This window comes from Salinarchaeum chitinilyticum (assembly GCF_055390775.1).
The window spans coordinates 2633703-2687925 of the sequence record NZ_AP043888.1 but is presented as its reverse complement, the minus strand read 5'-3'; the positions used below and the strand labels follow the sequence as shown (position 1 = coordinate 2687925).

Annotated in this window: 61 protein-coding genes, 1 tRNA gene and 1 pseudogene (2 of these 63 only partly in view); 28 read left to right on the top strand and 35 right to left on the bottom strand. The window is 66.4% G+C overall.

Annotated elements, in window-relative coordinates; translation table 11 throughout:
* The 12 genes from arlH to panB form a co-directional block, all read right to left on the bottom strand.
* A protein-coding gene (gene arlH, locus ACZ5KP_RS13045; protein ID WP_460918195.1) for an archaellum protein ArlH crosses the window boundary here: on the bottom strand, positions 1–416 show its 5' portion. It extends 343 nt beyond the left edge of the window; only the first 416 of its 759 coding nucleotides appear in the window; its start codon is at positions 414–416; its stop codon lies off the left edge, out of view.
* On the bottom strand, positions 413–877 hold the full coding sequence (gene arlG, locus ACZ5KP_RS13040; protein ID WP_460918193.1) for an archaellum stator protein ArlG: 465 nt from the start codon (positions 875–877) through the stop codon (positions 413–415). The genes arlH and arlG overlap by 4 nt, the downstream gene beginning before the upstream one ends.
* A gap of 92 nt (positions 878–969) precedes the next feature.
* On the bottom strand, positions 970–1413 hold the full coding sequence (gene arlF, locus ACZ5KP_RS13035; RefSeq protein ID WP_460918191.1) for an archaellum stator protein ArlF: 444 nt from the start codon (positions 1411–1413) through the stop codon (positions 970–972).
* Entirely contained in the window at positions 1403–3019 is a 1617-nt protein-coding gene (locus ACZ5KP_RS13030; RefSeq protein ID WP_460918189.1) for a FlaD/FlaE family flagellar protein, read from the bottom strand. The genes arlF and ACZ5KP_RS13030 overlap by 11 nt, the downstream gene beginning before the upstream one ends.
* A gap of 366 nt (positions 3020–3385) precedes the next feature.
* Positions 3386–4015, bottom strand: coding sequence for a DUF7500 family protein (locus tag ACZ5KP_RS13025; protein WP_460918187.1), 630 nt, complete (start codon positions 4013–4015; stop codon positions 3386–3388).
* Between the two features lie 178 nt (positions 4016–4193).
* Entirely contained in the window at positions 4194–4853 is a 660-nt protein-coding gene (locus ACZ5KP_RS13020; RefSeq protein ID WP_460918184.1) for an archaellin/type IV pilin N-terminal domain-containing protein, read from the bottom strand.
* On the bottom strand, positions 4853–5476 hold the full coding sequence (locus tag ACZ5KP_RS13015; RefSeq protein WP_460918182.1) for an archaellin/type IV pilin N-terminal domain-containing protein: 624 nt from the start codon (positions 5474–5476) through the stop codon (positions 4853–4855). The genes ACZ5KP_RS13020 and ACZ5KP_RS13015 overlap by 1 nt, the downstream gene beginning before the upstream one ends.
* A gap of 298 nt (positions 5477–5774) precedes the next feature.
* Positions 5775–6053, bottom strand: a complete 279-nt coding sequence (locus ACZ5KP_RS13010; protein WP_460918180.1) for a DUF7521 family protein — start codon at positions 6051–6053, stop codon at positions 5775–5777.
* A 105-nt stretch (positions 6054–6158) separates the two neighbouring features.
* The gene (locus tag ACZ5KP_RS13005; protein ID WP_460918177.1) at positions 6159–6494 is read right to left on the bottom strand and encodes an ArsR/SmtB family transcription factor; all 336 of its coding nucleotides are present in this window, start codon (positions 6492–6494) and stop codon (positions 6159–6161) included.
* 354 nt (positions 6495–6848) lie between these two features.
* Positions 6849–7421 carry a DUF8054 family protein gene (locus tag ACZ5KP_RS13000; protein WP_460918175.1) on the bottom strand — a complete coding sequence of 191 codons (573 nt, stop codon included), beginning with the start codon at positions 7419–7421 and terminating at the stop codon, positions 6849–6851.
* On the bottom strand, positions 7418–8197 hold the full coding sequence (locus tag ACZ5KP_RS12995) for a nucleotide-binding protein (RefSeq protein WP_460918172.1): 780 nt from the start codon (positions 8195–8197) through the stop codon (positions 7418–7420). Before ACZ5KP_RS12995 ends, ACZ5KP_RS13000 begins: the two co-directional genes overlap by 4 nt.
* A 119-nt stretch (positions 8198–8316) precedes the next feature.
* Positions 8317–9087 (bottom strand): 3-methyl-2-oxobutanoate hydroxymethyltransferase, encoded by a 771-nt coding sequence (panB, locus tag ACZ5KP_RS12990; RefSeq protein ID WP_464761902.1) that lies wholly within the window; start codon positions 9085–9087, stop codon positions 8317–8319.
* Positions 9088–9251: 164 nt separating this feature from the next.
* Between panB and hemL the strand changes: the two genes are divergently transcribed.
* The 3 genes from hemL to ACZ5KP_RS12975 all read left to right on the top strand — a co-directional run bounded on the left by hemL (position 9252) and on the right by ACZ5KP_RS12975 (position 11705).
* Positions 9252–10529, top strand: coding sequence for a glutamate-1-semialdehyde 2,1-aminomutase (gene hemL / locus ACZ5KP_RS12985; RefSeq protein WP_460918167.1), 1278 nt, complete (start codon positions 9252–9254; stop codon positions 10527–10529).
* Between the two features lie 4 nt (positions 10530–10533).
* Positions 10534–11007 (top strand): GIY-YIG nuclease family protein, encoded by a 474-nt coding sequence (locus ACZ5KP_RS12980; protein ID WP_460918165.1) that lies wholly within the window; start codon positions 10534–10536, stop codon positions 11005–11007.
* Positions 11008–11099: 92 nt separating this feature from the next.
* Complete coding sequence (locus ACZ5KP_RS12975; protein WP_460918162.1) at positions 11100–11705, top strand: metal-dependent hydrolase; 606 nt, start codon at positions 11100–11102, stop codon at positions 11703–11705.
* A gap of 36 nt (positions 11706–11741) precedes the next feature.
* Here ACZ5KP_RS12975 and ACZ5KP_RS12970 read toward each other — a convergent pair whose 3' ends face one another.
* The gene (locus tag ACZ5KP_RS12970) at positions 11742–12260 is read right to left on the bottom strand and encodes an HPP family protein (protein ID WP_460918160.1); all 519 of its coding nucleotides are present in this window, start codon (positions 12258–12260) and stop codon (positions 11742–11744) included.
* A gap of 90 nt (positions 12261–12350) precedes the next feature.
* A complete protein-coding gene (locus ACZ5KP_RS12965; protein ID WP_460918158.1) occupies positions 12351–12767 on the bottom strand; it encodes a 30S ribosomal protein S6e in 417 nt (138 codons plus the stop codon).
* 166 nt (positions 12768–12933) lie between these two features.
* Here ACZ5KP_RS12965 and ACZ5KP_RS12960 point away from each other — a divergent pair, with 166 nt between their 5' ends.
* The gene (locus ACZ5KP_RS12960) at positions 12934–13086 is read left to right on the top strand and encodes an HVO_2523 family zinc finger protein (protein ID WP_460918157.1); all 153 of its coding nucleotides are present in this window, start codon (positions 12934–12936) and stop codon (positions 13084–13086) included.
* A 57-nt stretch (positions 13087–13143) separates the two neighbouring features.
* Here the strand turns inward: ACZ5KP_RS12960 and ACZ5KP_RS12955 are convergent, their stop codons facing one another.
* The gene (locus ACZ5KP_RS12955; protein WP_460918153.1) at positions 13144–13812 is read right to left on the bottom strand and encodes a TVP38/TMEM64 family protein; all 669 of its coding nucleotides are present in this window, start codon (positions 13810–13812) and stop codon (positions 13144–13146) included.
* A gap of 114 nt (positions 13813–13926) precedes the next feature.
* Between ACZ5KP_RS12955 and ACZ5KP_RS12950 the strand changes: the two genes are divergently transcribed.
* Positions 13927–14283 (top strand): DUF5830 family protein, encoded by a 357-nt coding sequence (locus tag ACZ5KP_RS12950; protein ID WP_460918151.1) that lies wholly within the window; start codon positions 13927–13929, stop codon positions 14281–14283.
* A 60-nt stretch (positions 14284–14343) separates the two neighbouring features.
* On the opposite strand, the gene ACZ5KP_RS12945 is transcribed toward ACZ5KP_RS12950, so the two are convergent.
* Positions 14344–15585 carry a DUF7115 domain-containing protein gene (locus ACZ5KP_RS12945; RefSeq protein ID WP_460918149.1) on the bottom strand — a complete coding sequence of 414 codons (1242 nt, stop codon included), beginning with the start codon at positions 15583–15585 and terminating at the stop codon, positions 14344–14346.
* A 140-nt stretch (positions 15586–15725) separates the two neighbouring features.
* On the opposite strand from ACZ5KP_RS12945, the gene ACZ5KP_RS12940 reads away from it, so the two are divergent.
* From ACZ5KP_RS12940 to ACZ5KP_RS12930, 3 genes are all read left to right on the top strand, one after another.
* A tRNA-Met gene (locus ACZ5KP_RS12940) sits at positions 15726–15866 on the top strand.
* Between the two features lie 363 nt (positions 15867–16229).
* Entirely contained in the window at positions 16230–16718 is a 489-nt protein-coding gene (locus ACZ5KP_RS12935) for a hypothetical protein (protein WP_460918147.1), read from the top strand.
* A gap of 171 nt (positions 16719–16889) precedes the next feature.
* Complete coding sequence (locus tag ACZ5KP_RS12930; RefSeq protein WP_460918145.1) at positions 16890–17909, top strand: NADP-dependent oxidoreductase; 1020 nt, start codon at positions 16890–16892, stop codon at positions 17907–17909.
* A gap of 41 nt (positions 17910–17950) precedes the next feature.
* On the opposite strand, the gene ACZ5KP_RS12925 is transcribed toward ACZ5KP_RS12930, so the two are convergent.
* The 3 genes from ACZ5KP_RS12925 to ACZ5KP_RS12915 all read right to left on the bottom strand — a co-directional run bounded on the left by ACZ5KP_RS12925 (position 17951) and on the right by ACZ5KP_RS12915 (position 21426).
* Positions 17951–18373 (bottom strand): GtrA family protein, encoded by a 423-nt coding sequence (locus ACZ5KP_RS12925; protein WP_460918143.1) that lies wholly within the window; start codon positions 18371–18373, stop codon positions 17951–17953.
* A 46-nt stretch (positions 18374–18419) separates the two neighbouring features.
* The gene (locus ACZ5KP_RS12920) at positions 18420–19865 is read right to left on the bottom strand and encodes a sulfatase (RefSeq protein WP_460918141.1); all 1446 of its coding nucleotides are present in this window, start codon (positions 19863–19865) and stop codon (positions 18420–18422) included.
* A gap of 448 nt (positions 19866–20313) precedes the next feature.
* Positions 20314–21426, bottom strand: coding sequence for a GNAT family N-acetyltransferase (locus tag ACZ5KP_RS12915; protein WP_464761846.1), 1113 nt, complete (start codon positions 21424–21426; stop codon positions 20314–20316).
* Positions 21427–21894: 468 nt separating this feature from the next.
* Between ACZ5KP_RS12915 and ACZ5KP_RS12910 the strand changes: the two genes are divergently transcribed.
* The 5 genes from ACZ5KP_RS12910 (at position 21895) to ACZ5KP_RS12890 (ending at position 26257) form a co-directional block, all read left to right on the top strand.
* Complete coding sequence (locus ACZ5KP_RS12910) at positions 21895–23988, top strand: minichromosome maintenance protein MCM (RefSeq protein ID WP_460918138.1); 2094 nt, start codon at positions 21895–21897, stop codon at positions 23986–23988.
* Positions 23989–24273 carry a DUF7854 family protein gene (locus ACZ5KP_RS12905; RefSeq protein ID WP_460918135.1) on the top strand — a complete coding sequence of 95 codons (285 nt, stop codon included), beginning with the start codon at positions 23989–23991 and terminating at the stop codon, positions 24271–24273.
* Between the two features lie 163 nt (positions 24274–24436).
* Positions 24437–25027: a DUF7504 family protein gene (locus ACZ5KP_RS12900; protein ID WP_460918133.1), complete on the top strand. Its 591-nt coding sequence runs from the start codon at positions 24437–24439 to the stop codon at positions 25025–25027.
* Between the two features lie 31 nt (positions 25028–25058).
* On the top strand, positions 25059–25415 hold the full coding sequence (locus ACZ5KP_RS12895) for a DUF7855 family protein (RefSeq protein WP_460918131.1): 357 nt from the start codon (positions 25059–25061) through the stop codon (positions 25413–25415).
* Positions 25412–26257 carry a DUF7856 family protein gene (locus ACZ5KP_RS12890; RefSeq protein WP_460918128.1) on the top strand — a complete coding sequence of 282 codons (846 nt, stop codon included), beginning with the start codon at positions 25412–25414 and terminating at the stop codon, positions 26255–26257. Before ACZ5KP_RS12895 ends, ACZ5KP_RS12890 begins: the two co-directional genes overlap by 4 nt.
* Before the next feature lie 33 nt (positions 26258–26290).
* Here the strand turns inward: ACZ5KP_RS12890 and pcm are convergent, their stop codons facing one another.
* Both pcm and ACZ5KP_RS12880 read right to left on the bottom strand, forming a co-directional pair.
* Positions 26291–26986 (bottom strand): protein-L-isoaspartate O-methyltransferase, encoded by a 696-nt coding sequence (gene pcm, locus ACZ5KP_RS12885; protein ID WP_460918126.1) that lies wholly within the window; start codon positions 26984–26986, stop codon positions 26291–26293.
* Positions 26987–27025: 39 nt separating this feature from the next.
* A complete protein-coding gene (locus ACZ5KP_RS12880; RefSeq protein ID WP_460918124.1) occupies positions 27026–27676 on the bottom strand; it encodes an HVO_0476 family zinc finger protein in 651 nt (216 codons plus the stop codon).
* A gap of 143 nt (positions 27677–27819) precedes the next feature.
* Here ACZ5KP_RS12880 and ACZ5KP_RS12875 point away from each other — a divergent pair, with 143 nt between their 5' ends.
* On the top strand, positions 27820–28551 hold the full coding sequence (locus tag ACZ5KP_RS12875) for a DUF7117 family protein (RefSeq protein ID WP_460918122.1): 732 nt from the start codon (positions 27820–27822) through the stop codon (positions 28549–28551).
* 63 nt (positions 28552–28614) lie between these two features.
* Here the strand turns inward: ACZ5KP_RS12875 and ACZ5KP_RS12870 are convergent, their stop codons facing one another.
* The 6 genes from ACZ5KP_RS12870 to ACZ5KP_RS12845 all read right to left on the bottom strand — a co-directional run bounded on the left by ACZ5KP_RS12870 (position 28615) and on the right by ACZ5KP_RS12845 (position 33330).
* Positions 28615–29451, bottom strand: coding sequence for an NTF2-like N-terminal transpeptidase domain-containing protein (locus ACZ5KP_RS12870; RefSeq protein WP_460918119.1), 837 nt, complete (start codon positions 29449–29451; stop codon positions 28615–28617).
* 99 nt (positions 29452–29550) lie between these two features.
* Complete coding sequence (locus tag ACZ5KP_RS12865) at positions 29551–30081, bottom strand: SprT-like domain-containing protein (protein WP_460918117.1); 531 nt, start codon at positions 30079–30081, stop codon at positions 29551–29553.
* Positions 30082–30115: 34 nt separating this feature from the next.
* Positions 30116–31009, bottom strand: a complete 894-nt coding sequence (locus tag ACZ5KP_RS12860; RefSeq protein WP_460918115.1) for a bifunctional methylenetetrahydrofolate dehydrogenase/methenyltetrahydrofolate cyclohydrolase — start codon at positions 31007–31009, stop codon at positions 30116–30118.
* 63 nt (positions 31010–31072) lie between these two features.
* A complete protein-coding gene (locus ACZ5KP_RS12855) occupies positions 31073–31864 on the bottom strand; it encodes a class I SAM-dependent methyltransferase (RefSeq protein WP_460918113.1) in 792 nt (263 codons plus the stop codon).
* A 246-nt stretch (positions 31865–32110) separates the two neighbouring features.
* Positions 32111–32407 (bottom strand): DUF7565 family protein, encoded by a 297-nt coding sequence (locus ACZ5KP_RS12850; RefSeq protein ID WP_460918111.1) that lies wholly within the window; start codon positions 32405–32407, stop codon positions 32111–32113.
* Positions 32408–32547: 140 nt separating this feature from the next.
* Entirely contained in the window at positions 32548–33330 is a 783-nt protein-coding gene (locus ACZ5KP_RS12845) for a DUF7839 domain-containing protein (protein WP_460918109.1), read from the bottom strand.
* A 103-nt stretch (positions 33331–33433) separates the two neighbouring features.
* Here ACZ5KP_RS12845 and ACZ5KP_RS12840 point away from each other — a divergent pair, with 103 nt between their 5' ends.
* Positions 33434–34792 carry a glycosyltransferase family 87 protein gene (locus tag ACZ5KP_RS12840; RefSeq protein ID WP_460918106.1) on the top strand — a complete coding sequence of 453 codons (1359 nt, stop codon included), beginning with the start codon at positions 33434–33436 and terminating at the stop codon, positions 34790–34792.
* Between the two features lie 104 nt (positions 34793–34896).
* Positions 34897–35361, top strand: a complete 465-nt coding sequence (locus ACZ5KP_RS12835) for a zinc ribbon domain-containing protein (RefSeq protein WP_460918104.1) — start codon at positions 34897–34899, stop codon at positions 35359–35361.
* Positions 35362–35368: 7 nt separating this feature from the next.
* On the opposite strand, the gene ACZ5KP_RS12830 is transcribed toward ACZ5KP_RS12835, so the two are convergent.
* Together ACZ5KP_RS12830 and ACZ5KP_RS12825 are read right to left on the bottom strand one after the other, a co-directional pair.
* On the bottom strand, positions 35369–35827 hold the full coding sequence (locus ACZ5KP_RS12830; RefSeq protein ID WP_460918102.1) for a hypothetical protein: 459 nt from the start codon (positions 35825–35827) through the stop codon (positions 35369–35371).
* 182 nt (positions 35828–36009) lie between these two features.
* Entirely contained in the window at positions 36010–36855 is an 846-nt protein-coding gene (locus ACZ5KP_RS12825) for a formate/nitrite transporter family protein (protein ID WP_460918100.1), read from the bottom strand.
* Positions 36856–36984: 129 nt separating this feature from the next.
* Here ACZ5KP_RS12825 and ACZ5KP_RS12820 point away from each other — a divergent pair, with 129 nt between their 5' ends.
* Positions 36985–37446: an SPW repeat domain-containing protein gene (locus ACZ5KP_RS12820; protein WP_460918098.1), complete on the top strand. Its 462-nt coding sequence runs from the start codon at positions 36985–36987 to the stop codon at positions 37444–37446.
* A gap of 154 nt (positions 37447–37600) precedes the next feature.
* Here the strand turns inward: ACZ5KP_RS12820 and ACZ5KP_RS12815 are convergent, their stop codons facing one another.
* Together ACZ5KP_RS12815 and ACZ5KP_RS12810 are read right to left on the bottom strand one after the other, a co-directional pair.
* Entirely contained in the window at positions 37601–37858 is a 258-nt protein-coding gene (locus tag ACZ5KP_RS12815) for a hypothetical protein (RefSeq protein WP_460918096.1), read from the bottom strand.
* A gap of 703 nt (positions 37859–38561) precedes the next feature.
* Entirely contained in the window at positions 38562–39269 is a 708-nt protein-coding gene (locus ACZ5KP_RS12810; RefSeq protein WP_460918094.1) for a carbonic anhydrase, read from the bottom strand.
* Positions 39270–39429: 160 nt separating this feature from the next.
* On the opposite strand from ACZ5KP_RS12810, the gene ACZ5KP_RS12805 reads away from it, so the two are divergent.
* Complete coding sequence (locus ACZ5KP_RS12805) at positions 39430–40131, top strand: alpha/beta fold hydrolase domain-containing protein (protein WP_460918092.1); 702 nt, start codon at positions 39430–39432, stop codon at positions 40129–40131.
* A 66-nt stretch (positions 40132–40197) separates the two neighbouring features.
* Here the strand turns inward: ACZ5KP_RS12805 and ACZ5KP_RS12800 are convergent, their stop codons facing one another.
* Positions 40198–40536: a hypothetical protein gene (locus ACZ5KP_RS12800; RefSeq protein ID WP_460918090.1), complete on the bottom strand. Its 339-nt coding sequence runs from the start codon at positions 40534–40536 to the stop codon at positions 40198–40200.
* Between the two features lie 149 nt (positions 40537–40685).
* Between ACZ5KP_RS12800 and ACZ5KP_RS12795 the strand changes: the two genes are divergently transcribed.
* Positions 40686–40892, top strand: coding sequence for a hypothetical protein (locus ACZ5KP_RS12795; RefSeq protein ID WP_460918088.1), 207 nt, complete (start codon positions 40686–40688; stop codon positions 40890–40892).
* A gap of 121 nt (positions 40893–41013) precedes the next feature.
* On the opposite strand, the gene ACZ5KP_RS12790 is transcribed toward ACZ5KP_RS12795, so the two are convergent.
* On the bottom strand, positions 41014–42096 hold the full coding sequence (locus ACZ5KP_RS12790; protein WP_460918085.1) for an AI-2E family transporter: 1083 nt from the start codon (positions 42094–42096) through the stop codon (positions 41014–41016).
* Between the two features lie 410 nt (positions 42097–42506).
* Positions 42507–42767 (bottom strand): hypothetical protein, encoded by a 261-nt coding sequence (locus tag ACZ5KP_RS12785; protein ID WP_460918083.1) that lies wholly within the window; start codon positions 42765–42767, stop codon positions 42507–42509.
* Positions 42768–43673: 906 nt separating this feature from the next.
* Here ACZ5KP_RS12785 and ACZ5KP_RS12780 point away from each other — a divergent pair.
* The 3 genes and pseudogenes from ACZ5KP_RS12780 (at position 43674) to ACZ5KP_RS12770 (ending at position 45343) form a co-directional block, all read left to right on the top strand.
* Positions 43674–44489, top strand: a complete 816-nt coding sequence (locus tag ACZ5KP_RS12780) for a formate/nitrite transporter family protein (RefSeq protein WP_460921052.1) — start codon at positions 43674–43676, stop codon at positions 44487–44489.
* Positions 44490–44842: 353 nt separating this feature from the next.
* Positions 44843–44986 (top strand): annotated as a pseudogene (locus ACZ5KP_RS12775) (IS1595 family transposase); the annotation flags it as partial.
* Positions 44987–45037: 51 nt separating this feature from the next.
* Positions 45038–45343 (top strand): putative quinol monooxygenase, encoded by a 306-nt coding sequence (locus tag ACZ5KP_RS12770; RefSeq protein WP_248898341.1) that lies wholly within the window; start codon positions 45038–45040, stop codon positions 45341–45343.
* A gap of 97 nt (positions 45344–45440) precedes the next feature.
* Here the strand turns inward: ACZ5KP_RS12770 and ACZ5KP_RS12765 are convergent, their stop codons facing one another.
* The gene (locus tag ACZ5KP_RS12765) at positions 45441–45986 is read right to left on the bottom strand and encodes a type 1 glutamine amidotransferase domain-containing protein (protein WP_460921050.1); all 546 of its coding nucleotides are present in this window, start codon (positions 45984–45986) and stop codon (positions 45441–45443) included.
* Here ACZ5KP_RS12765 and ACZ5KP_RS12760 point away from each other — a divergent pair.
* The 6 genes from ACZ5KP_RS12760 to ACZ5KP_RS12735 all read left to right on the top strand — a co-directional run.
* Entirely contained in the window at positions 45906–46373 is a 468-nt protein-coding gene (locus ACZ5KP_RS12760) for a recombinase family protein (protein ID WP_323174758.1), read from the top strand. The genes ACZ5KP_RS12765 and ACZ5KP_RS12760 overlap by 81 nt on opposite strands.
* Before the next feature lie 304 nt (positions 46374–46677).
* On the top strand, positions 46678–48573 hold the full coding sequence (locus tag ACZ5KP_RS12755; protein WP_323174757.1) for a transposase: 1896 nt from the start codon (positions 46678–46680) through the stop codon (positions 48571–48573).
* 219 nt (positions 48574–48792) lie between these two features.
* A complete protein-coding gene (locus ACZ5KP_RS12750) occupies positions 48793–49389 on the top strand; it encodes a DUF7344 domain-containing protein (protein ID WP_460918080.1) in 597 nt (198 codons plus the stop codon).
* 103 nt (positions 49390–49492) lie between these two features.
* Positions 49493–51346, top strand: a complete 1854-nt coding sequence (locus ACZ5KP_RS12745) for an acyl-CoA dehydrogenase family protein (protein ID WP_460918078.1) — start codon at positions 49493–49495, stop codon at positions 51344–51346.
* Positions 51347–51610: 264 nt separating this feature from the next.
* Entirely contained in the window at positions 51611–53587 is a 1977-nt protein-coding gene (locus ACZ5KP_RS12740; protein WP_460918075.1) for a sugar-binding protein, read from the top strand.
* 63 nt (positions 53588–53650) lie between these two features.
* Positions 53651–54223, top strand: the beginning of a protein-coding gene (locus ACZ5KP_RS12735) for a Cdc6/Cdc18 family protein (protein WP_460918072.1). Its footprint extends 597 nt past the window's final position; 573 of the gene's 1170 nt are visible here — the first part of the coding sequence; its start codon is at positions 53651–53653; the stop codon falls past the right edge of the window.

Here is a 54223-nt window from a genome sequence, read left to right as displayed (position 1 = left end):
TCGAACGTGTCGAGGATGATCACGTCCGATTGCCACATCGTGTCCGCCTCCATCAGCCGCTTGAGGAGTTCCATGCGATCGCCCTCCTCGGAATCGCCACCGCGGAGCGTGTCCGTCGAGTCGATGTCGCCGTGGAGGAAGAGCAGTCGCTCGTCCAGGAGGTGATCCTCGACGCCGTAGTCCAGGGAGTGCATCTGGTCGATGAACCCCTTGACCGTCAGCTCCGTCGAGAGGAAGGTCGCCGTGTGCCCCTCCTCACAGATGCCGTAGGTGAACCGCTGGCTCAGCGCGGACTTCCCGGCGCCGTACTGGCCCTCCATGATGACGATGCTTCCGCGAGGGATCCCGCCACCGAGCTCGCTGTTGAGCCGGTCGCGATCGTCGAGCCCGAGGGAGACGAGGTTGCGTCCACTCATACGCGGAACCGTAACACCTCCTCGTCGCCGTTCGCCGAGAGCTGGACGCGGTGATCGCCCGCGTCGAGCGTCCGGTCGATCTCGACGCGGATCACCGTACCGGTCACCCAGCTCTGTGGGTCGCCCTCCAGTGAGGTGACGTTGAGATCGCCGCCCGCGACGTACCGGCCGTCGACGAGCACGTCGATCTGGTCGGCCGTCGCGGCGAGGTTCTCCGATCCGGTGTTCTTCGCCAGCACGGTCACGACGCCGGCCCCGCCGGACTCATTGTAGATCGCACCGCTGCCGGGGTCGGAGATGATCACGAGATCCGTCCGGACCTCCTCGCTGGTCCCGATGCTCCTGTCGGTGACGGAGTTGCTGATCCGATCGACCCCCGTCACGAGCGCGCCGGCGACCGTCGCCGCGACGAGCATACTCGCGATGAAGATGATGAGATGAGAGACGGAGACGCTAGCCATGGGCGATCACCTCCAGCGCTCGTGACCAACCGAGAGCCCGCAAGCCCTCGCCCGGGCTCTGGCCTGCTGCGTCGTGCCGGGCCAGAGCGGAACTACGCACTGGCAGTCACCCCCGTCTCGGTCGCCGCAACGCCGGTGCCAGCCACGACCTTGACCCGGTCGGGCTGACTGGCCCGATCCACAGTCAGGACGAGCTGTTCGCCCGGGAGTAACAAAGCCGTCTCGGCGTCGCCGTCCACGCTCGTCGTCACGTTCCCCTGGTAGTCGCCGTCGACCAGTAGCGACAGCTCTTCGATCGTCAGTACGGCCGATCCCGTGTTGTTTACGCGGACGGTGAGTTCGGAGCCGATCTCGTCGTAGCTCACGTTCGCGATCCCGACGTCGGAGTTCGTCTGCAGTAGCTGCCTGTCCGACTGCTCCTGTTGGGCTTCGCTGACGCGTTCGTAACCGTTGTTCACCGCGCTGAAAGCGAAGCTGAACGCGATCAGCCCGCCGATGAGGATGATGGCGGTCGCGCCGCTGACGCTAAATCCCATCCGTTCCCACCTCCCCAGTCGCGAGCTCGGTCACGTACTGAAGACTCCTGAGATGGTCCTGGAGATCGAGCGCTTCGGGCGGCTCGTCGACGGCCTGGACGTTCGCGTCGCCGTCGATCCGTCCCAGTCCCTCGAGGTAGCCCAGCAGCTCCTCGCGCACGTCGTCGGTCAGCCACTCGATAGACTCGTAGTAGCCGACCGCGTGGGCCGCCGTCTGGCAATCCGCAGCCGAAACGAGCCAGTCGAGCCACTCGAGTACGACGGCGTCGGCCGCGTACCCGTCGGGGAGCGTCTCGAGGTACGGCTTCGCCAGCTCGCCGGCCGAGAGGTCCGGCGCGGCTGCCCCGTCGGTCGGGAGGAGGATCTTGTCGAAGCGGAACTCGTCGGCAGTGTTGCCCGTCGGAAGGTCGGCGGTCGGATCGTCGACGAACCCCTCCCGGAACTGGCGGAGTCGTGCACCGACTGCCTCCGTTCGAGGATCGACGAGCTCCCGGGCTGGCTCGCCGGACGCTTCGGCCTGCGCACCGGGCTCTCCGGCAGGCTCCTGAGGCTCCTCGGCTGGGCTCGCGGCTGGTGCCGAGACAGCCGCTTCACCGGTCCCGTCGACGTCTGTGGCATCGGCAGTGGCGTCAGCGTTCCCCTCGACGTCGGGATCTGAATCGGGATCGACTGCCGGCGGATCGCCGACGCCGCGGTGGATGCCCTCGGGGACGGCGTCGGCCGCCATATCGTGGTCGTCGCCGTCGCTCGTACTGTCGGCTGCGCCGTCCGCCACGTCCTCACCCGTCTCGCCAGACGGTTCTGTTCCATCGGACGAGTCAGCTCCGTCAGAGATCGTCGTTCCGTCGAACGCTTCGAGCGCTTCGTCGATCGCATCGTGAACCGCTACCTCGACAGTGCCCTCGACGGCGGACGCGACAGCGGAGTCGACAGCTTCGTCGAGCCTCGATTCGATCCGCGACTCGATCCGCTCTTCGAACTCCTCGGGGCGTCCGATTGCGCCGGATTGCTCGCGGTCGACCTGCTCTCCTGCAAGCGCGATGCCCCCGAGCAGTGCGACGAGCTGTCGCACGTCCTCGCCGACGGTTTCGACGTCCACCTGGAGGGAGGTCGTGGCACTCGCGAGCTCGGCAATCGTCGCATCGAGCTGGACGTGATCGGATTCGAGCGCACCGATCCTGGCCTCGAGTTCGTCGATCCGGTCCGGATCGATCCGGTCTGACTGTTCGGGACCGGAGTCGGCGTGCCCGGGGGCCGCCTGCTCGGAGTCCGATTCCGTCTGATTGCCCGGCCCGTCACCGCCAAATGGCGGAGCCGATTCCTCGTCGGATTCGGTGACTGCGTCGAGGAGCGCTGCACCGTGGTCCGCGTCGGTATCGTCGCCGAAGACGATCGGGTCGTCTTCGGCCCAGGGGCTGTCGCCGATGGGTGCGTCGTCGGCGCCGCCGTCAGTGAGTGGTCGGCCGTCGTCGCCATCCGGTGTCGCGGGAGTATCGCGAGCGGCTGCTTCGGTCTGCCGTTCGCGATCCTCGTCCGGTTCGCCACCCAGTCGTGAGAGCACGGAGCCGACCAGTCCGAGACCGCCGCTCTGTGGCTCGTCCTCCATCGTCACCGCCCCCAATTATCGCTCATTTTAATGATCGTATTCTCGTCTGTTAGCTGTAGATTCGCGCTGAATTGCTACCGCGTGAAGTCGTGGACAGTTGTACAACAGGAGATCTTAAAGGTCTTATTGCCGTACGTGCGAACGGCCGAAACCCCGGAACGACATTCCATCAGCGATCGAAGATATTCCCCGATTATTGCAAAAGAGAATTATGCCGACACGTTAAAGTGACCGCCGACGTTTCGAAGCGGTTCGTCGGCTGAGGAAGGCTCAACGCCGTTCGGACTGACCGGATCGGCCGAACTGGTCGAAGAATGGCAGCGCTCGGAAGGACTCCGTCCGAATCGGTGGCGGGCAGACTGTGAGCTACTCGGTTCGCGGAGGGAACACGATCCCGCCGTCGTCGCGGACGGTCTCGAGGAGGTCGGCGATGGAATCGTCCGTCGAGAGCCCCTGGTCCATCACGAACTGCTCGAGCGCTTTGACCGGGAACTGGACGGGGACGCTCGCGTCGGAGAGGAGGATGCCGAGGACCGCACCGGGCGGGAGATCCCCGTCGACGGTCCGCGCGTACCACAGCAGGAGGTTGTTGAACGTCATCGTGACGTCGTCGGAGTGGATCGTGTGGTGGTCGATCGCGGAGCCGGCTTTCAGAGAGAGGTGGTAGCCATAGGCCGACGGCGATTCGCTCAGCTGCCCCTCGTGCCAGTCCTGGATCGCGGTTCGGTCGATGGAGCCAGTCTCCGCCCCATCGGCGGCGGAGTCCGACGCACTCGTTTCGGCGCTCGTCGCTGCGACCGATTCCTCGCGCGCCGAGGACTCGACCGCGGCGCCATCGACGGAGAGCTCCGTGGGAACGTTGGGATCGGTCCCGTCCGGCGAGACGACGAATCGTCCCTCGTCGAGCTGCTCGACGCCATCCTTGTTGGCGAGTTCTAGCTCCTGCGGTGAGAGGACCTTCCCTTCCTCGTCGGTGGGGTCCCCATCTGGTGCCATAACTGCAGTAGCCAGTCTGAGCATATAGGCTTACGGGCAAGTACGGTAGGGTTCGTGCGGCCATCAGGATCGGTTCGACCGATCCCTTCATCCGCTAATCAGCGTACCACGGCAACGATCGTACCGTCCGTAGCCGTTGCTGGGGTGGATCAGAAACGTGGAAAAGGAAAAGCTGCAGTTAGACCGTAACCGTGTCGTTGGCGGATTCTCCGGCCAGCGAGTCGGGCACCTGCACGGTCGCGACGACCTGTGCGCCCGCCTCGGTGGTGAGCGTCATCTCGACCTCTTCACCGGGACTCAGGGTGCTGAGTGCGGTGTTGTCGCCGGTCGTGTTGACGCCGGAGCTACCGTTACCGTTCAGCGAATCGTTGAGGTACACGGTGAGCTGGTACCGGTCGGAGCTGTCGGTCATGACGTTGTCAGACCGGTCCTCGGCCGTGATCGCAGAGGTGTTGAAGACCGCGTCGCTGGGCCTCGTGTCCTCGGCGGCCGTGTGGACGAGGTTCGCGTAGTCCTCGTCGGAGACGTACTGTATCGTCAGTTCTTTCAAGTTCACGTCCTGGGAGCCAGCGGCGGGCGCGACGACGAGACGGAGCTCGTCGAGCGACGAGTTGTCGGCCGCCACCTCGCCGACGGAACCGAGCACGTTGATGTTGTTGGACACCTGCTCTGTACTCTCCGTACCGGTGTTCTCCGCCTGCGTCTGGAGGAACCCGGCCGTGTTAATGAGGACGCCCGCGGCGATGGCGGCGACCAGCACCATCGCGATGAACACGATGAGGGTGCCGATTCCCACCTGACCGCGCTCGTCATCATCGGGGGTGAGTAGGTCGATCATCAGAGGCTCACCGTGTCCCCAGTGGATTCACCAGCGAGCGAATCTGGCATCTGGATGGTTGCCACGACCTGTGCGCCGGCCTCGGTCGTGACTGTCAACTCGGCAGTCTGGCCCGCGGTGAGCGTGCTCAGTGCGGAGTTGTCGCCCGTTCCCGACGCATTGGTGTTCAGCGGGATGACCATCTCGTACCGGTCGGAACTGTCGGTCATGACGTTGTCATCACGGTCTTCAGCCGTGATAGCCACCGTCTTGAAGATCGCATCCCCGCTCTGGGCGGAAGCGTTGTGGATGAGGTTCGCGTAGGTGTCGTCCGCGACGTACTGGATCGTCACCTCTTCGAGATTGATGTCGTCGGAGCCGGCAGCAGGTGCGACGACGAGACGGGTCTCGTTGACCTCGGAGGAAGTCGGACCGACCTGTCCGACCGCGCCGAGGACGTTGATGTTGTTGGATACTTGCTCTGTACTCTCCGTACCGGTGTTCTCTGCTTGCGTCTGGAGAAAGCCGGCCGTGTTAATCAGGACGCCCGCGGCGATCGCAGCGACCAGCACCATCGCGATGAACACGATGAGGGTGCCGATCCCCACCTGACCGCGGTCGTCTTCGTCTGGAATCACATTCATTGGTTGACCAGCCCCGTTTCGAGGGCGTACCTGCAATCGGATGGACGACAGTGTATAAATGCAGTGGCAGTATTTTCTCTGGTGATAACCTGGTCGACCGACCTCGCAAAGAGTATGTTAAGGCTATTGGCCAAACGAAGCCGAAAATCTAGGAAATAGGCCGAGAATACGGTTTTCAGAGCAGCTGCGCGCTATCTGCCAAGTAGGATTGGGCTCGATAACTCGGAGGTGTTGCAGATATCACTGAATAGAATAGTATCCCTGGCATTCTCAATTTCGAAAAAATGACGAAGCAGCATCACTCCGAGATGAGACTCGTGACGATGAACACGAATCCCAGCGTGGTCACGAAGTAGTTGACCGTCAACAGCGACTGAGGGTTCTGGAAGTCGTTCATGAACGCGCTGATCGTCGTCGCCACGGCCGCACCGACGATCAGAGTGAACCCGACCGAAAGGTGGACCATGTGGCGACGTTGCGTCTGGGCGTACGCGCGGACTGCCATTCCGACCATGGTGAGGCCCGCGACAGCCACCGTGCCGCTGAACGCCAGATAGAGGAGTTCGATGAACTTCATTGTGATCCCCGCGTCTGCGGGACTGTCACTGACTGACCCGAAGAGAACCATAAATCCACGCCAGAAATTCTCTGCTGTGATAGTTGCAGCAGACTGCTCCGGCAGCTACCCGCGGAGGTCGCTCCAGACGTCGTTGAGGGCGTTCTTGGCCTCGGTGCGCTCGGTGGTGTCGACGTCGAGATCGCCGTTGCCGAGTTCGACGACGATCTCGTCGACGTTTCGCCGGTAGACTTTCCGCTGGCGTCCCTCGTCGGAGAACTCCTTGCCCTCCTGCTCTAGGAGCCCGAGCTCCTGGAGCTGCTCGACCCGGCGGTAGCTGGTCGCGATCGGGATGTCGAGTTCCTCGCTGAGCTCCTGGGCCGACTTGGGCTCGTAGGTCGTCTGCAGAATCTCGGGATTGTACTTGTTCCCGAGCGTGCTCAACAGTGCCACCGGATCCATGTCCGTGTAGTAGCGGGAAACGCCTCAAATAAGTTATTGCCGGTTTCCAGGCGCTTTGCGGGTCGTTTTTCACGGGAAATAACGGGATTCTCACTGTAGCGAACGGAGCGGGCACGGCCGCGCACGTCGAATTCGATCCCTCGGACGCCGAGAGGCAGGATTCGTAGGAGCGGGCGGGAGGGGACGGTTCGTAGGAGCAGGCGGGAGGGGACGGTTCGTAGGAGCGGGCAGGAAGGGACGGTTCGCAGGAGAGGGAAGAAGCAGCGGCCCGAGGGAGCGGGTGGGACCAGCGGCTCGAAGGAGCGAGCCAGAAGGGTGGCACGGAGGAACTGCCAGAGAGAATCGGCCCGCTGGTCACGCGTCGTCGTCAGCAGCGAGCGGATCGTCCTCGATCGGGTCCGCCAGCGCGTCACCGAGCCCCCACTCCGCGGCCCGCTGTCGTGCCTCGTTCCTGGCCTCTCGGCGGATGGCGTCGACGCGATCCTCGTCGGTGAGGAAGGCCTCGAGCGCGTCGGCGTCGGTCCGCTCGCCGGTGCCGCGGTCTGCCGCGGCCGAACGGGTGCGGTTCGCGAGGTCGACGTCGCGAACGAGCCGATCCGCAGGCAATCCCGGCGGGATCCGGTTCGAAGGATCGTCGGCGAACTGGACCGGTCGATCGCACTCGTAGAGCTCGACGCGGCAGGGGCCGGGCACCGATAGCTCCGCGAGTGCCTCTCGACCGACGCGGCCAGTACCAGTGTGCCGGGCAGCCACCGGAACGCCCGCTTCCAGGGCGAGGACGCCGACGCCCTCGGCGTCCAGGAGCAGCGCGTCCTGGGGCTCGATCGTGGCGTACCCCGTAACTCCGTCCGCGAGGGCGTCGTCGAGCACGTCACCGAGGTCGGCGACGACTCGAGAGTGGACCAGCCGCCCGCCGTGGACCGTCATGGCGGATCCGGCACCACCGCGCTTGCGAACCGATCCGCGACCGCGTCCGCACCGCCGTCTCCCGCATCGACGTCAAGCGCTCGCGCGGCCTCGCGGTACGCCGCTGCGGCAGGGGAGTCCCCCGCGTGCGCGAGAAGTGGCTTCCCGGCCTCCCGGGCGGCGCGGACGGCTTCGGACTCCGGGACGACGCCGAGGACGGGCCCGTCGAAGTACCGGTCGCTCGAATCGGCGACGCGCTCGACGGCGCCCTCGTCGGTGACGCGGTTGAACAGGACACCAGCACCTTCGGTACCGTAGGAGCGGGCGTATTCCCTGACTTTCAGTCCGTCGCTGAGAGCGGGGACGGTCGGCTGGAGGACGGTGATCGTCCGATCCGCGAGTACGATCGGGAGGACCGCGCTCTTCGATCCAAGGGCAGCCGGCGAGTCGAGCAGGAGGACGTCTGTGGCTTCGGCGAGTTCGGCGACGACGTCCCGAAGTCGCTCGGGATGGGCAGCGCGAAAGCCCGCGAGACTGGTTCCACAGGGCACCACGGACATCCCGTGGCGCTCGTATACCGCTTCCTCGACGGGCAGCTCCGGTTCTTCGACGAGGAGATCGTGGAGCGTGGTATCGACGTCGGCGAGGCCTGCGTGGAAGAGCAGGTTCGCCATCCCCGTGTCCGCGTCGACGACGGTGACGTCGTAGTCCTCCGCGAGCGCCATCCCGAGTGCGAGTGCGGAGGTCGTCTTGCCAGTCCCTCCTTTCCCGCTCGCGACGGCGAAGGCCTCGACCATTGGCCACTAGTCGGGAATCTTTCGTCCTAAAACGTTCGGATCGAACCCGCGAGACCAGTAGCCTGGTCGAGGCGCCTGGCGCTACCAACGAGGAGTGGCGAGCCGGCCGATTGGCCACCTCACTCCTCGTCGATCGGATCGAACGCGTTCTCCGCGGCCGGGAAGTCGCCGGTCTCGACGTCCTCCACGTACTGTTCGACGGCCTCGCGGATCTCCGAATCGAGATCGGCGTACTGCCGAGACAGCTTGTAAGACTCGCCGCTCAGTCCGAGCACGTCGTTGATCACGAGCACCTGCCCGTCGACGTACCGGCCTGCGCCGATGCCGATCGTCGGCACGTTCACTGCCTCGGCGACGGCTTTCGCCGCAGCTTCGCTCACCGTCTCGAGGACGATCGAGAACGCGCCCGCGGCTTCGAGCTCCTGGGCAGTCTCCACGAGCGCCTCCGCGCCAGCAGAGACGTCGCGGTCCTTGCCCTGGACGAACGCGCCGCCGATCTCCTTGGTCCGCTGTGGGGTGTAGCCGACGTGGCCCTGGACGGGGATCCCGAGCTCCGTGCAGCGATCGACGATCTCGATCGTCGTCTCGCCGTAGGGAGCGGTCTCGAGCTTCACCGCGTCGGCCCCGGCTTCCTTCATGAACCGTCCGGCGTTCTCGACGGACTCCGCGATCGACGTGCCGTAGGAGAGGAAGGGCATGTCGCCGATCACCATCGCGTCCTCGACCGCGCGGCTCACCGCGGCAGTGTTCGAGAGCGCGTCCTCGAGCGTGACCGGCAAGGTGTCGTCGTACCCCATGTGGTTGTCGCCAGCGCTGTCACCGACGAGGATGGCGTCGACGCCGCCGGCGTCGACCTGCCGTGCGATCGGCGCGTCGTACGCCGTGAGCATCGTGATGGGCTCCCCGGACTCGTAGCGATCCTGGAGGTCCCGAATCGTCGTGCGCGACACGTTCTGAGCAGGGGTTCCCGCTGTGATAAATCTCGCGTCCGTGCTGATCGTCCGAATCGTCCCCTTCCAGAGACGATTTTAGGGACGGGCCCCAACCGCGAGGCATGAATCACGAGCGTTCCCGCGACCTCTACGATCGGGCACTCTCCGTCCTCCCGGGCGGCGTCAACTCCGCCGTCCGCGGCGCCACCGAACCGTACCCCTTCTTCGCGGAGTCGGGGGACGGCGGCCACGTGATCGACGCTGACGGGAACCGGTACGTCGACTGGCTGATGGGGCTCGGGCCGCTGCTTTACGGTCACGACACGCCGGAGCCCGTGAGCGCCGCGATCCAGTCCCACGCGAGCCAGGGGCCGCTCTACGGCATGCCGACGGAGATCGAGGTCGAGCACGCCGAGTTCGTCGCGCGGCACGTCCCGAGCGTCGAGATGCTCCGATTCGTCAATTCGGGCACGGAGGCCACCGTCTCCGCGCTCCGGCTCGCCCGCGGGCACACCGGTCGCGACAAGGTCGTCGTCATGCAGGGCGGCTACCACGGCGCCCAGGAGTCGACGCTCGTCGAGGGCGACGCCGACCACGTCCAGCCCTCCAGCCCCGGGATCCCCGCAAGCTTCGCCCAGCACACGATCCCGGTGCCGTTCAACGATCACGACGCGATCACCGAGGTCTTCGAGGAACGCGGCCACGAGATCGCCGCGGTCCTGGTCGAGCCGATCCTCGCGAACCAGGGGATCGTCACGCCGGTCGAGGACTACCACGAGACCGTCCGCGACCTCACGGAGGACCACGGCGCGCTCCTCATCTGGGACGAGGTCATCACGGGCTTTCGCGTCGGCGGGCTCCAGTGCGCCCAGGGCAAGTACGGGATCGATCCGGATCTCACCACGTTCGGGAAGCTCATTGGCGGCGGGTTCCCCGTCGGCGCGATCGGCGGGCCGGCCGGCATCGTCGAGGGGTTCACGCCCAGCGGCGACGTCTTCCAGGCCGGTACGTTCTCCGGCCACCCCGTCACGATGGCTGCGGGGCTGGAGTCGCTCACCTACGCCGCCGAGAACGACATCCACGAGCACGTCAGCGCGCTCGGCGAGCAGCTCCGGGAGGGACTTCGCGAAATCGTTGCCGAGCGCGCCCCGAGCTACCAGGTCGCCGGCGTCGACGGCATCTTCAAAGTCCACTTCACGCGCGAGGGCGCGGGCGAAGTCAGGAACGCGGCCGACGTGAAGGCAGGGGAGACGGATCGCTGGCGAAGCGTCTTCCGACCGGCGATGGCCGAAGAGGGGATTCTGCTGAGCCAGAACCAGTTCGAATCACAGTTCGTCACGTACGCGCACACGGAGGACGACGTCGAGGAGACGCTGACGGCGTACGAAGCGACGCTGTAGCGCGATGGGCGATCCCGAGCGCTCGCCAGCGACGGCCGACGCTACCCACGGCGGCACCTACTCGCTCCTCGTCGAGCTGCCGGAGCCGACGGCGATCGAGATCGGTGCACTCGGCGAGATCGTCTTCGAAGCCGGACAGTACGCCTACACCGGCAGCGCGTTCGGCCCCGGCGGGTTCGCGAGGATCGACCGACACCGCGAACTCGCCGCCGGCGAGCGAGACGTTCGACACTGGCACGTCGACTACCTGCTCGGACAACCCGATGCGAGAATCGAGTCCGTCTGGATCTCTCCTGGCGCAGACCGCGAGTGTGCGATCGCCGGATCGCTCCCCGGCGACGCGGTGGCGGGCTTCGGCGCGTCGGACTGCGACTGCGAGACGCACCTCGTTGGAGAAGCGGACGGAGCGGCCAGCCCGGGTCGGCTCCGGGACGCGCTCGCGGATCGGCACGACCGACGGCTCGGAGTGGACCGGTAGCCAAACCAAACAGCGGGCGGGCAAGCGCCGAGTGAACGCCTCCCACGGCCTGCGACACCGTTAGGAGGTTCGCGACCCTTCTCACGATACCGATGATGTTGCCGACGCACGTGCTGGCCGGGCTCGCGATCGCGCTCCCCGTCGCGACGATCGCGCCCGACCTCGCGCCGGCGGCGTTCGCCGGTGGCGCAGCCGGCAGCGTCCTTCCGGACCTCGACATCTACGCGGGCCACCGGCGGACGCTTCACTATCCAGTCTACTACCCGATTGCGGCGGTGCTCGCCGGGCTGGGCGCACTGGCCGTCCCGGCGCCGGCGACGGTCGGCGTCGCATTCCTCTTGCTCGCCGCGTCGCTACACTGCCGGATGGACGAGCTGGGCGGCAGCCTCGAGCTACGTCCGTGGGCCGAAAACTCCGACCGCGGCGTCTACGACCACCACAGCGGCGAGTGGCGACCGCCGCGCCGACTGATCCGGTACGACGGCTCCCCCGGCGATCTCGCTGCGACGGGGCTGCTCGCGATCCCGCTCCTGCTCCTGACCGAGACCCCGGTTCGCTGGCTCGTCGTCGCTGCGCTCGTCGTCGGGATCAGCTACGCCGTACTCCGCAAGTGGCTCGCGGACGTCGTCGAGTGGGCCGTCGAATTCGTGCCGAACGTGCTGACGGCGTACCTCCCCGGCCGGTATCGAGGGAGCTGAGCGCCGTAATCCCGGTTCCCGCCGTGGTTCGGGGATTCAGTCCGTAACGCGATCGAGCGCTCCAGCAGCCACGCCCTCCAGAAGCCGGTGGCTCTCCGAGAGGACCGCGACGCTCGCGAGGATGATCGCCGCCTCGACGACCCCCGACAGCAGACCGAGCGAGACGATGAGCGTCGTCGCACACGCCGGCGGATGCGTGGCGTCGGTCGCGAGCATTCCCCAGGTGGTGAGCGTGACCGAGACGACGCCGGCGGCGGCGAGACGAATCGCCGCCGTCGATCCGGGCGACAGTCCACCGGTGACGACGATCCCCTGTGCAAGCAGGAGGTACGCGAGCAGCCCAGCGACGGCCCCGATCGCGTGGCCACCGATCACGCGCCGTCGCGCGACCCGTGGCCCGTGGTGTTCGATCGCGAGCACGTAGGCAGTCGGGCCGAGGCTCGGGAAGATCGCCGGCTGCCCGGTGGCGACTGCGAGCACGCCGACGATCCCGAACAGCAGTCCGGCGTGGAGGCCCGCGACGACCGTCGGACCACGTGGCGTTGAAAGTGACATCTGGAAACTCCGAGATCAGTAAAAGACGTCGCGTGATCGCGCCGTCGAACAGAACAGGCGACTCAGTTCGGAGCGGACTGGAACGGCCAGCTACTCGTCGTCACTATCGCCGTCGCCGTCCGCGCCGCCCTCGCCGAAGACCTCGTCGAGATCTGCGTCGCCGGACTCGACGATCTTCGCGTTGATCTGGGCGACCGCGTCGCTGATCTCGCGACCGCGAACCGTCACTCGCTTGCGCTCGCCGTCGGTCTCGGGCTCGAAGCCGACGCCGCCCGTGAGGAGCACTTCCTTGAGGTCCGGTCCGTCGACGTCCGCGCGAAGCGGGCGCCCCGCGTCGTCGGAGCCGCCGGTCAGTTCGAGCGTGTAGCCGTCGAGCCCGACCGCGGTGCCATCGACCTCCTCGCCGAGAGATCGCGAGGCGAATCGGTTCGCGTCCTGTCCGTCGACTTCCCGCTGGAAGGTCCGACCCGAGTCCGGGTCGGCGACGACGATCTGAAATGGTGCCATGGCAGTGAGAAATCGGGGACGCCCCAAAAGCACGTCGGAACGGCGCTGTGGTGGCGGACTGACGGTCGTCGTTCGACGCTGGAAGCGACTCACCGGCGGAACCACCCACGATCACTTTCACTCCGGCTGCCGAGCACTCTTGCCAGTCGGCCACCAACCGTCGAGTATGGCCGCGAGCAACGACTCGACCGCTGGAGGAGACGACGAGGCGGAGGGGCGGCCGTGTCCGGCCTGTGGCGAGTCGATGTACCGCCGGCACTGCAAGTACGTCTGTCCGAAACACGGCGTCGTCTACGACTGCGCGGACACGTTCTACTGAGCGAGGGCCGCGCAGCGCCGACGGTGACTGCCGATTCGACGGTCGCCGGCCGACTGATCACTGCCGGCTCCCGACCGGGAACTCGATCCGATCGCCGTACCGCCTGTACGCAGGTCCCACGAGGACCGCGATCGCCGCGAGCGTTCCCAGTGCAGCAATCCTGAACCCGCCAGCTGCCGCACCGTCCGTCGAGAGCGTCGCGAGCGAGGCGCCGACGGCGACTGCCGCGATCGTCCAGGGGATCTCGCCGACCAGCACGCCCGCGGCGAACGACCGGAACCGGACGTTCGAGAGTGCTGCGGCGACGGTCACGGCGTCTGCCGGGATCGGTGCGAGTCGCGCCGCGGTCACCCCGCGGATCGGCCCGGTCGACGCGAGAAACCGCTCGCCGATCGCACCGACGCGGTCAGCGCCTGGCGCGTCGGTACCGAGCCACCGCGCGACGTAGAAGGGCGCGACGGAGGTCGCGACGGTCCCGGCGAGCGCGATCGGAACGCCCAGCACGAGCCCGTAGCCGTAGCCCACGACGACTGCGACGAGCGTTGGTGGCCAGAGGAGCGCGGGACGGACGGCGTAGAGGACTGCGACCACGCCGGCAAACAGCAACGGATCCGCAGCCGCCCCCTCCGCCGCGTCGAGTAGGCGCTCCGGCGAGTGGAGCAGTGCCGCTAGCGAGACGCCGGCGACCACGATCGCGAGCGTCCCCATCCGCAAGCCTCGATGCACGTCCACACCAGCGCGGGCGACCGAAGTGAACGTTTCCCATCGCAGCAGGGACAGGGGTCGGCACGACGCCGATCCGACGCAAGCGATTAGCACCTGGACGCAGTGGAGCCGGGCATGGAGGGGGATCCGGTCGAGCTCGGCGTCGCCCTACTGGAGCACCTCGAACACGAGGAGCTCTCCGTCGCGGACGCGATGGATCGGATCGAGATGATCACGGTCGATCCCGCGATGCAACGCCAGATCCTGCGGGAAGCCGAGGCTCGCGGCGCGATCGAACGCGACGAGGCGGTCGTCCGGCCCGCTGGCGACGCGTTCGTCCGCTTCGAATCCCAGGTCGTCGTTCGCGAGGGCGAGTTCGACTGCCGACGCTGCGGAACGACGATCTCGGAGGGCCACTTCATTCAGGTCGACGGCGGCGAGATCGGCGCCTTCGGTTCGTCGTGTATCCGCAAGGTCACGGGACGGGACTGAACGCTATGGGGTGCTGTCGGTGGAGAAGCGACTTTCGAAAGTACGGGAGGAGCGAAGGTCTCAGCGACCGCGACGCAGCTCTTCGACGAGCTTTTGGATCGTCTTGTGCTGACGAGTGAGCAGTTTGTTCTGCTTCTGGACGGCGACGCGAAGCTCCGCGACCTCCTCCGCCAGCTCCTCGGACGGATCGGACGCCTGCTCGACGTCGGTCTCCCGCAGGTCGTCGTGAGCGGGTTCGCCCGAGGGTGCGTCGGCGGGCGTCGACGCCTCCGTTCCGTCCGGCGTCGTTGCGTCGACCGACGGTTGGCCGCTCGACCCGCCAGCATCTTCGGACTTGTCGTCGGTGCCTGGCTTCGCCGTGGTCTGCGTATCCTCGGCGGCTGTGGAGGCCGGCTCGTCATCACGGGCGGCCTGTCCGCTGGCGGGAGCGCCGGCGTCGCTCGCGGCAGCCGGCTCGTCGGAGTCGGCCGTGTCGGCGGACGACTCTGCGGGATTCGACGAACCGACCTCGCGTTCGAGATCGTTGGGATCCGGGTTTCTGCCGTCCTGGGTCGTGTCGCCGGCGCTGAGGGGATCGACGCCCTCGCCGAAGTCCATGCCGCTGCTCGAGCCCGATTCGCCGTCGGTTGCGTCCGCCGAATCGTCGGCATCGGCCGGTTCCTCGGGGGCGAGCGCGTCGTTAAGATCCTCCTCGGGACGCAGACCGTGGAAACGGCGAATCGCCCCCTCCAGCGTCTCGCGAACCTCCCGGGCCCGGTCGCTGGGGGTCTTGATGCGCTCGGCTCGGCCGTCGATCTCGATGACGAGCTGGGTCGCGACGCTCCCCTGCTCGGCGTAGACGCCGGTGACGTCGGCGAAGGGGTACTCCTCGAAGTCGAGATCCCAAACGGTCTCCCCGACGTGTTTCACGAGCCGGTTGTCGGCGACCACGAGCGTGAGCTCCGAGAAGAGGTACGTGTCGACGACGCCCTCGTCCTCGCCGAGCACGTCGTTCATGCCGAGGATTCCCGCGAGAATCGACGGGATCGCCTCGTCGGCGGCGCTGGAGGGGAGCGTGAACTCCTCGACGCCGTCGATGGGATGGTCGAGCGTGATACGCGTCTTTCGTCGGCCCTCCGAGAGCGACAGCGACTCCGCCTCGTGACTGTAGGACTCGACGGACTCGTCGCTGAGCAACCCCTCGCTGCGGTAGATCAGCGTTCGCGTCGGCGTGACGAACAGCGCGTCGTCCCCACCGAGGTCGACGCTGGCGGCGACTTCCTCGCCGTCGAGCGCCTCCTCGACGATGCCAGGAACGTCCATACCGGTGCCTCACAGCCCGGTGGCTTAAAACCCCGAGGCGACCCGGGCCACGGGAAAGCACCGAGGGCGTGGCGAGCGGCGCGGTCGGGGTGCTCCGAGATGAGAGGGCTTAAGAGCACCAGCGATGAACTCCCGAGCGAGCCCGGGTGGCTTAGCTGGACATAGCGCCGCACTCATAGGGTTCCGAGCTTCGGTGCGGAGTTCGCATGTCCGATACGGGGACTGCCGAGCCTCGAACCTGGGACATGCGGAGATCGAGGGTTCGAAGCCCTCCCCGGGCACTGTCTTTCCGCGAGGAACGAACGCCAGAGAGTGACGACGCCGGAAGCAGTGCCCGGGGTGCGGCGAGAATCCGCAGGTCCTGCACGAAAGAGCGACCGACGGGAGCGAACGAGTGCAGGGCAGGAAAGACGAGCGAAGCGAGCGGAGACGCCGCGAGCAAGCGACGCCTTTCCGTGGTTCGAAGCCCTCCCCGGGCACTTCTGACGCGACCCGCGAACGACAGTGAGCGGCGTCGCCGTCTCTCGTGCCCGGGGAGGGCTTCCGGCCCGTACTCCACGCGAGTGACCGTCGAGGGACTGCCACGTCCCACCGAGCAGTCAGCCCCACCAAGATTTATTTGCTAACTTCCTGAGCGTTGGTCCATGGACAAAGGGATGAAAATAGGAGTGGCGTGTCTCCTGATCGGCGTGCTCGCCCTGGGCGCCACCATTCCGTTTTCGACGGAATCGTATCGGGTGCACGACACGAGCGTCGAGCTCCCCGATGACGAGGGGCACAGCCCTCGGACGGATTCCTCCTACGTCGTGGTCCAGTACGAGAGGCTCTCCGCCGACGGACGGGACATCTACCACGACGCGCTGGAGGGTGATGGGACGACGACGAGGGAGCCCGGCGAGGGGGTCAGCAGGTGGCCGTACGACGAATCCGTCGCCGTCGTCATCGACAGAGAGGGCGTCGAGTCGCTACCGCCGGCGGACGAGGCCGACCCCGGGAGTCGCTACGACGCGATGGCCGTCGACACCAGAAGCGAGGAGCCGCCCGTCGGCGGCGACGTCGTCCCGTTCCTGCTCAACGCGATCGGGATCGTCGGCGTCCTGCTCGGCGTCGCGATCGGATTCTTCAGCGAGTAGCTGGTGCGAGGGGCAGCGTCCGTCGCTGGCCAGCCTCACCTCTCCATCCCGCGACGGATCTCGTTCAGTGTGACAGTCGGAGCCCCGACGGGAGGAGAGGTCCGGCGACGAGGTGACAGCGAACCGTGCCGCCGTCCCAAGAACCTTCGGTCGGCCGAACGAAGGCAGGGTATGGCAGCGACGCACGATGCCTGGTACTTCGCAGAGCGACCGGAAGGTGAACCGGATCACGACTCCTTCGAACTGCGGGAAGAGCCCGTCCCGGAGCCCGTTGCAGGCGAACTCCTCGTTCGCGTCCACTACCTCTCGGTCGATCCGTACATGCGCGGCCGGATGGACGACCGCGAGTCCTACGCGGAGCCCTGGGACGTCGGCGACGTGCTCAAGGGCGCCGTCGTCGGCGAGGTCGTCGAGAGCGAACACGACCACCACGACGAGGGCGACCTCGTCACCGGCGAGGGCGCCTGGGCCGAGTACAGCGTCCTCGACGGCGACGACGTGGGACCAGTCGATCCCTCGGTCGCGGATCCAGAGGCGTATCTCGGCATTCTGGGAATGCCCGGCCGGACCGCGTACTTCGGCCTGCTCGACGTCGGGGAGCCGAAACCGGGCGATACGGTCGTGGTTTCGGGAGCCGCGGGCGCCGTCGGCTCCGCCGTCGGCCAGATCGCGAAGCTGAACGGCTGCCACGTCGTGGGCTTTGCGGGCACGGACGAGAAGACGGACTGGCTCACCGACGAGCTCGGCTTCGACGCCGCGATCAACTACGACACGACCGACGACTACCGGAGCGCGCTGGACGACGCGGCCCCCGACGGCGTCGACGTCTACTTCGACAACGTCGGCGGCCCGATCACGGACGCCGTGTTCACGAAGCTGAATCTCGACGCCCGCGTCGCGGTCTGTGGCCAGATCGCCCACTACAACGACGAGAGCGTGCCGATGGGCCCGCGCAAGCTCCCGATGCTGATCGCGCCGCGAGCGAGGGTGCAGGGGCTACTCGTCGGTGACTACGCCACGCGCTTCGGCGAGGCGAGCAAGCAGCTGGCGGAGTGGGTTGCGACCGGAGAGCTGGAACACCGCGAAACGGTCGTCGAAGGCCTGGAGCAGGCGCCGGACGCGTTCCTCGGACTCTTCTCCGGCGACAACATCGGGAAGCAGGTCGTCCAGGTGTCGGCACCGTCGACGTAGGGCGCCTCGAGCGCTCGCGAGCGGAGCGTCGCAGTGGGGACTTACCCCCACGTCCACCGCGCGTCGAAGACGTACCGGTAGACGCCGCTGACGAGGATCCCGACCGCGTTCGCGGCGAGATACGGGAGCCCCTGGAACGTGACCAGAGCGTACAGCACGCCGAGCTGGATCGGGATCGCCGTTCCCCGAACGACGTTCGTTCGCGCGAGCCCGACGAGGAACTCCCGCCGGCCCCTGTTGCGGTTCGATCGGAACGTCCAGCGGTTGTTGAGGACGTACTGGAACACGATCGTACACTCGATGGCGACGAGGGCGCCCACCAGGTAGTGCAGGCCGGCGCTGTCGACGAACAGCCAGAGCAGGAGGAGCTGGAGACCGGCCGCGACCGTCCCCACGACGACGAACTTGCGGAGCTGCGGCGCGATGGGGCCGCTCACAAGCTCCCGCAGGAATGACCGTATCATCTACTGGATCGGTGGTGGAACAGCGACGAATCCATCTGTTGCCCTGTTACTGGTAGCCGAGCGCCGTGAGCCGGGCTTCCACGTCCTCGTCGACGTCCTCCTCGCCAGGGCTATCGGCCGACCCGTCGTCGCCGAGCGTGGCGACGTGGGCCTCGACGACAGAGCGAAGCGAATCGATCACCTCGCGTTGCTCCGGCGTCGGATCGTCGGCGAGGTTCGCGTGCTGGGCCGGATCGTCGGTCCGATCGTACAGCTCCGTCTCGCCGGTGTCGACGTTCTCGATGAACGTCCAGGGACCCTCGCGAACGCTCACGAGCAGGTCGCCGTCGTCGAGCGTCCGGGGGATCGGCTGTTTCGTCACGGACTCGCCGCGGACGGTCACCGAGACCACCGGCTCCGGCGACGGCTGTTCGCCGTCGAGAATCGTGCGGACGAGCGACTCCCCCTGCCAGCCGGGGTGGCCGTCAACGCCGACCAGTTCCGCCATCGTCGGCGGGATCGAGTCGAGCCCGACGTGTTCCTCGACGCGCCGGGAGTCGGCCCCCGGGACGTCGACGATGTACGGCACGTGGATCAGCTCGTCGTAGAGCTTCGGATAGTGAGAGAGGTGGCCGTGCTCCTGGAACTCTTCGCCGTGGTCGCCAGCGAGAACGACGGCGGTGTCGTCGGCGACGCCGGCCGCCTCGAGGGAGTCGAGCAGACGGCCGATGCTGGCGTCGACCTGCCGGACCGTCGCCTGGTAGAGCGTCCGGAGATCGTCGAGCGTCCGATCGCCGACCTCCCAGCCCAGTCCGGTGTAGGTGTGAGCGAGCAGCTTGCGGTGGATACCCAGCTTCTCGTCGGTCACTTCCTGCACGTAGCGTTTGGCCGGGACGTACGGCGTGTGGACGTCCATGTAGTGGACCCACAGGAAGAACGGCTCGTCGCTCGATGCGGTGTCCTCGAGGAACGCCTGGGCGGCGTGCTCGACGTCGAACATTCTGGCGGTGTCGAGGAACGGCCGATCGTCCGTGTCGCGACGGAGCAGTTTGCCGGCCCTGCGGGCGGGTGCAGTCGCGACCTGTAGCCAGGCTTCCACGGTCGGGTGGGTCGCGAGATACTTGCCGTAGAGTCCGGAGCCGACGTTGGCGACGAAGGAGTCGTACTCGTCGAAGCCGGCGTCGTAGTCCCAGTGCGAGCTCAGGAAGCCGTTGGCGGCGTTGAACCCCGCCGTCGAGAAGCCGGCGTCGGAGAGGACCTCCGCGAGCGTCGTCCCGGAGTGAACGCCGATCGAGCCGTCGCCGCTGAACACGTGTCGCGACGCCAACATCGACGGGAAGGAGAACGGCGTCCAGTTTCCGTTGGCGTAGGCGTGCTCGAACACCGTCCCGTCGGCAGCCAGGCCGTCCATCACCGGCGTTCGCCGGTCGGCGTCGTACGCGCCCACGGCGTCTGCTCGCAGCGAATCGACGGTGACCAGCAGCGCGTTCGAGACGGGTGGTGTGTCGTTCATTGTGTCGTATGCCCGCGTGCGATGGAGGGACACCGGACAGCGGCGACCGATCGGTGCGTCTGCAGGAGGTGGGTGATCGTGCCTCCTTAACCCACCGATCGCCTTCGGATCGAAGCAATCCGCGCCTGTCTACGTACACCAGGGGCACGAAGCGTATTGGTGTTGCGGCAGTCCTGCCACCAGTTCACACGACTCGTGAAACCCGGAGCCTCGGACACTGGCGTCGGACAATCCTGAGAGCTTGCGTCGCTACCACCGAGATTCGACCGAGGGTTCGCCCTCAAAAAAAAACAGACGCCGGACAGTACGGGCCCTCCCGCAGGACGTTCACCCCCAAGACGAACAGTACACGGTCGAACGAGGGGACCACTCCTCGAGGAGGAGCAGGAACAATCAACTGGAAGATCACATATCAACTGGGAAATCATATGTCAACTGTGAGATCACATCAGGCCACGTCCATGTCGCCCGGTGCGAGCAGCCAGTCCGCTGGATCCGAGAGGTCGTAGGATCGCGCCTCACCGTCGATGCGAGCGGAGTTCCAGACGCGATCAGATCCAGCGTCGTCCGCCGGACCGCGCGTCGTCCCGCCGTCCGGAGACGGAACGCCGTCGAGCGGCCTGACCGCGTGATACGTGGTGGCCGATAGGCGATCGAACGGAACGACGTCGTCTCGAACGAAGCCGTACCGACGGCAGACCGACGGATAGCGTCCGGCCGGGAGCTTGAACACGGCAGCCTCCGGGTGGTCCGCCAGGACAGCCCGGAGCATCGCCTCGAAGGCGTCGGCCTCGCCGGCCGAGTCGATCATCGGCTGGAGATCGAGGAGTCGAACCAGCCGGCCGCCCTCGATCGACTCGGTGGCGAAAACGCCGCTAGCGACGGGCTCTCCGTGCCGCCTGACCACGTACATCTCAACGTCCCAGCGTGGGTTCGCGAACCGCCACTCGAGGAAGTCGCGGTCCCGCGGGACGTGGATCCGATCGGGGACGTTCGCCGCGTACAGCGAGTGGACCGTCTCGACCGGGACCCCCTGACGCCGATCGACGGTGAGGACGGCGTTCGCCGAGCCGACGCGGTCGAGTACCCCCAGGCCACCCCGGACGATCGGCGATGCGAAATTCGCGATGCCGGCGGCCGCCGAGCGCAGCCGCGAGGACCGCCCCATCGCGAGCGCTTCGCGCGGTCGCTGGACGCGGTAGCGAGCCCCGACCTCGTCGATCGCACGCCAGCCGAACTGCTCGATTCCGGGGCGGAGCGCCTCGTTCGGGAAGTTGAACAGCACCGAGGCGTCGTCCGCGACGCCCTCGAGGAGTGACTCGGTCATCGCGCTGAAGATTCCCATCCGACGGTACTCGGGGTGGACGATCCAGTCCACCGGCTGGCGCGCGTCGAGGCGCTCACCCTTCCCCCGGCCGACTCGGAACCGGTACGGAACCAGTGGCTCCGCACCGACGAGCTGGCCGTCAGCCTCGGCAACGACCATCTCGACGCCGCTGGCAGCCGGATTCTCGAGAAACCGCCACTCGAACCACGCCGGCGATTTCCGCTTCCCCCACACGGTTTCGTAGAGCGACAGAAAGTCGTCGGCATCGGACGACTCGTACCACCGAACTGTCGGGTCGGACGGAGAAGAAGCACTGCCGGAGACAGAGGACGGGGCGGATTCGGAAGATGACGCAGAAGATGCCGTGGAGGTAGAGGAGGGGGAGGTGGAGGAAGAAGAGGACGAGGAGGAGGAGGAGGTGGAGGAAGAAGAGGACGAGGCTGGTCCGGAGGACGAATCGACGTAAGCTGGCTCCGGCGAGCCGTGGGGGACCGACTCACTGGACTCCGACGTCGCTTCGCCCGGCTCGGTTGCGTCGTGGTCCGAGTCGACTGCTCCGTCACCAGCAGGCGTGGAGTTCGGACTGCTCATTCCGTCTGAACGTCTGGGCTGCCCGTACCCTTAGGTACGCTCTCCTTACCAGTGCGTGTACCGCCGGTCGTAGGCGATACTTTTTACCGCAGGACGACTGACTACTGCTCGATGGCAACCGGGGTGGACCAACAGGAGTACGTCGACACGTTCGAGCAGTTCTTCCGCGAGTACTACCGGAGCGAGATCGGCGAACTCGCCGAGGGCTACCCCAGCGAGCAGAAGTCCCTCGTCGTCGACTACGACGACCTCTATCGCTTCGATCGGGAACTCGCCGAGCAGTACCTCGAGCAGCCCGAGCAGCTCCAGCGCTCCGCCGAGGAGGCGCTTCGTCTCTACGACCTCCCGGTGGACGTCACGCTCGGGCAAGCGCACGTGCGGCTGCGCGGCCTGCCCTCGACCACCGACATCCGCGCGATTCGCGCGAGCGACGTCAACACGATGGTCGGCGTGCGTGGGATCGTCCGCAAGGCGACCGACGTGCGTCCGAAATGTACCGAGGCCGCGTTCCGCTGCGTTCGCTGTGAGACGCTGACGCGAGTCCCACAGGAGGGCGGCCAGTTCCAGGAGCCCCACCAGTGTCGCTCCTGTGAGCGACAGGGGCCCTTCCGGCTCAACGAGGACCAGTCGGAGTTCGTCGACGCCCAGCGCATCCGCGTCCAGGAGTCCCCCGAGGGGCTCCGCGGCGGCGAGACCCCACAGGCGATCGACGTCAACATCGAGGACGACGTCACCGGCGACGTGACCCCCGGCGACCACGTCGTCGTCACGGGGATCCTCCGGCTCGACCAGGACGGCGAGAACGAGTCGCCGATCTTCGACGTCTACATGGAGGGCGTCTCGGTCGAGGTCGAGGAAGAGCAGTTCGAGGACATGGACATCACGGAGGAGGACACGGCCCAGATCCTCGAGCTCTCCCAGCGCGACGACGTTTACGAGCAGATGATCGGCGCGATCGCGCCGACGATCCACGGCTACGACGAGGAGAAGCTCGCGATGACGCTACAGTTGTTCTCAGGCGTCACGAAGCATCTCCCCGACGAGAGCCGGATCCGTGGCGACCTCCACATCCTCCTCATCGGTGACCCCGGTACCGGAAAGTCCCAGCTCCTGCAGTACGTGCGGAACATCGCGCCGAGATCGGTGTACACCTCCGGCAAGGGGTCGTCCTCGGCAGGGCTTACGGCTGCTGCCGTGCGCGACGACTTCGGCGACGGCCAGCAGTGGACGCTCGAAGCGGGTGCGCTCGTCCTGGCCGACCAGGGCGTCGCCGCGGTCGACGAGCTGGACAAGATGGCGGCGGACGACCGTTCCGCGATGCACGAGGCGCTCGAACAGCAATCGATCTCGATTTCGAAAGCCGGGATCAACGCCACGCTCAAGAGTCGCTGCTCGCTGCTCGGCGCGGCGAACCCCAAGTACGGCCGGTTCGACCAGTACGAACCGATGGGCGAGCAGATCGACCTCGAACCCGCGCTCATCTCGCGGTTCGACATCATCTTCACCGTCACCGACCAGCCCGATCCCGAGAAGGACAGCGAGCTCGCCGACCACATCCTCGAGGCGAACTACGCCGGACAGCTCAACACCCAACGCGAGCAGATGGCGGCCCCGGACGTGACCCTCGAGCAGGTCGAGTCCGCCCAGGAGACCGTCGAGCCGACGATCGAACCCGAGCTCCTCCGGAAGTACGTCGCCTACGCCCAGCAGAACTGCTACCCGCGAATGACCGACGAAGCCCGCGAGACGATCCAGCAGTTCTACGTCGACCTCCGCTCGAAGGGGGCCGACGAGGACGCCCCGGTACCGGTCACCGCCCGGAAGCTGGAGGCACTCGTCCGGCTCGCCGAGGCCAGCGCTCGCGTTCGCCTCGCCGACGAGGTCGAGCAACAGGACGCCGAGCGCGTCATCGACATCGTGCGCTCCTCGTTGCAGGACATCGGCGTCGACCCCGAGACCGGGCAGTTCGACGCCGACGTCATCGAGACGGGGACCTCCAAGAGCCAACGCGATCGCATCAAGAACCTCAAGGCGCTCATCGACGAGCTCGCCGACGAGTACGAGGAGGGCGTCCCCGTCGACGCCGTCTACGATCGGGCGGACGAGATCGGCATCGGCGCCGAGAAGGCCGAGCGGGAGCTCGAGAAGCTCAAGCAGAAGGGCGAGGTGTACGAGCCGAAGACCGACCACGTCCGCACGACCTGAATGGACCGAATCTCTACCCTCCGCAACGTCGAGGACGCCCTCTCGGCGTTCGAACGCGGCGAGACCGACCTCGCCGGGCTCGAACAGCAGGTACAGGCCGTCCTGCGCACCTACGCGACCGACTTCCAGGACGACCGAACCGCGGTCTACCGCGTCGATCCAGTCGAAGACCGCGCCGTCGTGATCGTCGCCGACGCGCCCGGGACGGCACGCGATCGGGCAGCCGAGTACGTCGAGGGCGACTGCGAGCACGCCGCCGTCGATCGGCTCGCGACCGACAGCTGAGGTCCCTCGACGCGACGGTACTCGAACGCAGCGCCGGCAGACCGCCGCGCCGACCCACTGCTCGTCCGCGAGCCGTCTGGTTCCCCCCGACTCCCTGGCCAGATCGACCTCGTTGGCCGACACCGTTTAGTCTGGGGCCACCCCCTCAACGAACAGTACCTCGATGTCCCTTCCGGACCTTCCAGACGGTGACCAGCCAGCGTCGGTGCTCGTACTCGCACCGGGGTTCGGCGACGCCGACACCGCGGGCTGTACGGGGCTGATCGCCGACAGCGGCGCGGAGAACCTGCTCTACGTCAGCTGGTCGGGGGACCCCTCCGGCAAGCTCGCGCACGTCCGTGAGCACGCCGCCGACGTCGAACGGGCACGGGCGGTGGTGATCGGCGATACGGGTGGACCACCGACCGGCGAGTTCGACGCCGTCGAGACCGTGAGCTCGCCGACGGATCTGACTGGCGTCGGCATCGCCGTGACGGAGCTGCTCGGCGAAACCGACGGCACCACGGCGGTCTGCTTCGACTCGGTGACCGCGCTCTTGCAGTACGTCGATCTCGACACCGCCTTCGAGTTCCTCCACGTCTTCGTCGGCCGTCTCAATCGCCACGACGCCGTCGGGCACTTCCACATGGATCCCGGCGCGCACGACGACCAGCTGGTCGCACAGGTCGCGTCGCTGGTCGACGGGCAACTGGCGCTCGACGACGACGGCTCCGTCACCGCTGCCGCTGCTTCTCTGCGGGATTGGAATCGGTGAATTTTACAGGCGAGAGCGCGATCGCCTCCTCGTGCTGCTGGTCGTCACCTACTCGCGGGCCGCCCGACAGACGCTGCGAAACGTCTGCAACGCCCACGAGGAGACCGTCGTCCGCCGGTTCGGTCGCGCCGTGCTCCTCGAGGAGACGGCGATGGGCGCGTTTCTCGGACTGCGGCTGCGGGAGAAACACGGCGGGGACGTCCAGCTGGAACGGACGGCGCCCTTCAACGAGTTCCAAGTCGTCGGTGAGGACGTTCGGGCGGCCGCGACGGCCTACGAGGACCGCGAGCATGCAAGCACGCCCTACGCCAAGTTCGCAGCGGGAACCGACCATCCATCGCCGGAGGCGCTCCGTCGGCGGGAGCTCCCCGAGCGCGGCAGGGAGTGAGCGTGCCGATCGTCGACGGCGAATGCGGCCGCGCGTTCGACTTCCGTGACTCGGGGCTGGACGCTTCTGAAGTCGCCGCAGCGGTCGCTGGAGACGGCTCCGCCCCGATCGAGATCCGCTGTCCCGACCCTGGTCCCGTGCACGATCGCGTCGGCGTCGTCGAGCCGGGGCGATCCTATCCAATCCGAGCCGCACTCGCAAGCGCTGCGCGTCGGCTGGGATACTCCGCGTCTCAGGCAGCGGCCCTCGCCGACGTCAGGGATCGGCTCGCAGCCCTGGAGCTCCCGCCGCTCTCGCTGGCGGAGGAACGCCGCCACGTCGCCGAGACCGACGACGCCACGGCGCTCGAAGAGCAGGTCGCGACCCTCCGCGGACAGCTCGAGGCGGCCCGGGAGCGCGGGGACGATCCAGCGGCGCTCGCCGAGGCCCGGGAACGAGCGGTTGCGGATCTCACCGAGCGCCGGACCGAGCGACTGGCCGCCGAGCAGTCGCTGGATCGCGCACGAATCTCGGCCCGCGAGCACCGCGATCGCCGCGAGGAACGACTCCGGCTGGAGGATCGCGAACGAAACCTCCAGCGGGCGGCACGACGCGAGCTCGCGGGAGAGCTGCAATCGTCGTTCGAGCGAGCGCTGTCGGCGCTCCCGGGCGACGCGTCGCCACGTACGGTCGAGGGCGACGATGCTCCCGCGAGCGTCGACGGCCCGGACGCCATCAGCGCGCTCGCGGTCTGTCGTATCGCACCGATGTCGACGCCCGTCGTCGTCGCTGGCGAGTGGTTCTCGACGGCCACCGCAGCCGCGGCGGCGCTCGACGCGCCGGTGATTCTCGTCGCGGAGTGAGTCGGTCGAGCGGTGGCCAGGACCGTAGCGGGCTCACCGCATCTGTACGAAGCGGACGCCGCCGTGGCGCTCGCTGTCGAGGCCACCGTCCTCGCGCTTCGTGTACCGGTAGAGCGTCTGACTACCGGTTCCGATCGGGGCGACTATCCGGCCGCCTGGGGCCGTCTGTTCGGCGATCGGCTCCGGCAGCGACTCGGCCGCGCAGGTGAGATAGGCCGCCTCGTACGGTGCGTTGGCCGGCCACCCTTCCGCACCGTCGCCGACGCGGACGCGAACGTCGTACCCCAGACGGTCGAACGTCGCACAAGCACGGTCGGCGAGCTGTTCGCTGTACTCGACGCTGTAGACGGTGCCGGTGTCGCCGAGGACGGCTGTGGTCACGGCCGCGTGGTAGCCACAGCCGGTTCCGATCTCGAGTACGTCGATCCCCTCGTCAGATTCGGAGTTCGGACCGGCGGCAGTGTCGAGATCGAGGTCCAGCAGTTCGACCATGATCCCGACCATGTGCGGCGCGCTGATCGTCTGGCCGTCGCCGATCGGGAGCGGCCGGTCGGCGTACGCTTCGCTCCGGCGATTCTCGGGGACGAACTCGTGGCGGGGGACTGTGCGGAGCGCGTCGGAGACCGCAGGATCGGAGATCCTGCCCTGCTCGAGGAGTCGGTCGACCATCGCATCACGCTGATCGGCGAAGTTGCCGTCGGGGCCGGAGTCGGAGCCAAACAGTCCCATGCGTGGATCGAAGCCTCCAGTGATCGCAAACCGCAGCGGCTACCAGGCCGACCAGGCGTCTGAGGTCTCGTCGCGAGCGTAGACGCGCTTGACGTCCTTCGCGACGGCCTCGTCGCCGTCGTAGTTCAGCTTCTCGTAGTCGTAGCCCGACGCGTCGTCGCGAACCGCGATGCCCTCGATGCCGAACGCCTCCTCGCCGAAGGAATCGCTCTCGCCGACGACGAACTCGTAGTCGCCCGGGACGTGGACGGTGGTGCTGTAGGTGTTCTCGCGACTGCCGTCGCTGGGATGGACCGTGACCTTGACGGCGACGTTGCCGACGGCGCGCGTCCAGATCGTGGACGCCTCCTCCGCGGTCGCCTCCTCGACGCGACGGTCGCCGTCGAGTTCGACGTTCGTGACGCGGACGGTGAAGATCCCCTCGTCGGTCTCGAGGACGAACTCGTCGCCCTCGGCGATCGACTCCTCGGGATCGACGTCGGTCCTGGCGGTGAAGGAGTCGCCTGACTGGGAGACGACGACGTCGCGCTCGACGGTCTCGTCGTTGGGAAGGGCCTCCTTGTGGACGTGGTCGCACTCGGTACAGCGGACGGTCGCCTGGCCGCCCGGGGAGAGCACCTCGTGGACGGTCTCCTGCTCCTGTGAGCAGGCAGGGCAGACGAGCGCGACGCGCTCTACGGAATCGCTCATACCAGTCACTAACGCCGGGCGCGGGAAAAGTCGTCGGACCGGGCTCGCGCGAGGCGGTGGCAGCCGTCGACGGACCCAGCGACGCCGGCTCCGCCGCGTTCGCACACGGTGGCCTTTTTGCCGCCACGCCCGACGAGTCGCCCATGGAGATCCGGGGCGAGCGCGAGTGCACGGACTGTGGCGCCCGGTGGTCGTACTTCGAGACCGGCGCGATCGTCTGCCCGGAGTGTTCGAGCCCGGACACGGTCGCCGTCGACGAGGAGCGCGTCGTCCACACCGACTCGCCAGTCGAGTTCGATCTCACGCCGATCCGGAGCACGATCGACGACGTGCCCCGCGAAGAACTCGCCGAGACGATCGCGGAGACGTGCAGGGAGTACGTCCGCCAGCGAGGGTTCGTCCGCGGCGGCGAGCTCCTGTCGATCGACGACACCTACCTCGCCGCACGGGAGCTCGCCGGCGTCGCGGACGCGGTGCGCCGCGCGCGGTCGCTCACCGACGACGAGGAGTGGTACTTCCTGGAGCTGCTTCGTGGCGCGGACGCTGGCGAGCGTCCCGGTGCCGCTGACGTTCCCGAATCGATGCGGCCCGTCCGGGGACTCGCCTACGGCAACGCCGTCCGGGACTACCGCCGCGACGTTCGCCAGTGGCTCGACGCCACGGAGGATCCGCCCGGTCCCGAGTACGCGAACGAAGTGCTCGGCTCGCTCGACGAGCACGTCCGCCGGATCCGGGCGCTGCAGGGCGACGTCCCGCCGGAACAGGCCGGAGGGCTCGTCGCAGCGGCGCGCGATCTCGGCGCCTACCTTCGCGCGGACGATCCCGACGGGCTCGCGAGTGCGCGTGAGCGACTCGACGGGCTCGTCGAGGGGTAGTCGAGCGGTGGCCGAACGGTCGCCGAACAGCGTCGGCGGAGCACCCGTCGCTCGCCGATGTGATCAGCTCTCGATCTGCAGCGTCGAGGAGAGTGACCCGGTGGTCTCGTCCTGGAGGTCGATCATCAGCAACGCGGTCGAGGCGTCGCCACTCGGCGCGGACCAGACGAACTCGACCGTCGTGCCGGCACTGATCGAACTGCCGTCGGCGTCGAACGTGGCGACGATCGTGTCACCCGCTACGAGTTCGTCAGCACCAGTCGGCCCCGTTGCCGTCTGCCCCTGGACCCGGACCGACAACGTGCCCGGATCGAGCGCGGTGTCGGCGCTCTGGACAGTGAACTCGAGGGCGGAGACCTGGCCGTCACCGTTCGTTTGGGGGTCCGCATCGAGCGACACCGACGGCACGGCGTCGCCCGTACTGTTGGGATCCCTGAACACCCGCCACTCGCCGTCCTCGGTGCGAAGAATAACCTCGAGGGTCGTCGTCTCACGACCCCCCGACGACGAATCGATTGCCACGTCGACCTCGACCGTTGCTTCGGAGTCGCCACTGGACGCGACGGTCGCGCCCTCCACCGTCGCGTTCGCAGACTGGTAGGTTTCGACCAGCGATTCGCCGACCGCGTCGACGGACGACTCCGAATGCAGGAGGTCGTTCGCGGTCGCCTGATCGCCGCTCGCGATCGCCTCGAAGAAGGTCCTCGCAATCTCGGCCGGCCCCAACGACTGGGTACCGTCATCTGTGGTCTCCCCGGACGAACCGGAGTCGGCCGTGGTATCGCCGCCGGACTCGTTTTCGTCACCGGAGCTGTCCCCGGAGCCGTCGCCAATCCCCGAACAGCCCGCCACCGCGACGGCCGCGCCGGCACAGCCGAGCAGATAGGTTCGTCGTCGCATGATTCCAGATTCTCACTGTAGGAAATAATGGTTGTGGTTCGGGGTGGTGTGGGACGGTACGGTATCGGCCGACAGTCGCAGTCGAAGGGTTCCCGACGATCAGTCGGCGGCGTCGCCGGCCGCCTCGACCCGGAACTCGCCACCGCAGTCCCGACAGACGTAGGATTCGGGCTGCTCGACGAGCTTCGAGCGCCGGTAGCGCGCGATCCGCGCCTCGCAGTCCTCACAGATCACCCACCACTCGGGATCGGTGAATCGCTCGCAGTTGATCGGCGCGTCGAGCTCCGCGGCGAGCGCCTCGAACGCGGCGCCGTGAGTGGGGTCGCCGTCCTCGGCGAGCAGGTGAACGTGGATCAGTTCGTGGCGGATCGTCGACGCAGCCGCCTCCCAGCCGTGCTCGGAGAAGTGGTCCCACGTCAGGACGACCTCCTTCGGATCCCCGTCGCGGTGTTTGACCGCGCCCGCCCGCCGTTTCGCGCGCTTGCTCACCGACCACTCGAGGGCACTGACGTCGACGGAGAGGTCGTGTCGGTCCGCGACCGCACGGGCGTAGAGCTTCGCCGCGGCGAGGAACTCCTCGTCGCTGGCGGCGTCGTCGACTGCGTAGCGTCCGAGGGGATCGTCGGTCACGGGTGGACTGATCGGTTGCTGGTCGGAACGGCGTTCAGGGGAGCTCCACGTCGACGTCGGCGTGGATGCCCGCTGCCTTCACGGTGTTGTAGAGGAGCATTGCGCGGGTCATCGGCCCGACGCCGCCGGGGACGGGGGTGATCGCCTCGGCCTTGGGCTCGACGCTCTCGAAGTCGACGTCGCCGACGAGCTCGTAGCCCTTCTCCGTGTCCGCATCGACGGAGTTGATCCCGACGTCGATCACGGTCGTCCCCTCGCTAACCATCTCGCCGTCGATGAACTTCGGGACGCCAGCTGCGGCGACGAGAATATCGGCGCCGCGCGTCTTCTCGGCGAGATCGTCCGTCCGGGAGTGACAGACCGTCGTCGTCGCGTTGCCGCCGGGCTGCTTCTGGATGAAGAGGTTCGCCATCGGCTTGCCGACGATGTCGGAGCGGCCGACGACGACGGCGTCCTTCCCCTCGGGGTCGACGCCGGCGTCCGCGAGGAGCTTCTGGACGCCGTGGGGTGTGCAGGGCTTGAACCGCGCGTCGCCGGCGACGAGCCGGCCGACGTTCTCGGGGTGGAAGCCGTCGACGTCCTTCTCGGGGTCGATCGAGCGCAGGACGCGGCTCTTGTCGACGTGGTCGGGCAGGGGGAGCTGGACGAGGATGCCGTTGACGTCCGGGTCGGCGTTCAGCTCGTCGATCGCGTCGTAGAGGTCCTCGGCGGGATCCTCGGCGTCGAGGGTGACGTCGCGAGCCTCGATGCCGACCTCCTCGCAGTCGGACTGCTTCATCGAGACGTAGGTCTCGCTGGCTGGGTCCTCGCTCATCAGGACCGTCGCGAGACAGGGCTGGACGCCCTGCTCGGCGAGTCGATCGATCTCCGCGGAGAGGTCGTCGCGAATCGACTGGGCGACGGCGTTGCCGTCGATGATCTCGGCCATGTCAGAGAGGCTGCAGTCCGCGGCCTTCAACGCTCGGGTTCGTTCGAACGGTGCAGCGACGAGCTACGCGGCTGATCGGACCGCTACCACGCGCAGCCGACGGTAGTCCGCGACCCACTCGCCGTCGGCGTAGAGCGCGTCGCGGCATCGATCCTCGACGGCCGCGATCACCGCTTCGCGCTCGGCGTCGGTGAGCGGCGCGAGCAGCTCGTCCCCGAACCCCTCGATCCAGTTTCGGAGTCCATCCTCGCCGTCGAGCGGCGTCGGCCTGTCGAACAGTCGGAGGTCGCGAACCTCGAACCCCTGTTCCTCCAGCAGCGTGGCGTACTCGCCCGGAGAAGGGAAGTACCAGCCGTGTTCGCCGGGGTAGCCACGCGCCTCGAGCTCCGCCTCCAGCGCGTCGGTGATCGTCGCGACGTTGCCGACGCCGCCGAGTTCCACGACGAGTCGTCCACCGGGGCGGAGGGCGTCGTGGACCGACGCAATCGCTGCCGTCTGATCGGTGATCCAGTGCAGTGCTGCGTTCGAGAAGACGGCGTCCAGCGACCCATCGAAGGGAAGCGAGCGGGCATCGGCCTGGACGAAGTCGACGCCGGGATAGGTGGATCGAGCCTCGGCGATCATTTCCGGAGAGCGATCGAGACCCAGTGCGAGCCCGCCCGTCTCGCCGGGATCCACTGCCGCCGCAATCTCGGCGGTGAGATGGCCGGTGCCACAGCCCAGATCCGCGATGCGCTCGCCGGGGGTGGGATCGAGGAGCTCGAGCAGGTCCCGGGACGCCTCGTACACGAACGCGTGGTCGTCGTCGTACCGATCGGCTTCCCACTCGTTGTCGACCGCACCCGGCTCCGTCATGTGACGACGTTCGATCGCGAGACCCTGAACGTTGTCATGCCGTGCGGAACTATGACACAGCGGGGAACGTGGGACGCAGTTCTGAAGCGCAGCCGACCGTCCTGGCGACGCTCCAGCGCAGCCGCTCAGACCAACTGACTCGACAGACCGACTGACTCGACAGAACGGCTGGCTCCACAGATCGACTGGCTCCCCGGATCGGCCGGCTCCACGGATCGACACGAAAGAAGACGGCCGGACGACGCCTCAGATCCGCGCTTCGTCGATCCGGTCGACGATCGTCTGGAGATCCGCGGCGGCCTCGATCTCGTCCTGGATCTGTTCGCGTTCCCGGACCTCCTCGGCGCTGGCGCCATAGGCGCGAACGTACTCCGCGCGGGTATGTTCCTCGAAGGCGTGCTTGATCGCGAGGTAGCCGTCTGGGACGACGGTGCCACAGACCTGGCACTCGTGGCGGTCGTGGTCGTTCGTCTGGTGAACCACGACGTCCTCGACGTCCGCGAAGATCTCCGAGCAGCCCTCGATCCCGCAACCCCACGTCATATCGTTGGACTCCATGCCCCTTGCTCAAAACGTTTCCGCCCGACGGGGGACGACTCGGGCAGGGGTCGGTCGGAACGAAGGACCTCACTGCACCACGGGACCGTCGTCACGTCTCGAGCCGTCACTGCGCAGCGACGTCCTCACCGCGCCTCGGAGACCTCGTACGCGACGTCGGCGTCCCGGAGCGCGTCCGTGACGCGGCCGACCGCGTCTGTCGTTGCTGCGACGAGCACGTCGAGCCCACGACCCGCGGCGTCGGCGGCGACGGCGCCCGCCCCGAACGCGACGGCGGGCTCGGCGTCGACGCGACGGAGCGCGACGACGGCTTCCACGCCGGCAGCGACGACGAGATCGGCACCCTCGACGGCGTCGGCGACGGCATCGTCGGCCACCACGCGACTTCCGCCCGAGCGGATCGGCGGGATCTGGAGCACGGTAACGCTCCCCGGTTGCAGATCGACGACGCCCTCGAACCCCGTGACTCCGACGTCCTGTCCGGCCTCGGCGGCTGTCGTCGTGACGCCCGTCGCGTCGCCGGATTCGCCGGGCGAGGCGTGGAAGAGCCCCTCGCGCATCGTCAGGGTGACCGTCTCGCCCTCCTCCAGGTCGTCGGTCGCGATGGCTGCGTCCTCCTGGACGCTGCCGAGCACGTCCTCGGTCACGTGGTCGACGAACCGGCGGACTTCCGTCGCCTCGCGCAGGAGGAGGTCGACGCCCTCCTTCGTGACGCGGTAGCGCGAGCGACCCTCCATCTCGACGAGCCCGTCGTCGACCAGCTCCCGGATGTACTCGCTGACCGCCTGGCTGGTGACGCCGACGGCCTCCGCGATCTCGCCCTGGCTGACCGCCGGCTGGCGCTCGGCGATCTCGACGAGGATCCGGAAGCGAGTCGCGACCCGCTTGTTGTCCAGAACGTCGGCCATGGGCGTCCTTCGCGGCCGAACGTAAAAATCGCAGGGGGTCGGCGCCCACGCGGCGTTCGTCCGCCTCCACAACGCTTTCGCCGTCCCGTGTGAACCATCGACCGTGACCGCTTCCCAGGACGGCCCGGATACCGCGGCAACCGATCGGGACGGACTGCGCCGCTCGACCCGTACCCTCCTCGTCCTGGGCATCCTCGGCGGGCTCAACTCGGCGTCGCTGCTCGTGCTCGAACAGCCCGAACAGCTCTCCCTCGCGAGCGACGTCTACTTCCACGCCGCGACCGCCGTGCTGGACGGCGGTGACCTCTATTCCACCACGCCGCCCGGGCTCCCCGGCTACCGGTACATCTACCCGCCGATCGTGATCGCGCTCTTCGTTCCCCACGCGCTGCTCGGCAGCGAGACGGCGGCCTTCGCGTTCCAGACCGTGCTCAACGTCGGTGCCGGGATCGGGATCGCGGCGGTGCTCGTGCGGGCGCTCGGACGCCGCGGGGTCGCACTCGGTCGGGGCGACCGGCTCCTCCTCGTCGCCTTCACGCTGCTCAGCTCCTGGGCGGCGAACCAGCTCGTCATGGGCCAGGTGAACCTCTGGCTGGCGATCGCGATCGCGCTCGGAATCGACTGGCTGGACGCCGAGTGGTTCGAGCAGGCCGAGCGAGGGAACGGCGACCGAGCGGATCCGAGCAGTGCCGGCGAAAGATCCGCCGAGCAGACGAGACGGTTCGACCGGTCGACGCTGGCCGGCGTCGCGTTCGCGCTCGCCGCACTCGTCAAGCTCTTTCCGGCGACGCTTGGCTGCTGGCTGCTCCGAACCCGACGCTACCGTGCCGTCGCTGCCGCGATCGCGACCGGGCTCGGCGGGCTGGCGCTCGGCGTGCTCGTCTTCGGCCCCGATCTCACGATCGAGTATCTCGGGGAGGTGTTGATCGAGCGATTCGAAGGGCAGACCTTCGAGGGGACGCCGGATCCCGAACGCAACCACACGACGGTGCGGCGGATGCTCGCCGCGGCGTTTGGTGGCTCCTCGTCGATCGTGACGCCGCTGGCCTTCGCGCTCGTCGTCCCACCGGTCGCCTACTGTTATCGCGACGTGTCCACGGACCGTCGGCGCCTGACGGCAGTGCTCGCGACGCTCGTCGGGACCCTGCTCGTGATGCCGCTCCAGCCGCTCTACTTCTCCTTCCTCTTCCTCCCCGTCGTCGTGCTCGCAGCGACCCACGAGCGCGGCCGGTCGCGGAAACTGCTGTTCGCCGGGACGCTGCTCGCGTTCACGTTCACCGGCCCCAAAACGGTGGAAGCGATGGCAGGGCCGCTTCCCGACTCGCTGGAGACCCCGCTCGTCGAGTTCGCACGCTCGCTCTTCTCGGTGATCCTCCCGCCCACCGCGGGCATGTGGCTGCTCCTGGCAGCGTGCGTGCTCGTTCACGCGAGCGGGCGACGTGCCGCTTCTGGGCCACGGTAACGTACCTGGCTGTCGACGACGGCCCAGCACGGAACTGCCAGCCAGTACATTCATGTGTGACCGAGGGCCGGTTCGAGACGACTGCTACGGAGTGTTCACGAAATATGTCTCCAGGAAGATCGAAGGGGCCGGGCGAAGTGTTCTGTGAGTCGTGCGGCGAGGCGATCAAGAAAGAAGCCGAGCTGTGTCCCAACTGCGGCGTTCGGAACGGGAGCGTGAGCGGAGGAGGCGGAGGTGGCGGTGGCGGCAGCCACGATCCGGGTGCCTTCGAGACCACCGTCTCCGACAGCTGGTGGATCGGGGTGCTCGTCGGCACCGTCGCCTGGGCAGCGTTGCTCGTGCTCTCCGGGACCGGGGTCGGCCTCGGAGCAGCTGGCGGCTTCGCGGTGATCGTCGCGTGGATCGGCCTGCCGCTGGCGATCTACTTCGACGCGCAGTACGTGCGGGCGAACAGCGAGTGGAACCCAGAGGAGGCCATCTGGATCATCCTCGCACTGGTCTGGGTCGTCAACGTACTCGTCGGCATCGTCTATCTCTACCGTCGTCACGAAGTGCTCGGCCAGCCCTGACTGGCCGCTACAGGCGATCGGTGATCGCGGACGGATCCCAGTCCGTCACGTCGCGATCCTCGAAGGCCATCCGATAGGCGAGCACGAAGGTGAGGAAGTACAGCACCGTCGAGAGACTCGTGAGGAGCACCCACACCTCGACCTCGGCCCAGTCGAAGACGAGGCTCCGCAGGAGCGCCTCGAGGATGGCGGCGCCGTAGACCGCCACCGCCGCCTGCGCGACGACCAGCTCCTCGGTCCCGGCCTCGACGATCCAGTACGCGCCGGCGACGATCGCCGCCGTCGTCAACGCGCCGATAACGAGTCCGACGATCCTGTCGCCCTCGTCGAATCGGATCTCGCTGTGGCGCAGGAGATCGACGAGGACGTCCAGGAGGAACTGTCCTCCGGCGACGGCGAGCGCCGCGATCGCGGCGACTTTGAACAGCGTTCCGACCGAGACGGCGGAGCGGCCCATGCCGGACATGACGGGACGTGCAAAGTCGGGGCGCTTGAAACTGTGGTACTTCGGTTCGGTCACCTGCGTTCGTCTGCGCTGCCACGCCCATCGCCCGACATCTCGCCGATCGCAGTCGGCGGAACCGCCGACGTAGCGATTCTCCGTGGTCCCGGACCGCGGAGACGGAACGTCGATCGCCCACACCGTGATTAGTCGTCTCGATCGGCCGCCTCGAACGCAACGTCGTGGGCTTCCCCCGCGAGCGCGACGTGGCCGTAGTTCAGCAGTCCGACGAACACGCCACCGCCGACGACGTTCCCGACCGTCGTCCAGAGGAGGAAGTGGCCGTACTGGCCGAGCGAGACGCCCTGGTCGAGCAACAGTGCCGTCAGGAGTTCGGTCGTGCCGAGGATGCTGTGGTGGAACGGACCGAAGCCGATGATAGCCGTGCCGATGATCACGAAGAGGATCCGACCGACCGTGTCTCGACTCGCCGCGGAGAGCCACGTTACGAGTCCCATCAGCCAGCCCGCGACCACGCCGCTCAGGAAGATCACCCACCACGACAGCCCGAGCAGCGCCGAGGAGAGGGTTCCGAACGACGCCGGATCGACGACGCCCATCTCCGGGCCGAGTACCGCGATCAGCCCGGCGAACAGCGCACACCCGAACAGGTTCGAGACGTACGTGACGCTCCAGACCCGGCCGAGGTCGCGGACCGTCGCCCGGCCGTCGAGAACCGGGAGGATGGCCATCGTGGAGTGGGCGGTGAACAGTTCCGTCTGTCCGATGACGACAAACAGGAACGCGATCGAGGAGACGCCGCCGAGCGCCGCCTGTTGCACGAGTCTGGACTCGAACCCGCCGGAGTAGGTGAGCACCATCCCCATCAACAGCGCGCCGAAGCTGAGGTTGAGTCCTGCCGATAGCCCCGAGAGGAAGACGCCCTTCGGCGGGCGATCGATCTCCTTGAGCGCATTCTCCATCTCGCGCTCCAGGATGTTTCGGTACGACAGCGACGCGCCGGAGGGGTCCGACGTCGAGTCCGAGCTCATGCGCCCGTCCCCGCGTTCGGCGAGCCGTCGGTTGACTGTTTGGGACGTGGGATGGGTAAGGCGGCCTTAGCGCGTGAACCGTCGTTCCCCTTCTTGCGACGTGACACCGAACGACACAGTGGGATCACAATGACCCAATCACCGACGGACGCCCAACGCGACCCGGATCGCGACCCCGACCGGGACCCCGAACGAGCGCGTGCGAGTACCCGGACCTTCGACACCGACGCGATGAAGTGGGTCAGCGGGATCGTCTCGCTGATCGGGCTCTGGATCGCCGCGTCGCCGTTCGTGTACGACACGACGACCATGGCGACCTGGAACAACGCCGCCGTGGGGCTGGCGATCTTCCTGGTCGCCGGGTTCACCTACTATCAGCTCGCCGGCGGGATGTTCGCCGCCGTCGGTGCGCTCTCGCTGGTGGTGCTCCTGGGGCTCTGGACCGTCGCGGCGCCGTACCTGATGGAGTTCGAGAGCAACGCCCTCCTGCTCAGCAACGTCGCCGCCGGTGGCGCCGTCGCCGTGATCTCCGCCTACAACGCCTACGCGAATCGGGAGGCCCAGACCGCCGGGATGGGGACTCGCGCCTGAACCGGGCGCGACCCCGGTGGAACGTCTGGAGCGGGCTGGCTGACTGACGGGCGAAACGAACTGGCGGAACCCGCGGGTGGTCGGAGTCGCGGAAGAGAAGCGGCCGTACTGCATTTGGTCGCCCAGGCCGGCTATCGGTCGGTCAGGTCGGCGATCAGTCGGACGGCTGCGCGTACTCCCGCGTTTCGAGCACCTCGAGGCGCAGCTGTGCGAGGTGGTGCCGGGTGAACACGACGGCAGCCGTGACCATCGCGGCCGCGAACGCGACGCCGACGACGATCGGGAGCTCCGTGAACAGCCCGTTCAGAAGCTGGACGATCGCGAGCACGACGGGGACCACGGCGACGAGCCCGGTCCTGACTGGCGTGTGGCGCAGGGAGGCTGCCAGCGTAACGTCTTCTTTCGACCGCATTGGGCTGTCGTTACCGGGAGTACAAAAAGAACTTCCGGCCGTTCGCTCCGTCGATCTCACCGGTTCGGGTCCGATACGCACCGGATGACCGTCAGCTACGCACTGAATGGATCGAACTGCCTGCCGGATGCGGTCCGCAGTAAGGGGCGCCTGCGTCGCTTGCGGACCAGTGCGATCGGACGCAGATCGGCGATCAGGGTCGAACGGCCGTCGCCGAATCGGCGACTGCATTCCGCGATCGCCGATCGATTCCCTCGTATCTGGCCTCCACGAAGCCTACACGCGGCCACCTACACGGTCGGAACTGGCCACGATCCCGGACCCACCCCGTGAGAGCGTTCATGTGCAAGTCAGTGCCTACCGCGTGACGGGTGTGCCTCGTCCATGGGATCGAGGCGAACGCGAGCGTTCGACGCTCGGGCACGCCCGCCGCTGCGATGCAGGGCCGCTCTCCCCGTTGCGACCGTCACGGATGCTCCCCTCACGGCGGGCGCTCACGGACGGGACGGCGGCCAGACCTGACACGGCGCCCGGTGGCGCGAGCTGGAGCGGAGAGCTGCCGACGGCCGCCGGAGCACCCCTTGCGGCGGCCGATTCGTCACACTCCAGCCCGCCCCGGCGAGATCGCCGCAATCTGCGACGCTCGGACGGCTGTGGACCGCCATCCGCGACGAATTTTCGAGTATCGAACGGGACCGGAGAGCTACAGCAGCCGGTGGACGTGATCGGCGAACTCGTCGTCGAGCAGCCCGCGAAGCGCGTCGGGATCCGTCTCGCCCGCTGCGTTGACGAGATACGCTCGACCGGGAACGTCGCCGTAGACGCGCTGGAAATCGTACACGAAGCCGTAGACGTCGACGTCGTCCGGGACGTCGTCGCTCTCGCGGAGGAACGCCACCTGTCGATCGACGTTGTACTCGGCGAGCTGGTCGACGAGGCCGACGTCGGCGTCGGGATCAACGCGGTCGTCAGCGAGTCCGTCCTCCACGACCGGCGCGAGCAGCTCGACCCACTTCGCGACGCCCGCGGGCAGTTCACCGTCTTCGTCGTCGCCGGCTTCGCTGGCCTGCACGCTCTCGAGGGCTGCCGTTACCGCACCACAGCCCGTGTGCCCGACGACGACCGCGACCTCGGTGTCGGTGAACGCGAGCGGGTAACAGGTGCTGCCGTCGAGAACGAGATCGCCGTCGTGGCGGTCCCAGACCTGGTTGCCGATGGTGCTCGGCGTGAACAGCCAGCCGGGCTCCTCGACGTCCCACATTCCCTCCTGGGACACCCGGGAGTCCGAACAGCAAACCGAGACGACGGCGGGCCACTGGCCGTCCTGCACGTCGTCGAAGTGGTCGTCAGCGAGCGACTCGGCGTGGCGATCGTTGCGCTCGACGAGCTCTCGTAGCGTGGCGTCGGGCATGAGAGCTACTGTGTCCGTCCATCCCTTCTACCTTTCCAGTCGCGTCGAACGATGCCAGCGCGAGCCAGCGTGACCGCACTGGCCGACCGAGTGCAGGCCGAATCACGTCGGCCCGAGGCGCCGCCCCGGCCTTTTTGGTGCCGCCTGCGTCCATAGGACCATGCGCCGCGTCCAGTACGGCGAGGGCGACCGACGACTCGTGTTCGTGCTCGGGTGGGGGAATCGGCCGGAACACGCGGGCGTCCAGTGGCTCGTCGACGCCCTGACGACCGCGGGCTACCGCGTCGACGTCTTCGAGCTCCCGCGGACGATCAACGACTTCGAGTCGCAGTATCTCGCTCCGATCCGAGACCACCTCGATGGACTGGACACCTACCGACTGCTGAGTCACAGCACCGGCGGACTGATCGCCCGGTACGTGGACGACGACGGGCTCCAGACGCGGACGTATCTCAGCCCGTGGTGGGGGTTCCACGAGGCGCTTCGCAACCCCCTCGTCTCCGCGCTACTGCGCCTCCCGATCGCGCGACCGATTCTCCCGGCGTCGTCGGATCGATCCGACCTCGGGGAACTCGCCTCCGACGAGTGGGTCGAAGACGCACCCTCCTACGCCGCGCCAACCTTCCTCAGGGAGGCACGACGAGCGCAGGCCGCGATGCCGCCGTTCGACGACCGGGACGTGGTGTTCTACAGTCCCCGGGACCCGATCGTGAGCGCGGACGCCATCGAAGCGGACGCGCCCGCGGCGAACAGGATCAGCTACGACGGCGGGCACGAGCTGTTCAACTCCCGGTCGCGCGACGAACACCTCGACGCGCTGCTGGCGGCCATCGACGAGGGAATCGATGGAACCGACGCCTGACACTGGTCGAGGGGTCGCTCTGCCAGTGTGACGACCAGCTGAGCGAGCGAAGCGCACATCTCCCGGTCACTCACCGATCTCCCGATCGAACGCCTCCCTGGAGAGCGTCTCGAGCAGCGCTTTGACGTCCTGGACCGTCTCGTCGTCGATCCCTTCGATCGCGTCGACGCTGTGCGCTCCGCCGTGGGCGCTCTGGAGCGCGTTCTCGTTTAGTTCGCCGGATGGCTCGACGACGGGGAGTTGCAGGTCGCCGAACGCGTCCGGCGGGAATCCCGAGGCGGAGAGCAGGAAGCTGTCGGCGATGCGCCCGAGATCGTCCGCGTCGAAATCCTCCTGTTGTGGAGCGTCCCAGTCGTCGGTCGTCGTGCCGGAGTAGTCCGGTTCGTGGAGGTCGTAGCCGGGCATCTGAACGAGGACGTACGGCAACGCGGACCCTAAAAGCAACCACGCGCGGCCAGTTCGTGGATCTCAGCACGTCACGACGACGATGGCTACGGGTAATCGTGCGGACGTACCGGCCAGCTACCAATGCCCCTCGGCCGAGTGACGCCGGCATGGTCGACTTCGGCAACCCGGCTGGCTTCGACGTGGCGACGGTACTGACCGGATCGGGGCTCACACTCTTGGTCTCGGCCGGAATCCTGCAGTTCGGCGACGAGCTACCGTACGAGGAGCCGGCGCTCTACGGCGTCACCGGGGCCGTGCTCGTCGCACTCGGCGTCGCGTTCGGGCTCGCACTCGTGGTGGCTGGCTATCGATAGCCGCGTCCGGCGCCGATTGGGAAACGATTGCAGCGGACGCGATCGGCCAGTGCTCAAGGGTGGCGGAGACGGAAACAGTCTGCCAGTAGTCGAGTGCTGTGGAGTTCGGTGTCGTAGAGTGTCAGTCGCCCAGATAGGCGGTCGCCAGCCACGGGAACGCTTCGTGTGCGAAATGAAACGTGACGACCACGAGGATCGGACCGAGAAACAGGCCATACCAGCCAAAGGCCATCGTTCCGAGGACGTAGCCCAGCAGGATCAGCCCGAGGTGGATCGATCCCCTCGCGGAGAGATACGTCCGGAGAAAGACGTCGGGGATCGTGTCGACGACGATCGCCGACACGGCGAGGAAGACCAGCGGGTGCCAGAGCGGCGTCTCGGTCGTCGCGGCGAGCACGCCCAGGTACCCGGCGTACGGCAGGTAGACGATCTTCATGCCGACGACTGGCACGATCGTCCCGATCCCGATGAGCGCGCCGAGCAACACCGGCGTCCCCACGACCGTCCCGCCGGGCGCGAGCAGGTTCATGCCGGCGTAGACCACCGCCGCCTCGATCGCGGTGAGGACGACCAGCACGAGATTGTTGAAGAAGACGGTCTCGAGATCGTCGTCGACCGCCTGAGTGAACGCGACGATTCGCTCGTCGTGGTCGACGGCGTCGTAGAACCACGCGGCGATCGCCTGATCGTCCCGGAGCAAGTAGAAGAGGAAGACCAGGAGCAAGAACACTTGCGCGACGACCGCGAACGCCAGCGACGCCACGCCGACCACCCCGTTCGCCAGCGTACGAACCCTGTCCGTCGTCGATCCCACGCCACTCGACGGCGCAAAAGCGTCGGCGAGCGCCTGGAACTCGCCCTGCCTTGCGAGCCGGAGGTAGGGCTGGACGTACGGCCGCGTCGACGGGACGGATCCGCCACCGAGGGCGGATTCCAGCTCCATCGCCACGAGAAAGAGCGCGTACCCGACGACGAACGCCATCGGAACGACGACCGTCAACAGCGTGAGCGTCACCGCGACGTTGGCGTAGGGCACCCGCGCGTCGATCCAGCGGTGGATCGGCCGCGTCGCGTAGTAGAGGAAGATCGCGGTGACGAGGACGCCGACGTACCGAAACAGCGCGAAAGCGACCAGCGCCCCGGCGATTGCACCGATCGCGACCCAGAGGCGGCGATCGTCGTCGCGATCGGTGAAGGCGTCCATTGTGGGCTGTGGCGTCTCGATTGCTCTCGCTCTCTTTCATTCCCTCTCGCTTCTTTTCTTTCTCTCTCGCTCCCTTTCTCTCGGGCACACTTCCTCGGGAACTCGTTCGACTATCCACTGCGCAGGCGAGGCCGTCGATCTGCGCAAGCGCGGACGGTCGATCGATCCCCAGCGAAGCGATCGCCACGGGAACCAGGCAGGCAGCCGTGGAACCACTGCGGTGTAATCGCGGCGCCCACTCTGTTCGTCGCTGCTTACCGGGACCGGCGAGGCGTGAACGGCCGGCGGGGGCCGATCGGCGCTGGTTCGGAGAAATCGAGGCAGGCGCGCGGGCGAGCCGAACGAATCCGAGAACCGGGCCCGAACCACGTCCTCGTGGTCGAACCGCGAGGACGGACCGCCCGGCCGTTTCAGAACGAGGAGAGCCCCCGTTTGAACTTCCGGACGACGCTCCGTTGCTGGAGGTAGCTCGCCAGCGCGAGGAGCGTCGGTGCCCAGAGACCGACGAAGATGCCGTCCTCTTTCTCACCTTTCACGTAGAACTCGTACCACGACAGGAGGACCGAACCGGCCGCGATCGCGACGATCGGATCACCCATCGACGTCGGTACGCGCCCTCTCATCTCTTCACGCTGCTCGTCGACGTCGGTTTCGACTTCGAGTAACGCCATCGTGCGTCCCAACGGCGCAGTTCCGACTAACGGTTCGCCCTTCGTACGCAGGCCGATCTGGGCAGCGACGGAGCCACGTTCGCGCAGGCAAAAGCGTTCGCCACGCGAAGCCGACGATCCGAGTGAAACGCGCCTATCGAAGCACGTTTTTAGCTATTTCCGTCGTCGTCACGTACGGTGACCATGGTCGACTTTCGAGCACTGCTCGACGGGCGAACGGTCAACGCGGCCGTCGCCTGGGTGGCGACGCTCGCCCTTGCGGTCGCGGCCCTCGTGCTGCTCGCGGACGGCGCGGTGCTCTGGCCGGCGTTCGCCCTGCTCGTCGTGGGCGTCGTCCTGATTCCACCGATCGTCACCCGCGACGCGTCGGCCACGCTCCCCGGTGAGCTGGTCGCACTCGTCGCCGTACCGGTCGCACTCCGAGCGCTCGATCTGTTCGTCCAGGCGACGCCGTTCGCGACGATGGCGGGGCTCGCGTTGCTGGTCGTGCTCGTTCTCGACGCGTTCACGTCACTCGAGATGGCGCCGCGGTTCGCCGTCCTGTTCGTCGTCGTGACGACGATGGCGTTCGCCGGCGTCTGGGCGATGGTCGAGTACGCCTCCGACTTCGTCCTCGGAACGACGTTCATCGAGGACCAGCGGGAGCTGAATCTGGACCTGTTGAGCGCGACGCTCGTCGGGCTCCTCGCCGGAGTGGTCTTCGGGGCGTACTTCCGCGAAACCGACGGCGACGAACCGTTCGGCCGCCGATCGTTGCCCCGTGCGCTCCGCAATCGTACTCCGATCGCCGCTGGAACGGCCAGCGAGAACCAGACCGCGCCGAAACCGACGCGACCGGACGATGAACCGCGGACGACCGTCGACGTCGAGGAACCGAGAACGACCGACGAAGCCGAGGAAGGGGAGATGGCCGACGAAGCCGGGACGACGGAACTGCTCTTCAGTGGGATCGCTGCGGGCTTCGCGATCGTGTTGACGTTCGTCGGCCACGCGGTGGGCAGTGCAGTCTTCCCGAACAACGGGTTCTTGGCCGCGATTCTTTATCCGCTCGGGTTCGTCTACATCATCGTCGGTCGCTATCAGCTCTATACCGAGAACACCCTTCCTCCAGTAGCGCTTGTGTTGACCAGATTGGCCAGCCTCCCGTTGCTGTTGCGCGTCTGGGGGATCGTGCTGTTCGCGAACGTCGTCGGGGCGGGCCTCGGAGCGTTCATTCTCGCCAATAGCCACGTCCTCTCGACGGCAGCGATGCACGCCGGCGCGGAGTTCACCAGGAGTGGGCTCGAACACGCGTGGTGGGACGTGTTCTTGAAAGCTCTGTTCGCGGGCTGGCTCGTCGCCGGGGTAGTGTGGCTCGGTACTGCTGCGCAGGACACGATCGCCCGCCTGTTGCTCATCTACAGTGTCTTCTACATGATCGCTGCAGCGGAACTCTATCACGTCGTCACGGCGGCGGCGGACGCGCTCTTTTTCGTGTTTCTCGACGTCCCCAGCCCTGGGTTGCTCGTTGTTTTCTACGATTTCTGGCTACCGGTGTTGCTTGGGAACACCGTCGGCGGCGTGTTCTTAGTCGCGCTCGTGAACTACGGTCAGACCGAACAACGGCGCTTCCCGGAGGTCCGCGAGCTCTCCGCGCGCGAGGTGCTCTTCAGCTGGAAGGGCGGCCGATCGCACACCACGCCCCGCCCGTACGTCGAGGAGAACGAGCCCGGAACCGACTGATCGACGACCCGTCGCTCCGCCCTCAACGAACTCGTCGTCTTGGAAACCCCGCAGAGCGAGATTTCCGGTGGGGCCTTGTGGTATTCCTGTAACTGTTTCGGTTTTTGGAGAAATAAGTTACTGAGACCTGTCTCTTCCTGTTTTAGCCGGTAGATTTTGGCTTCGACTTCGAATCAGAATCAACGGCCGATAGCGTGGTGTGTCTCTTCGAAAGCCCATAGACGACACTGGCGCGGACGGCCAACAGGAGCACGAGCGCAACGAGGACAAGTTGGCCGACACCGAGGATTTGCTCGGAGGACACCTGGAGCCCGATGGCGATGAACAACACCGTGTTGAGCAGGAAGACGATCCATAGCTTCCTTCGTCAGTGGCTGGCGAAGTTCAGGGGCGTCTCGAAGCACCACCACCAGAAATACCTCGGATTCCTCGGACTGAAACTCAACTCACCGGACGACTGGTTCGAGAAACTGCTATGTTGCAATGTATCGGGATGAGCGTCTAGCATAAATGTTTATGTGAGTTGCACACACACGTACGGACTGGGTATGACCGACGCAAACGTCGCCCTCCTCGTTCGACTCCAAGCACAGTCCGGCAAAGAATCCGATGTCGAGGAATTCCTCCGTTCGGCACTGCCGATAGCCGAGGAAGAACCGGACACCACCACGTGGTTCGCGCTCCGCATGGACGATTCGACGTTCGGCATCTTCGACACCTTTCCGGATGAATCCGGTCGGGAAGCGCATCTCTCGGGCGAAATCGCTGCTGCCTTGGAGGAAAACGCGGACGAGCTGTTCGCAGAACCGCCGGAGATAGAAGAAATCGACGTACTGGAGGCCAAACTCCCCTAACATCTGAAATTGGACAGACAGAAGCAGCAAAGACGAATCTCACATCTCGTTCACGAACGCCGGACGTTGCGATGGACCCTTTCGTGCTACCGCGCCGTTAGTGGCGACCCTCCTCGAACTCCTCGATGATTTTATCACAGAAGGCATCCAAGTCGTCGGGCTTGCGGCTGGTCACCAGTCCCTCGTCGACGACGACTTCCTCGTTAACCCACTCGCCGCCCGCGTTGCGGATGTCGGTCTGTAAACTGGGGAAGGAAGTCAGCGTCCGACCCTCGACCACGTCGGCCTCGACCAGCATCCACGGGCCGTGGCAGATGACTCCTGCGGGCTTTCCTGCCTCGATGAACTCCCTGACGAGATCCACTGCGTCGCCGTCTGCGCGGAGTTGGTCCGCTCCGACGGAGCCACCCGGAACGACGAGCGCATCGTAATCTTCGGGGGAGACCTCGGAGAAGGTTTTCTCCACCTCGAACGTGTCACCCGGGTCGAGGTCGTTGTTGACGGTTTGGACCTCGCCGGTTTCGTCGAGGACCTCCGCGAGAAGGGCATCGACATCGACCTCGTGAACCAACCTATCGGGACCGTCGGGGAGGACGACTGGATGGCCGAGATGATGCTCAACATGATGATGGTGTTCGCCGATGCCGAGCGCAAGATGATTCGCTCGCGTGTCCAGGAGGGCATCGACGCCGCCATCGCCGACGGCAAGCGCGTTGGTCGCCCACCCTTCGGCTACACCGTCGAGGACGGCTTCCTCCAGCAGATTCCCGCCGAATACGTTCGTGCCCAGACGTTTATCCGCGAGGTGCGCAAGGGCCGCGAGAAACACGCCACCGCCGCCTTTTTCGAAATTCCCGAGTCAGCCGTCCAGAGCGTCCTCGCACGGGCCGAGGCGAACTACGACGTCCCGTTCGACAACGACCAGTGGCGACTCGAACGCGCAAAGGTCAGCGCTGGCGAGAAGGACCTCCCGCCGCTCGATGGCCAGAGCGAACACCCACCCGCACCGACGAGAAGACCAGAACAGTAACTGTTCGTGGGAGAGCAAGCGTTCGGAGTCATCAGTGCGCTTGAGCCAACCGACTCGATCATGAGCAGGTGACAAGGCGGTCGTCGTACTCGGCAGAAACCGATGGGACAACATTCACTGTACTACGGTAGCCGCGTGTACGCAGCGAGCCCTCCGTCCAGTGTTCGTCTGCCGGACGACTTGTGGGTACGGTTAGATATACGATATGGGTACGAAGTCAACGCCAGAGTCGGACTCAGCCGACACAGATGCACGTATCGACGCAAAATCATCCACCACAACCCCGCTGAACGACACGGCGGAGATGGTGGCAGCGGCTCTCGTCGCCGACGCCACCGGCTACAACGACCAGCCCCGGTTTTTCGAGGGCGAACCCGACGGGAGTGGTGATGGTCTCGACGGTTTCGTCGCGGATGTCACGACCATCGCACAGGCACAGTGCGAGCGGTGGAAGAGCTACGCCGATATCGAGACGCTGATCTGCCACCTCCCGATCGATCATCTCACGTTCGCCACACACGATTCGTTAGCGCCGTATTCGGGGCGATATCCGATGGCAGTCCACGTTCGAGCGGCTCTGCTCAAGGAACTCAACGGCTGGGACGAAACCGCACTCCACGACCACCTCCGAGCCCATCCCTCGCTCCGTCAAAAGCTCGGCTTTGAGTCGCTCCCGAATCAATCGACGTTCTGGCGTGCGTGGAACGAACGTTTCAGCGAACAACTTCGTGACGCCGTACAGGAGTGTGCCGATACGATTGTGAGGGCCGCACGCGCCTGTGAGGTGTCGCTTCCCGATCGGATCGAGACTCACGGACCGGCTGACTCCGACCCCGACAGCCGTCCCAAGCACCAGCTTGTCGCCGCAAAGACCGACGAGGTCTGGCAGCAGGCCAAACCGTTCGTGACCGACGCCTTCGCGCTCTCTCGCGGCCAGAACTGGCAGATTCACGAGAACGCCTTCTGGGAGCAACACGCCTACATGGGGATGCGCGAGGACATGTACGCGCGCAGCGGCCCCGCCTCGTTCTCGCTCGATACGACACGAGAGCGGATTCCCACGGGATCGACCCACCGCTATCAGATCGGGAAGCTCTCAGTCGGGGGGATTCGGGAGATGCTGCGCAACACCACGCGGATGTTGATCGCTCGCGCCCGCCAGAACGGCGAGCTCGGCGGGCCGGTCTTTGCGGCTATCGACGTGACCAAGGGATTCCCGTTCACTGGCGACGAAGAGGGCCACGAGGACGACATCCTCGGCTACAAGGACGGCAACGACTACTACCAGTGGGCCGTGCTCAAGATCGTTGGGATGGACGTCCCGCTCGTGCTCGACATTGTCCCGCGCGAACGAGGCCAATCGAAAGACGAGATCGTGGAGAAACTGCTGGAACACACGACCCAGATGGTGGATATCGACCTCGTGATGATGGACCGTGAGTTCGACAGCGACCCAGTGAAAGAGACCTGTGAAGAACACGGCCTCCACTACCTGAATCCGACGCGCATCTTCACGAACAGCGACGAGGCCGAGACCATCGAGTGGATGTACCGCAACGGCAAACGGTTCCACGTCACGGAGGAGAAAGCCGACGAGGGGACGCTCACGCGTAAGCAGGTCTACCTCCCGAAACGGTCGAACTCGGACAACGAGGATGAAGACGACGATCTCTCGGCAGTCTGGACGGAGATATGCGGCGAGTGGGGGTTCGAGGACGTGGAGGGCGAACCGAGCGAAGGGATGTCGTTCTCGCGGCTGCTCGCGGACATCCAACGCGAGGAAGACATCGAAGAGCGCAAGCAGAGAGCACAGAACGGAGACGTCGACACCAGCGAAACCGTCGTCTTCGAGACGAACCACCCCTACGTGACCACCCGCGACGCCGACGGTCAGCAGATGAACGGAAAGGAGTTCATTCACATGATCGAGCGGCTGATCCGGTGGTATCGGCACCGTTGGGGTATTGAGAACGGCTTCAAGAAGCAGAAACACTTCATGGTGCGAACCACCTCGACCGAACGCGACTATCGGTTCTTCAATTTCGCGTTCGCGTGCGTCCTCTATAACGTCTGGCGGCTGGTGGACCTGCTCGTGAAGATCGCCATCGACGGCGAGAACCGCACATACAAGCCCCGAGTGGATGCGAACCAGTTTCTGACCGTGGCGAAGCAGTACCACGGGCTCGATCCGCCTGACTGACGCCCGGCCATCCCTGCGACCGCCCGGTCGTGAGCGTCGGCTCTATCGGACGTTCGTTTGTTTCACGCTTTGAGGAACTGATTCTGAGATTGCGGCCCGATTCCGTCAGTGGGTTCTTTGCTACGGCAAGAAAACACCTGCAACGAATGTCCGTTCCGTGCATTCAGCGGCTACCTAGCCGACATCAGACTGGCACGGCAGTCTGCGGCCCCAGCCACAATGACGAGCCCATCCGCGAAATCGCGAACGGAGGAACCGTCGGCGGCCGGCGATCGATCGACGGCAGCCACCGACGACGGCGGCGGAAGCGACGGCGACGAACCGGTCCCGGACGTCTCGCGAGACCTCGTCTTCGACGCGCTCAAGAACAGTCGCCGGCGTCTCGTGCTCCGCCACCTCCACGAGCGAGCGGAGGTCGTGACACTGAACGACCTCGTCGAACGCGTCGCAGCCGACGAGAACGGCACGACCCCCGCAGAACTCACCGCCGACCAGCGAAAGCGAGTGTACGTCGGTCTCTACCAGAGTCACTTGCCGCGGCTCGACGACATGGGGTTCGTCGAGTTCGACCAGAGCGACGGCACGGTGGAGCTGGGGCCCGCCGGTCCCGTCGTCGAGCAGTACCTCGACGTCGGTGCGGAGGATCGACGGTGGTACCAGGACTACGTGGCGTTCCTCGGGCTCACGATCGCGGTGTCGTTCGTCGCGTTCCTCGGCGGTCTGCTCTCGATCGTCGGCGCCGGGACAGTACTCGTCGGGACGATCCTCGGCGTCGTCGGACTCGCGGCGTACCGGTGGCGTGACGAACGGGCGTGAACGGCGGGAACACTCGGCACGAGCCCGTTCCTCGAGCGTCCCACCGCGCACTCGATCCGCATTCCGCCCAAACAATCTTCCTGCAGTGCGCCCGACTACCGGCATGGCCGAGCGCATCGAGTACGACCAGTACGACGCGGGGCGACACCTGAACTACTGGGCGATCGATCGGACGCTCCAGCGCGAACTCCGCCGCGTGTGCAGCGACGCCACGTTCGAGTGGGCGGAGCCGCGGCTCGCGGAGTTCGGCGAACTGATCGGCCACGTGGTCGCGGACAACGCCGATTACGTCGACGACCACGGTCCCGAACTCGAGACCTACGACGCCTTCGGCGACGTCCAGAACCTCGTTCGCTACCCCGCCGAACAGTACGAGAACGAGCGGGCAGTCTACGAGTCCGGCATCGTCGCGGACGTCTTCGAGGCGCCGCCGGGCCGCGAAACGCCGCTGCCGTTCTCGCAGTATCTCGGAAGGCTGCAGCTCCTGTCCTACGCCGAAGGCGGCGGGTTCGCCTGCCCGGTCGCGATGACTGCCGGCGCGGCGCTCGTGCTCGACCGCTTCGACGACGGCGACCTCGACGCGTACTACCACGGCCTCGTCAGCAGGGAGTACGACGACATGATCGAGGGCGCGATGTTTCTGACCGAGGAGCAGGGCGGCAGCGACGTCGGCGCGATCGAGACGACGGCGACGTACGACGAGGCGGCGAACTGCTGGCGGCTCAGCGGCGAGAAGTGGTTCTGTTCCAATATCGACGCGGAGGGGACGCTCGTGCTCGCGCGAGCCGAGGGAGCACCTGCTGGCACCGAGGGGCTCTCGATGTTCCTCGTCCCCCACGCCGATCCGTTCGCGGAGTCGCTGGACGGTGACGTGCTGACGAAAGGCCGCCGCGAGGCCTTCGACGGTCCGGTGCCGCCGGCAGCGATCAACGACCAGCTCTATCGCCGGCTCAAGGACAAGCTCGGGACGATCGCCGTGCCGACGGGGGAGGTCGAGTTCGAGGAGACGACGGCCTTCCTCGTCGGCGAGGAGGGAGCGGGGTTCAAGCAGATGGCGGAGATGCTCAACCTCGAGCGGCTGTCGAACGCGGCGGCCGCGTGTGGCGTGATGGGCCGCGCGCTACTGGAGAGCAAGATCCGCGCAGCCGATCGCGAGGCGTTCGGCCAGCCCATCGACGAGTACCCACTCATGCGCGAAGACCTCGTGGACATGGCGGTGGACTACGAGGCCGCCACGGCGTTCACCCACGAGGCGGGGCGGCTGTTCTCCGAACGCGAGCGAGCCGAGCGCGCCGGTGAGGGCGATCGCGACGACGCTCGGCAGGCCTACCGGCTGCTCCGATTGCTCGTCCCGATCGCGAAGCTCCGCACCGCCAGAATGGCGATCGATACCGCCTCCTACGCCATGGAGATCCAGGGCGGCAACGGCTACGTCGACGAGTTCGTCACCCACCGACTGCTGCGGGACGCGCAGGTGCTGCCGATCTGGGAGGGAACGTCGAACGTCCTCTCGCTGGACGTGCTCCGGGCGCTCGACCGCGAGGACGCCCACGAGCCACTCTTCGAGGAGATGCAAGCGCACCTCGACGCGGCGAGCCACCCCGCGCTGTCGGAAGCCGCGGCGACTGTCGAATCCGAGTATCACGACCTCGTCGAGGCACTCGCGACCGTCGCGAGCGAAGACGAAGCGTACGCCCAGCTCTCGGCGAAACGGCTGGCCAACTACGTCTTCGAGGTGTTCACAGCAGGACTGCTGCTGGCGGAGGCACAGCGCGAACTCGAGGACGGAAACGGGCGGATGGCGCTCGTCGCGCGGCGGTTCGTGGATCGGGAACTCGAGGAGTCGGATGCGCGCGGGATCACGAGCGAGGATCGGTTCGCTATCGAGTGGTTCGACGCGATCGTTCGGTACGAGTACGTAGATCTGGAGAACCGTCCGGGCGAGATTTCTGGCTAGCAGCGTCGACGGGCCACCGTTCTCCACTGAGAAGTCGATCCGGACGGAGAGTTGTGACCGACGTCATCTGCATCCGCGGGCTCAGTACGGGGAACCAAACCCAAACTTCACGTGGATTAGATGACGATTAGTCGGGTAATACCACTACTTCATCTGGATTCGGTTCGCGTCCCCGAATCGCAGTAGGCAGTGGTGTTCTACGGAAGACTCGGGTAGTATTTCACCGCAACCCTTTTCAACAATAATTCCGACGCGTCGGTCGGTATGAGATACCATCGCAGAGAGTTCCTGGCAGCCGCGGCGGGGAGTTCAGTAGCGGGCCTCGCCGGATGTAGTCTCACAGATAATTCGGACGGCTCGAAGACGGGCCTTCCGCGTCTATCGACGTCGGGCAACCGCGTCGTCGATCCCGACGGCAATACGGTCGTTCTCCGGGGGCTCAACACGGTCGATCCCTGGTGGGCGGGCGAGAATCAGGATCTCCGAGGAAACACCTTCGAGGAGACGCTCGATCTCGCGACGAATCGTGAGGAGGGATGGTGCCCCAGAGTCATTCGGATCCCGTGCCAACCTCGCTCGATCGAAGCAGTAGGGGTGGAGACGTTCGCGTCGGACTACCTCGATCCCGCGATCGAGCACTGTCGCGAGCACGGCGTCTACGCGATCGTGGACTACCACACGATCGAACCGTACGACACCGAGGACGTCGACGAACGCATCCGGACGTTCTGGAACGAAATGGCACCACGCTACGCCGACGACCCCCACGTCCTCTACGAACTGTTCAACGAGCCGACAGAGCCCTACGGGAGTGGGCTCGACTCCTGGAACACGTGGCGTGACACTGCACAACCCTGGGTCGATCTCGTCCGCGGGCACGCGCCCGACACGCCCCTGATCATCGGATCGCCGATGTGGACGTCGCTCACCCGGTTCGCCGCCGAAGCGCCGTTCGAAGGAGAGGATCTCATCTACGCCGCTCACATCTACCCCTCCGATGGACCGGACGCCTGGGCGGACACGTACAGTCCGCCGACGGATTCGGTTCCCGTGATGGTCACAGAGTGGGGCTATCTCGACGTCGAAGGGAACGGCCACGATCCCCACATGCGCGGCACGACATCCGGCTGGGGCGAGCCGTTCAGAGAGTGGCTCGAGAGCCACGAGACAGTCGGCTGGACCGCCTGGTGTTTCGACTCGGTCTGGGATCCCCAGATGTTCACAGACAGCTGGGACCTGATGGGTGGCGAGTACTACATGGGCAGGTTCACGAAGAACTGGCTCTACGAAGCTCGCAACGATGGGGTTCCCGACTCGCTCGCCTTCGAGGAGGTGGAATCGCCGTCGCAACCCGATGACGGCGCCCCACCCGCCGCGCCGTCCGACGTAACCCTCGAGTCCGTCGGCCAGACGAGTGCGACCATCTCCTGGACTGCCGCCGAGGACGAGGAGACGAGTGTCGTCATGTATCAGATTTACGCGAACGGTGAACGTGTGACACGGTACGGTGACAAGGCAACGAGTGCGACGGTGACGGGCCTCGCTGGCTCCACCGATCACGAGCTGACGGTAGTGGCGATCGACGCAGCGGGGAACGAGTCACCCGAGAGCGATCCCATCACGGCGACCACTGGCGAACAGACGACCCACGCCGAGATCGCACGAACGAACGCCGCACCCTCGCTCGACGGACAGCTCTCCGACGGCGTGTGGAGCAACGCCGCGACACATTCTCTCGACACGGTCGTCATCGACGGCATCGACGGACCGGAGGATCTCGATGCCGAGTGGCGCGCCCTCTGGGACGACGAGTCGCTGTACGTGCTCGTCGACGTCACCGACGACTCGATTTCGTCGGACTCCGCGGAGAACTACAACGACGATTCGGTCGAGATTTACCTCGACGGCGACAACAGCAAGGGAGAAAGCTACGACGGAGAGAACGACTACCAGTTCGTGATCCCCTTCGACGGCGCCGTCTCGGCAGGCGGTGGCTCGCCCGGCGTTGGTGATGCCCGTCAGGCCCAACGGCAGACGCCCGACGGGTGGCGCCTCGAGTTCGAAGTTCCCTGGTCGACGGTCGGGATCTCGGTCGAAGCTGGCCACCTGATCGGTTTCGACGTGCACGTCAACGACGACGACGGTGGCGGTGATCGTAACGGCAAGGTCTCGTGGTTTGCGACGGAAGACAACGCCTGGCAGGATCCAGGACTGTTCGCGACGGTCGAACTCGTCGATTAGGACAGATACCGCGCTACGGCCACTCCCCGCGAATCTAAAACCGTCGGCCCCCGGGTAACGTACATGCACCGTGCCGATGCCGATCCGGCTACTGCCTCGCTCGAGTGGCTCGACCCGGACCATCAGCCGGAGCGAATCGTCGGTCGGTCAGACGAATTGACGGCGTTTCGCGGGGTACTCGAGGATATCTTCGATAGCGCCTGTCGGCACTGCTTCGTCTACGGCCAGCGCGGTGTCGGCAAAACGCTCCTGTCGACGACTGTTCCTGAACAGATCTCCCACGACGAGTGGACGGTCCGTTCGGTCTCTGGCGATCGATTCGAGTCGGGATACGGACTGCTGGTCGGGGTGGTCAACGCTTTCCGACCGGACGGTCGTGAGCTCGCACCGACCGGTCACGCTCGGGACGCCGTGATCGATGCCCTCGCCACGGAGCTGGCGGCTGCGGCGCCAGTGTTGCTGGTACTCGACGACGTGGACGGCGTCGATTCGCCGGATGCCCTCCTCGAATTCGAGGAGATTGCAGACGAAATCGAGGTTGCAACGCTCTGCGTTGCCAACAGCTACTCCTACCGGAACGAACTGCCGTTCCCCGTGCGCCAACGGCTTTGCGAGCGCGAGGTAGTCCTCTCCCCT

Bases quoted from the DNA above. Each gene is read 5' to 3' on its own strand.
- arlG (WP_460918193.1), bottom strand. From the start codon at position 877: ATGGCTAGCGTCTCCGTCTCTCATCTCATCATCTTCATCGCGAGTATG.
- arlF (WP_460918191.1), bottom strand. From the start codon at position 1,413: ATGGGATTTAGCGTCAGCGGCGCGACCGCCATCATCCTCATCGGCGGG.
- ACZ5KP_RS13030 (WP_460918189.1), bottom strand. From the start codon at position 3,019: ATGGAGGACGAGCCACAGAGCGGCGGTCTCGGACTGGTCGGCTCCGTG.
- ACZ5KP_RS13025 (WP_460918187.1), bottom strand. From the start codon at position 4,015: ATGGCACCAGATGGGGACCCCACCGACGAGGAAGGGAAGGTCCTCTCA.
- ACZ5KP_RS13020 (WP_460918184.1), bottom strand. From the start codon at position 4,853: ATGATCGACCTACTCACCCCCGATGATGACGAGCGCGGTCAGGTGGGA.
- ACZ5KP_RS13015 (WP_460918182.1), bottom strand. From the start codon at position 5,476: ATGAATGTGATTCCAGACGAAGACGACCGCGGTCAGGTGGGGATCGGC.
- ACZ5KP_RS13010 (WP_460918180.1), bottom strand. From the start codon at position 6,053: ATGAAGTTCATCGAACTCCTCTATCTGGCGTTCAGCGGCACGGTGGCT.
- ACZ5KP_RS13005 (WP_460918177.1), bottom strand. From the start codon at position 6,494: ATGGATCCGGTGGCACTGTTGAGCACGCTCGGGAACAAGTACAATCCC.
- ACZ5KP_RS13000 (WP_460918175.1), bottom strand. From the start codon at position 7,421: ATGACGGTCCACGGCGGGCGGCTGGTCCACTCTCGAGTCGTCGCCGAC.
- ACZ5KP_RS12995 (WP_460918172.1), bottom strand. From the start codon at position 8,197: ATGGTCGAGGCCTTCGCCGTCGCGAGCGGGAAAGGAGGGACTGGCAAG.
- panB (WP_464761902.1), bottom strand. From the start codon at position 9,087: ATGCTCACGGCGTACGACGCGCCGATCGCACGGCAGGTCGACGCCGGC.
- hemL (WP_460918167.1), top strand. From the start codon at position 9,252: ATGAATCACGAGCGTTCCCGCGACCTCTACGATCGGGCACTCTCCGTC.
- ACZ5KP_RS12980 (WP_460918165.1), top strand. From the start codon at position 10,534: ATGGGCGATCCCGAGCGCTCGCCAGCGACGGCCGACGCTACCCACGGC.
- ACZ5KP_RS12975 (WP_460918162.1), top strand. From the start codon at position 11,100: ATGATGTTGCCGACGCACGTGCTGGCCGGGCTCGCGATCGCGCTCCCC.
- ACZ5KP_RS12970 (WP_460918160.1), bottom strand. From the start codon at position 12,260: ATGTCACTTTCAACGCCACGTGGTCCGACGGTCGTCGCGGGCCTCCAC.
- ACZ5KP_RS12965 (WP_460918158.1), bottom strand. From the start codon at position 12,767: ATGGCACCATTTCAGATCGTCGTCGCCGACCCGGACTCGGGTCGGACC.
- ACZ5KP_RS12960 (WP_460918157.1), top strand. From the start codon at position 12,934: ATGGCCGCGAGCAACGACTCGACCGCTGGAGGAGACGACGAGGCGGAG.
- ACZ5KP_RS12950 (WP_460918151.1), top strand. From the start codon at position 13,927: ATGGAGGGGGATCCGGTCGAGCTCGGCGTCGCCCTACTGGAGCACCTC.
- ACZ5KP_RS12945 (WP_460918149.1), bottom strand. From the start codon at position 15,585: ATGGACGTTCCTGGCATCGTCGAGGAGGCGCTCGACGGCGAGGAAGTC.
- ACZ5KP_RS12935 (WP_460918147.1), top strand. From the start codon at position 16,230: ATGGACAAAGGGATGAAAATAGGAGTGGCGTGTCTCCTGATCGGCGTG.
- ACZ5KP_RS12930 (WP_460918145.1), top strand. From the start codon at position 16,890: ATGGCAGCGACGCACGATGCCTGGTACTTCGCAGAGCGACCGGAAGGT.
- ACZ5KP_RS12925 (WP_460918143.1), bottom strand. From the start codon at position 18,373: ATGATACGGTCATTCCTGCGGGAGCTTGTGAGCGGCCCCATCGCGCCG.
- ACZ5KP_RS12920 (WP_460918141.1), bottom strand. From the start codon at position 19,865: ATGAACGACACACCACCCGTCTCGAACGCGCTGCTGGTCACCGTCGAT.
- ACZ5KP_RS12910 (WP_460918138.1), top strand. From the start codon at position 21,895: ATGGCAACCGGGGTGGACCAACAGGAGTACGTCGACACGTTCGAGCAG.
- ACZ5KP_RS12905 (WP_460918135.1), top strand. From the start codon at position 23,989: ATGGACCGAATCTCTACCCTCCGCAACGTCGAGGACGCCCTCTCGGCG.
- ACZ5KP_RS12900 (WP_460918133.1), top strand. From the start codon at position 24,437: ATGTCCCTTCCGGACCTTCCAGACGGTGACCAGCCAGCGTCGGTGCTC.
- pcm (WP_460918126.1), bottom strand. From the start codon at position 26,986: ATGGGACTGTTTGGCTCCGACTCCGGCCCCGACGGCAACTTCGCCGAT.
- ACZ5KP_RS12880 (WP_460918124.1), bottom strand. From the start codon at position 27,676: ATGAGCGATTCCGTAGAGCGCGTCGCGCTCGTCTGCCCTGCCTGCTCA.
- ACZ5KP_RS12875 (WP_460918122.1), top strand. From the start codon at position 27,820: ATGGAGATCCGGGGCGAGCGCGAGTGCACGGACTGTGGCGCCCGGTGG.
- ACZ5KP_RS12870 (WP_460918119.1), bottom strand. From the start codon at position 29,451: ATGCGACGACGAACCTATCTGCTCGGCTGTGCCGGCGCGGCCGTCGCG.
- ACZ5KP_RS12860 (WP_460918115.1), bottom strand. From the start codon at position 31,009: ATGGCCGAGATCATCGACGGCAACGCCGTCGCCCAGTCGATTCGCGAC.
- ACZ5KP_RS12855 (WP_460918113.1), bottom strand. From the start codon at position 31,864: ATGACGGAGCCGGGTGCGGTCGACAACGAGTGGGAAGCCGATCGGTAC.
- ACZ5KP_RS12850 (WP_460918111.1), bottom strand. From the start codon at position 32,407: ATGACGTGGGGTTGCGGGATCGAGGGCTGCTCGGAGATCTTCGCGGAC.
- ACZ5KP_RS12845 (WP_460918109.1), bottom strand. From the start codon at position 33,330: ATGGCCGACGTTCTGGACAACAAGCGGGTCGCGACTCGCTTCCGGATC.
- ACZ5KP_RS12835 (WP_460918104.1), top strand. From the start codon at position 34,897: ATGTCTCCAGGAAGATCGAAGGGGCCGGGCGAAGTGTTCTGTGAGTCG.
- ACZ5KP_RS12830 (WP_460918102.1), bottom strand. From the start codon at position 35,827: ATGTCCGGCATGGGCCGCTCCGCCGTCTCGGTCGGAACGCTGTTCAAA.
- ACZ5KP_RS12825 (WP_460918100.1), bottom strand. From the start codon at position 36,855: ATGAGCTCGGACTCGACGTCGGACCCCTCCGGCGCGTCGCTGTCGTAC.
- ACZ5KP_RS12820 (WP_460918098.1), top strand. From the start codon at position 36,985: ATGACCCAATCACCGACGGACGCCCAACGCGACCCGGATCGCGACCCC.
- ACZ5KP_RS12815 (WP_460918096.1), bottom strand. From the start codon at position 37,858: ATGCGGTCGAAAGAAGACGTTACGCTGGCAGCCTCCCTGCGCCACACG.
- ACZ5KP_RS12810 (WP_460918094.1), bottom strand. From the start codon at position 39,269: ATGCCCGACGCCACGCTACGAGAGCTCGTCGAGCGCAACGATCGCCAC.
- ACZ5KP_RS12805 (WP_460918092.1), top strand. From the start codon at position 39,430: ATGCGCCGCGTCCAGTACGGCGAGGGCGACCGACGACTCGTGTTCGTG.
- ACZ5KP_RS12800 (WP_460918090.1), bottom strand. From the start codon at position 40,536: ATGCCCGGCTACGACCTCCACGAACCGGACTACTCCGGCACGACGACC.
- ACZ5KP_RS12795 (WP_460918088.1), top strand. From the start codon at position 40,686: ATGGTCGACTTCGGCAACCCGGCTGGCTTCGACGTGGCGACGGTACTG.
- ACZ5KP_RS12790 (WP_460918085.1), bottom strand. From the start codon at position 42,096: ATGGACGCCTTCACCGATCGCGACGACGATCGCCGCCTCTGGGTCGCG.
- ACZ5KP_RS12785 (WP_460918083.1), bottom strand. From the start codon at position 42,767: ATGGCGTTACTCGAAGTCGAAACCGACGTCGACGAGCAGCGTGAAGAG.
- ACZ5KP_RS12780 (WP_460921052.1), top strand. From the start codon at position 43,674: ATGGCCGACGAAGCCGGGACGACGGAACTGCTCTTCAGTGGGATCGCT.
- ACZ5KP_RS12770 (WP_248898341.1), top strand. From the start codon at position 45,038: ATGACCGACGCAAACGTCGCCCTCCTCGTTCGACTCCAAGCACAGTCC.
- ACZ5KP_RS12755 (WP_323174757.1), top strand. From the start codon at position 46,678: ATGGTGGCAGCGGCTCTCGTCGCCGACGCCACCGGCTACAACGACCAG.
- ACZ5KP_RS12750 (WP_460918080.1), top strand. From the start codon at position 48,793: ATGACGAGCCCATCCGCGAAATCGCGAACGGAGGAACCGTCGGCGGCC.
- ACZ5KP_RS12745 (WP_460918078.1), top strand. From the start codon at position 49,493: ATGGCCGAGCGCATCGAGTACGACCAGTACGACGCGGGGCGACACCTG.
- ACZ5KP_RS12740 (WP_460918075.1), top strand. From the start codon at position 51,611: ATGAGATACCATCGCAGAGAGTTCCTGGCAGCCGCGGCGGGGAGTTCA.